The organism is Saprospiraceae bacterium (assembly GCA_016710235.1).
Classification (GTDB): Bacteria; Bacteroidota; Bacteroidia; order Chitinophagales; family Saprospiraceae; genus Vicinibacter.
The window spans coordinates 461372-519042 of sequence record JADJLG010000001.1 but is presented as its reverse complement, the minus strand read 5'-3'; the positions used below and the strand labels follow the sequence as shown (position 1 = coordinate 519042).

Annotated in this window: 47 protein-coding genes and 1 tRNA gene (2 of these 48 running past the window's edge); 32 read left to right on the top strand and 16 right to left on the bottom strand. The window is 38.7% G+C overall.

Translation table 11 applies throughout. The features are described 5' to 3' along the window. From IPI99_02245 to IPI99_02235, 3 genes are all read right to left on the bottom strand, one after another. On the bottom strand, positions 1-453 hold the 5' portion of the coding sequence (locus IPI99_02245; protein ID MBK7339332.1) for a methylmalonyl-CoA mutase family protein. The gene continues 2928 nt to the left of window position 1, outside the view; the window shows 453 of its 3381 coding nt (coding positions 1-453); its start codon is at positions 451-453; its stop codon lies beyond the left edge, outside the window. Positions 454-549: 96 nt separating this feature from the next. Further along, a complete protein-coding gene (locus IPI99_02240) occupies positions 550-1623 on the bottom strand; it encodes a 2Fe-2S iron-sulfur cluster binding domain-containing protein (GenBank protein MBK7339331.1) in 1074 nt (357 codons plus the stop codon). A gap of 149 nt (positions 1624-1772) precedes the next feature. Then, positions 1773-2126, bottom strand: coding sequence for a carboxypeptidase-like regulatory domain-containing protein (locus tag IPI99_02235; GenBank protein ID MBK7339330.1), 354 nt, complete (start codon positions 2124-2126; stop codon positions 1773-1775). Between the two features lie 483 nt (positions 2127-2609). Here IPI99_02235 and IPI99_02230 point away from each other — a divergent pair, with 483 nt between their 5' ends. From IPI99_02230 to IPI99_02210, 5 genes are all read left to right on the top strand, one after another. After that, entirely contained in the window at positions 2610-3212 is a 603-nt protein-coding gene (locus tag IPI99_02230) for a type 1 periplasmic binding fold superfamily protein (GenBank protein MBK7339329.1), read from the top strand. A gap of 1 nt (position 3213) precedes the next feature. Beyond that, positions 3214-5532 carry a TonB-dependent receptor gene (locus tag IPI99_02225; GenBank protein ID MBK7339328.1) on the top strand — a complete coding sequence of 773 codons (2319 nt, stop codon included), beginning with the start codon at positions 3214-3216 and terminating at the stop codon, positions 5530-5532. A gap of 9 nt (positions 5533-5541) precedes the next feature. Beyond that, the gene (locus tag IPI99_02220; GenBank protein MBK7339327.1) at positions 5542-5967 is read left to right on the top strand and encodes a transcriptional repressor; all 426 of its coding nucleotides are present in this window, start codon (positions 5542-5544) and stop codon (positions 5965-5967) included. 221 nt (positions 5968-6188) lie between these two features. Next, positions 6189-7028: an arsenite methyltransferase gene (locus tag IPI99_02215; protein ID MBK7339326.1), complete on the top strand. Its 840-nt coding sequence runs from the start codon at positions 6189-6191 to the stop codon at positions 7026-7028. Positions 7029-7516: 488 nt separating this feature from the next. Beyond that, positions 7517-8602: a 2Fe-2S iron-sulfur cluster binding domain-containing protein gene (locus IPI99_02210; GenBank protein ID MBK7339325.1), complete on the top strand. Its 1086-nt coding sequence runs from the start codon at positions 7517-7519 to the stop codon at positions 8600-8602. A gap of 186 nt (positions 8603-8788) precedes the next feature. On the opposite strand, the gene IPI99_02205 is transcribed toward IPI99_02210, so the two are convergent. Continuing rightward, positions 8789-9052 carry a hypothetical protein gene (locus IPI99_02205; protein MBK7339324.1) on the bottom strand — a complete coding sequence of 88 codons (264 nt, stop codon included), beginning with the start codon at positions 9050-9052 and terminating at the stop codon, positions 8789-8791. A 232-nt stretch (positions 9053-9284) separates the two neighbouring features. On the opposite strand from IPI99_02205, the gene IPI99_02200 reads away from it, so the two are divergent. After that, positions 9285-10940: an NAD(P)H-dependent oxidoreductase subunit E gene (locus IPI99_02200; GenBank protein ID MBK7339323.1), complete on the top strand. Its 1656-nt coding sequence runs from the start codon at positions 9285-9287 to the stop codon at positions 10938-10940. 63 nt (positions 10941-11003) lie between these two features. Continuing rightward, a complete protein-coding gene (locus IPI99_02195) occupies positions 11004-12572 on the top strand; it encodes a peptide chain release factor 3 (protein MBK7339322.1) in 1569 nt (522 codons plus the stop codon). A gap of 46 nt (positions 12573-12618) precedes the next feature. Here the strand turns inward: IPI99_02195 and IPI99_02190 are convergent, their stop codons facing one another. The 3 genes from IPI99_02190 to IPI99_02180 are packed head-to-tail and all read right to left on the bottom strand — an operon-like array spanning position 12619 to position 16640. Next, complete coding sequence (locus IPI99_02190; protein MBK7339321.1) at positions 12619-13071, bottom strand: GNAT family N-acetyltransferase; 453 nt, start codon at positions 13069-13071, stop codon at positions 12619-12621. A gap of 3 nt (positions 13072-13074) precedes the next feature. Further along, a complete protein-coding gene (locus IPI99_02185; GenBank protein MBK7339320.1) occupies positions 13075-14043 on the bottom strand; it encodes an endonuclease/exonuclease/phosphatase family protein in 969 nt (322 codons plus the stop codon). 2 nt (positions 14044-14045) lie between these two features. Further along, entirely contained in the window at positions 14046-16640 is a 2595-nt protein-coding gene (locus IPI99_02180; protein ID MBK7339319.1) for a lamin tail domain-containing protein, read from the bottom strand. Between the two features lie 141 nt (positions 16641-16781). On the opposite strand from IPI99_02180, the gene IPI99_02175 reads away from it, so the two are divergent. The 6 genes from IPI99_02175 to IPI99_02150 all read left to right on the top strand — a co-directional run bounded on the left by IPI99_02175 (position 16782) and on the right by IPI99_02150 (position 22329). Next, on the top strand, positions 16782-17777 hold the full coding sequence (locus IPI99_02175; protein MBK7339318.1) for an aspartate-semialdehyde dehydrogenase: 996 nt from the start codon (positions 16782-16784) through the stop codon (positions 17775-17777). Positions 17778-17961: 184 nt separating this feature from the next. After that, positions 17962-19341, top strand: a complete 1380-nt coding sequence (locus IPI99_02170) for a hypothetical protein (protein MBK7339317.1) — start codon at positions 17962-17964, stop codon at positions 19339-19341. 91 nt (positions 19342-19432) lie between these two features. Then, entirely contained in the window at positions 19433-20449 is a 1017-nt protein-coding gene (locus IPI99_02165) for a T9SS type A sorting domain-containing protein (protein MBK7339316.1), read from the top strand. Positions 20450-20523: 74 nt separating this feature from the next. After that, positions 20524-20597 (top strand) — tRNA-Asn (locus IPI99_02160). 103 nt (positions 20598-20700) lie between these two features. After that, positions 20701-21633 (top strand): sugar kinase, encoded by a 933-nt coding sequence (locus IPI99_02155; protein ID MBK7339315.1) that lies wholly within the window; start codon positions 20701-20703, stop codon positions 21631-21633. 357 nt (positions 21634-21990) lie between these two features. After that, positions 21991-22329, top strand: coding sequence for a single-stranded DNA-binding protein (locus IPI99_02150; protein MBK7339314.1), 339 nt, complete (start codon positions 21991-21993; stop codon positions 22327-22329). Between the two features lie 255 nt (positions 22330-22584). Here the strand turns inward: IPI99_02150 and IPI99_02145 are convergent, their stop codons facing one another. Beyond that, positions 22585-23757 (bottom strand): 3-hydroxybutyryl-CoA dehydrogenase, encoded by a 1173-nt coding sequence (locus IPI99_02145; protein MBK7339313.1) that lies wholly within the window; start codon positions 23755-23757, stop codon positions 22585-22587. A gap of 1122 nt (positions 23758-24879) precedes the next feature. On the opposite strand from IPI99_02145, the gene rny reads away from it, so the two are divergent. Next, the gene (gene rny / locus IPI99_02140; GenBank protein MBK7339312.1) at positions 24880-26520 is read left to right on the top strand and encodes a ribonuclease Y; all 1641 of its coding nucleotides are present in this window, start codon (positions 24880-24882) and stop codon (positions 26518-26520) included. Between the two features lie 513 nt (positions 26521-27033). Here rny and IPI99_02135 read toward each other — a convergent pair. From IPI99_02135 to IPI99_02115, 5 genes are all read right to left on the bottom strand, one after another. Further along, positions 27034-28173, bottom strand: a complete 1140-nt coding sequence (locus tag IPI99_02135; GenBank protein ID MBK7339311.1) for a zinc-ribbon domain containing protein — start codon at positions 28171-28173, stop codon at positions 27034-27036. A 749-nt stretch (positions 28174-28922) separates the two neighbouring features. Beyond that, the gene (locus IPI99_02130) at positions 28923-31826 is read right to left on the bottom strand and encodes a gliding motility-associated C-terminal domain-containing protein (GenBank protein ID MBK7339310.1); all 2904 of its coding nucleotides are present in this window, start codon (positions 31824-31826) and stop codon (positions 28923-28925) included. Positions 31827-31839: 13 nt separating this feature from the next. Continuing rightward, complete coding sequence (locus IPI99_02125; GenBank protein ID MBK7339309.1) at positions 31840-33621, bottom strand: T9SS type A sorting domain-containing protein; 1782 nt, start codon at positions 33619-33621, stop codon at positions 31840-31842. Positions 33622-34240: 619 nt separating this feature from the next. Next, positions 34241-35185, bottom strand: coding sequence for a hypothetical protein (locus IPI99_02120; protein MBK7339308.1), 945 nt, complete (start codon positions 35183-35185; stop codon positions 34241-34243). 3 nt (positions 35186-35188) lie between these two features. Further along, positions 35189-35674, bottom strand: a complete 486-nt coding sequence (locus IPI99_02115) for a hypothetical protein (GenBank protein MBK7339307.1) — start codon at positions 35672-35674, stop codon at positions 35189-35191. 159 nt (positions 35675-35833) lie between these two features. Between IPI99_02115 and IPI99_02110 the strand changes: the two genes are divergently transcribed. The 15 genes from IPI99_02110 (at position 35834) to IPI99_02040 (ending at position 50199) form a co-directional block, all read left to right on the top strand. Then, positions 35834-36400 (top strand): CvpA family protein, encoded by a 567-nt coding sequence (locus tag IPI99_02110; protein MBK7339306.1) that lies wholly within the window; start codon positions 35834-35836, stop codon positions 36398-36400. Between the two features lie 128 nt (positions 36401-36528). Continuing rightward, complete coding sequence (locus IPI99_02105; protein ID MBK7339305.1) at positions 36529-36915, top strand: NADH-quinone oxidoreductase subunit A; 387 nt, start codon at positions 36529-36531, stop codon at positions 36913-36915. 44 nt (positions 36916-36959) lie between these two features. Next, a complete protein-coding gene (locus IPI99_02100) occupies positions 36960-37505 on the top strand; it encodes an NADH-quinone oxidoreductase subunit B (GenBank protein ID MBK7339304.1) in 546 nt (181 codons plus the stop codon). After that, a complete protein-coding gene (locus IPI99_02095; protein MBK7339303.1) occupies positions 37505-38011 on the top strand; it encodes an NADH-quinone oxidoreductase subunit C in 507 nt (168 codons plus the stop codon). The genes IPI99_02100 and IPI99_02095 overlap by 1 nt, the downstream gene beginning before the upstream one ends. A 291-nt stretch (positions 38012-38302) precedes the next feature. Further along, positions 38303-39529: an NADH-quinone oxidoreductase subunit D gene (locus IPI99_02090; GenBank protein MBK7339302.1), complete on the top strand. Its 1227-nt coding sequence runs from the start codon at positions 38303-38305 to the stop codon at positions 39527-39529. Positions 39530-39881: 352 nt separating this feature from the next. Beyond that, entirely contained in the window at positions 39882-40385 is a 504-nt protein-coding gene (locus IPI99_02085; protein ID MBK7339301.1) for an NAD(P)H-dependent oxidoreductase subunit E, read from the top strand. A 44-nt stretch (positions 40386-40429) separates the two neighbouring features. After that, on the top strand, positions 40430-41764 hold the full coding sequence (nuoF, locus tag IPI99_02080; protein MBK7339300.1) for an NADH-quinone oxidoreductase subunit NuoF: 1335 nt from the start codon (positions 40430-40432) through the stop codon (positions 41762-41764). Positions 41765-42023: 259 nt separating this feature from the next. Continuing rightward, positions 42024-42992 (top strand): (2Fe-2S)-binding protein, encoded by a 969-nt coding sequence (locus IPI99_02075; GenBank protein MBK7339299.1) that lies wholly within the window; start codon positions 42024-42026, stop codon positions 42990-42992. Next, entirely contained in the window at positions 42989-44005 is a 1017-nt protein-coding gene (gene nuoH / locus IPI99_02070) for an NADH-quinone oxidoreductase subunit NuoH (GenBank protein MBK7339298.1), read from the top strand. The genes IPI99_02075 and nuoH overlap by 4 nt, the downstream gene beginning before the upstream one ends. Before the next feature lie 63 nt (positions 44006-44068). Further along, on the top strand, positions 44069-44569 hold the full coding sequence (locus IPI99_02065; protein ID MBK7339297.1) for an NADH-quinone oxidoreductase subunit I: 501 nt from the start codon (positions 44069-44071) through the stop codon (positions 44567-44569). Then, positions 44569-45090 (top strand): NADH-quinone oxidoreductase subunit J, encoded by a 522-nt coding sequence (locus tag IPI99_02060; protein ID MBK7339296.1) that lies wholly within the window; start codon positions 44569-44571, stop codon positions 45088-45090. The genes IPI99_02065 and IPI99_02060 overlap by 1 nt, the downstream gene beginning before the upstream one ends. An 18-nt stretch (positions 45091-45108) precedes the next feature. Continuing rightward, complete coding sequence (nuoK, locus tag IPI99_02055; GenBank protein MBK7339295.1) at positions 45109-45441, top strand: NADH-quinone oxidoreductase subunit NuoK; 333 nt, start codon at positions 45109-45111, stop codon at positions 45439-45441. A gap of 51 nt (positions 45442-45492) precedes the next feature. Next, positions 45493-47382 (top strand): NADH-quinone oxidoreductase subunit L, encoded by a 1890-nt coding sequence (nuoL, locus tag IPI99_02050; GenBank protein ID MBK7339294.1) that lies wholly within the window; start codon positions 45493-45495, stop codon positions 47380-47382. 1 nt (position 47383) lies between these two features. Then, complete coding sequence (locus tag IPI99_02045) at positions 47384-48832, top strand: NADH-quinone oxidoreductase subunit M (protein MBK7339293.1); 1449 nt, start codon at positions 47384-47386, stop codon at positions 48830-48832. A 14-nt stretch (positions 48833-48846) separates the two neighbouring features. Beyond that, positions 48847-50199 carry an NADH-quinone oxidoreductase subunit N gene (locus IPI99_02040; protein ID MBK7339292.1) on the top strand — a complete coding sequence of 451 codons (1353 nt, stop codon included), beginning with the start codon at positions 48847-48849 and terminating at the stop codon, positions 50197-50199. 49 nt (positions 50200-50248) lie between these two features. Here IPI99_02040 and IPI99_02035 read toward each other — a convergent pair whose 3' ends face one another. Beyond that, complete coding sequence (locus IPI99_02035; protein ID MBK7339291.1) at positions 50249-51706, bottom strand: aldehyde dehydrogenase; 1458 nt, start codon at positions 51704-51706, stop codon at positions 50249-50251. Between the two features lie 56 nt (positions 51707-51762). On the opposite strand from IPI99_02035, the gene IPI99_02030 reads away from it, so the two are divergent. The 3 genes from IPI99_02030 to IPI99_02020 all read left to right on the top strand — a co-directional run bounded on the left by IPI99_02030 (position 51763) and on the right by IPI99_02020 (position 54666). Then, positions 51763-52362 carry a TIGR04282 family arsenosugar biosynthesis glycosyltransferase gene (locus tag IPI99_02030; protein MBK7339290.1) on the top strand — a complete coding sequence of 200 codons (600 nt, stop codon included), beginning with the start codon at positions 51763-51765 and terminating at the stop codon, positions 52360-52362. A 148-nt stretch (positions 52363-52510) separates the two neighbouring features. Next, positions 52511-52867: a T9SS type A sorting domain-containing protein gene (locus tag IPI99_02025; protein MBK7339289.1), complete on the top strand. Its 357-nt coding sequence runs from the start codon at positions 52511-52513 to the stop codon at positions 52865-52867. Positions 52868-52923: 56 nt separating this feature from the next. After that, positions 52924-54666 carry a T9SS type A sorting domain-containing protein gene (locus IPI99_02020; protein MBK7339288.1) on the top strand — a complete coding sequence of 581 codons (1743 nt, stop codon included), beginning with the start codon at positions 52924-52926 and terminating at the stop codon, positions 54664-54666. A 65-nt stretch (positions 54667-54731) separates the two neighbouring features. Here the strand turns inward: IPI99_02020 and rfaD are convergent, their stop codons facing one another. Both rfaD and gcvP read right to left on the bottom strand, forming a co-directional pair. Beyond that, on the bottom strand, positions 54732-55694 hold the full coding sequence (gene rfaD, locus IPI99_02015) for an ADP-glyceromanno-heptose 6-epimerase (protein ID MBK7339287.1): 963 nt from the start codon (positions 55692-55694) through the stop codon (positions 54732-54734). Continuing rightward, positions 55691-57671 carry the 3' portion of an aminomethyl-transferring glycine dehydrogenase gene (gcvP, locus tag IPI99_02010; GenBank protein MBK7339286.1) on the bottom strand. It continues 899 nt past the right edge of the window, so 1981 of the gene's 2880 nt are visible here — the last part of the coding sequence; its start codon lies beyond the right edge, outside the window; its stop codon occupies positions 55691-55693. The genes rfaD and gcvP overlap by 4 nt, the downstream gene beginning before the upstream one ends.

Below are 57671 nucleotides of genomic sequence, written 5' to 3'. Positions count from 1 at the left end.
GAGGTGGTCAACGGTGGGAAAATCACAATGAGAGAGGACATCATTAATCATACCTTGAAGGCCCATTTTTCTCCCATCATCCGGACTGTAAATCCTGGTTATTCCGTATTCATGCAGCTCTTTGATTTCTTCTGGTAATATAGTGCCACCACCGCCTCCGAAAATTTTTATATGGCTACAGTTATTTTCTTTAAGCAGGTCAAAGATGTATTTGAAAAATTCGTTGTGACCTCCCTGATATGAGGTAATGGCAATACCTTGAACGTCTTCTTGGATGGCGGCATCAACAATTTCCTGAGCTGATCTATTATGCCCAAGATGGATGATTTCAGCACCGCTGGATTGCATGATTCGGCGCATAATATTAATTGCAGCATCATGTCCATCGAACAATGAGGCAGCAGTCAGTATGCGTATTTTATATTTGGACTGGTAGGTTTGTAAGCTTTCCATATATCAGGTATTGAATCACAAAAGTACAAAGGTAACTCAGCTGATGTCCTTCTCAGGGAATAAGATATTTATGAGGTTAGAGCAATACACTATTTCTTAGTCAAAATCCACCTCAATCTCGTCACTAACAGGATGAGATTGACAACTCAGGATATAGCCTGCATCGATTTCGTCAGGTTCTAATCCGTAATTGACTTTCATATTGACTTTACCTTTTGTCAGCTTAGCTTTGCAGGTACAACACACTCCGCCTTTGCATGCAAACGGGAGATTGGCTTTTTGAGCTAAGGCTGCGTCCAATACTGATGGTCCATCTTTGGCAAGATTGAACTGAATGATCCGGCCATCCACTTTTATAGATACTTGAGAAGTTCCTACCTGGCTTTGTTCCTCTGACTGGACTTTGAATCTTGCCGGAATGCCTTCTGAGCCAAATAATTCAAAATGTATTTGATGTTCTGCAAGCCCCTTTTTTTGAAAGTATTCCTTGAGTTCAAAAATCATTTTTTCCGGACCACAAATGAAGACTTGGTCCAACACTTCTTTGGTGAATAGCTTTCCATAAACCTCAGAAATTTTTTCGGGATTGATTCTTCCAGTGAAAAATGGTTCATCAGTTTCTTCCTGGCTCAAAATGAAGGATAGGCTCAGACGATTCATAAATTTGTCCTTCAAAGCGAACAACTGGCGCTTAAAGATGACGCTATCGCTGGAGCGGTTACCATACAATAAAATGATTTGGTCAAAAGGCCGAGCATTGAGGATCTGTTTGATCAGAGAAATAACCGGAGTAATACCACTACCTGCAGCTATAAACAGATGATTTTGTTTTTGGGATGCAGGCGCAGGAGGCAAACAGAATTTTCCGGCTGGTGGAAACAATTCCAGGATGTCCCCTTTTTTAAGGATTGTGTTTGCAAAGGTTGAGAATTTTCCCCCGGGTACTTTTTTTACAGCCACTCGCCATTCGCTTTCACCCGGCCATGAACAAAGTGAGTAAGAGCGACGTACTGATTCTCCCTGAATGTCTGTACACAAGGTCAGATATTGGCCGGAAAGAAAATCAAAGTCTTGTTTGAATTGGTCCGGTATATCAAAAGCAATCGAAACACAGTCCGAAGTTTCTTTTCGTATCTCTCTTACAGGAATCTTGTATGTATGTAGGCTCATTGAAAGTTGTTTTAAATCGGCTTTGCATATTGAATTCGATGCTCAAAGTTATTTCTGAAGCTAAAGAAAGTCAAGAAAAAGACAAATAAAAAAAGCTCCTACATCGTAAGAGCTCCTTTTACCACAATATGAAAAACTTCTACTAATTCTTATCTGATGGGATCCTCAGCAGTGAGTTTCTTTGGTTCCATACCAATATGGTATTCAACATCTTCAGATTTCTGGATATTGGTGATGATTTTGTCTTCGTATCCTGCCATTGAAATGCGCAATGTTGCAGTCTCTTGAGGTATGTTGAACAATGTAAAGTAACCACCTGCATCCGTCATTGAACTGACTGTATATCCGCCGAGATCCACGGTGATAACGGCAGCCTCTAATCTTACGTTTGTTGCTTTATCGAATAAAACCCCTCTGATGACTTCAGGTTTGTTAGAGCCAAACTGGGCTACTGTCAGGAAACTCCACATCATCAATCCCCCCATAAATAATAACTTTTTCATAATCCTGTAAAATTTAATTTTAAAAACTTATTTAGAGTATTGCTAAAACGAAATATAGTTTTGTTTTATTACACTATATAGACAGGAAAATGGTGTAAAAAGTTGCACCAAATCGACGAGCATCTGATATCTCCCGACCAAACCCGTAAATGTTTAACAAATGGTTTGAAAGCTTTCTTCTATCCAATACATTAAAAAATAATTTAATATGATTTGGTTTCAATTTAATGTTCAATATCTCACATTGACAAATACCCTCTAACTCAAAATAACAGAATAGAATTCTGTTTTTATTCAAAATCAAATATCGTTTCATATCAAATGTTAAATTTATTAATGAAATTCAAAATATTATTTTGAGACAGATTAAATTGATATATGTTAATTATAGGTTAACAAATAAGTCAATAGGAGTCTTTCAATGATTTATCAAAATTTGAACGTCAGATTATCCTGTACAAATGCAACAATGTTGCATTTGTAATGTTCGAATTCATATGTTCAAGTATTGTGTATTTTAACAATGCTTCTGTTTGGAATATGGAGAAAAATTTGCTTTTGGCGACATGTATATTAACTTTGGGTATATTGGGCTGTCAAAAGAAAGATCCGATCATTCCCAACGAAGAAGAAGTAATTTCAGCCATAGTTTATACTCTTACTCCAGAAAAGGGTGGAACGATGAAGATCATCAGTGTGAACTATCTAGGAGGCAATACTCCCGTCTATAGATCAGACACATTAGAAGCCCATACGACTTATTACGCTTCTGTTCAGTTTCTCAATGAATTCGTATCGCCAGTGACAGACATCACAGAAGAGGTACAAGACGAAGCAAATGACCACCAGATTTTTTACCAATCCAATTTAAATGACTTATTACTGTTATACGATGACGCTGATACAAACGGATTTCCAGTTGGTTTGAAAAGTAAATTAATAACTGGCAAAAGTTCGTCAGGTGAGTTAAGCATCATTCTCCGTCATCTACCGGAAAAAGCTGCCGAAGGCGTAAAATTAGGAAACATCACGAATGCAGGCGGTGAAACAGACGTAGAGATTAACTTTTTGATCTATGTTCAATAGAATGTTTTACATTTTGGTGCTTTACTTTTTAGTAACAATTCAATTTGTTACAGCGCAAGAGTGCTCCATTATATTGGAAGGTAGGATCAATGATCAGTCTTCAGGTAAATCTTTGGAATTCGTTCAGATTTTAATTCAAGAAACCAGTCAAAGTGCCTATTCAAACGAAAGAGGAGAGTGGTTCATCCAACATATTTGTCCAGGAGAATATCACTTGATAATATCACATATTGGTTGCGAAATCAAAGAAATGCATGTTCATTTATTCAAGGATACTTTGATCCAAATAACCTTAAGCCATACGGCTATTTCCCTTGATGGTGTGACCATAGACGGTGGATCCAGAAACCATAAAACCCAAGCTGCCTCGGTAGTGGGAAAAGAATTCATCGAAGAAAATGCACAGCAAAATCTATCCAATCTACTCTCTAACGAAGCCGGTGTTTCCACCCTCAGAAATGGTACTTCGATTTCTAAACCAATTGTCCAGGGATTATTTGGTAACCGGCTTACGATACTCAATAATGGAGTACCATTGAGTGGCCAGCAGTGGGGCAATGATCATAGTCCCGAAATCGACCCACTTTCTGCAACGAGGATCACGGTTTTAAAGGGTGCTGGATCTATAGAATATTTTGGAGGAAATATAGGAGGAGTGATCTTGGTAGAACCGGAGCGAATCCAAAGAGAGCCTCATCTGCACGGAAGATTATCTTATCTGTATGAGCACAATGGTCGGGGAAGTAACTTGAATGCTCAATTGCAAAAATATTCGCCTATCGTAGCCTGGAAATTGAATGGCACGTTGAAGTATTATGGCGATAGAAGTACGCCTGATTATTTTTTGAACAACTCCGGTTCAAGAGAATATCACGGATCATTACAATTAGAAAAAACCTGGAAAGATCGACTATTTTGCGACGTATACTTCAGTAGTTTCAATACGTCCATAGGAGTATTACGAGGCTCGCATGTCGGAAATCTTACCGACTTAAACGAAGCCTTGAAAAGGAGTTTGCCTTTTTTTACAGAAGATAAATTTAGTTATGATATTGATGCTCCCAAGCAAACGGTATCACATCAATTTGCAAAATTTCAATCTAAATATCACTTTGCTGAAAATCAATCGTTGGAATGGACCTTGGCATTGCAGCTCAATGAAAGAAAAGAATTTGACGTGCGACGTGGTGGAAGGGAGAGTATTCCAGCCTTGAGTTTGCGGCAATGGAACACTCATTCCGGTTTCAAGTATCAAGGAGAAATTAAAGATAATTGGAATGTCAAAACGGGCTTGCAATTGAGTTTTACCGATAATACGAATGATCCAGCAACAGGTATATTACCTTTGATTCCGGACTACCTTTCATGGAAATTTGGAGCTTTTGCATCCTCACAACTCAAATTTAAAAAAACAGATTATCAATGTGGAGTTCGATATGATTTTGAATATCAAAATGTAGCTGCAATTAGCAGAGATTTGCCAAGAAAAATTGTCCGGAGCAATAACAAGTATGGAGGATTTAGTGTGATGAATTCGTTACTATACGGATTGACACAAACCCAAAAGATAGGTTTCCAAATGGGATTTACATTGAGAAATCCAGCGATCAATGAGTTATATAGCAATGGTTTGCATCAAGCTGTTGCAGGTATCGAAGAGGGAAATGAAAATTTAAAATCCGAGTCTGCCTTGAAACTAAGCTTGGAACATAAGTGGATTCCCAATTCGAAAATCTCTTTGCAAACTCTTTTTTATGTACAACGATTTTGGGATTATATCTATTTGCAAGCTCAAGATGAATTTCGTCTAACGATTAGGGGAGCTTTCCCTGTATTTCAATACAAACAAACGAATGCGATCATCAGCGGGCTTGATCTGGCTGGTCAATGGTCACTAGGATCGTCTTGGGCAGGCCAGTTGCGATTGAGTCTAATCAAAGGAAATGATATTTCAAATCAAATTCCATTGATCAATATACCACCTGCAAGTGTTTATGGCAATGTCACCTATCGTTTGAATCGAAGTGTGAATTTTCGTCATGTAAAATATTCAGAAATTGAATTTGAATTAGGCCATCATATCGTGTTTAAAAAATCTGGTTTACTGGAGAATCAGGATTATAAACCGGCGCCGCCTGCATATCAACTAACCAATTTTAACGCATCCACAGACGTTATTTTTTCAAAATACAAATGCAAGTTATTTTTTAAAATTGATAATTTGTTTGATATTAAGTACAGAGATTATCTGAATTTCCAACGCTATTTTGCTGATGATCTCGGCCGGAGTATTATTGTAGGGATCAATTTTAAGTTTTAATTCAGGAAAATGGAAATTCATCAATTGTCTTGGAAGGAAGTGTTGAATAGCCGAAGTTTGAAAGCAACTCAGGTGCGCTTGAAACTTCTTCAAATATTGGAACAAAGAACCAGCGCAACTCCTTACTCCATATTGCTAAAATCGATGACACCTGTAGATCGTGTAACGCTGTACCGGACACTTGAATCTTTGTTGAATCAAGGGATCATACATGAGGCATATTCGGAGCATGAAGAAACTTATTTCGCATTGTGTGGAAGAGAATGCAATGAAGTAAATCATAACCACAAACACATACATTTCAAGTGCATCAGGTGTAATGAGGTTACATGTATGCATGCTTCGTTGCAGCATGAAATAGAAGTTCCAGGTGTTGAAATACATCATTGGTCTATAGTTGCCACCGGGATTTGCAACCATTGTTGTAAGGCTTAGTCCCAATATAAGTTGTGCTTTGATTTTACAAAGCAGTATTTTTTTGTGGAAAATTTCCTCCCGAAAAATGCAATTATTACCGGATTTGTACCAAAGAAAATCCCTGGTACCTGGAACGATTGAAATTTTTTCTGAATCGGAAGAACTGTATGAATATTCTACCCATTCAGTTGAACAGATTTTTGTTTTAAGTGTATTATAATCAAAAAAGAACTTTAAAAATGCAAAGTGAGGAACAAATCAAGGAAATGGTAAAACAGAAGTACAGCGAAATTGCTCTCCAGGACAAGGGAACTAATGCCTTATCCTGTTGTGGTGCAGGAGGCTGTAGCAATGAGGTGTATAATATTATGAGTGAAGATTATGTTGATCTGGCCGGATATACTCAATCAGCAGACCTTGGATTAGGTTGCGGATTGCCTACCCAATTTGCAAAAATTAAAAAGGGGGACACAGTAATAGATTTGGGTAGCGGTGCAGGCAATGATTGCTTTGTTGCCAGAGCGGAAACAGGTGAGACAGGAAAAGTGATTGGTATTGATTTTACTCCAGCCATGATTGAAAAAGCAAGATCTAATGCTGAAAATCTTTCGTACAACAACGTGGAATTTAGACTAGGTGATATTGAAAAAATGCCTGTGGGTGCAAATGTTGCGGATGTGATCGTGAGCAATTGTGTATTGAATCTTGTACCCAACAAAGCAGCAGTTTTTCAGGAGATGTATCGCGTTCTCAAACCTGCTGCACATTTTAGTATTTCTGATATTGTATTAACGGGTTCTTTGCCTGAAAAAATATTGTCTGCTGCAGAAATGTACGCCGGGTGTGTCGCAAGTGCTATTGACAAGGAACTGTATTTGTCATATATTAGAAGTGCGGGATTTACCAATATTGTGATTCAGAAAGATAAGCCTATTGTTGTTCCTGATGATATTTTGACTAACTATTTGAATGAAAATGAAATTGCCTTATACAAGGCAAATGATACAGTGATCAGAAGCATCACGGTTTATGCAGAAAAACCTGCAAGTGCCTGTTTACCAGGTAGTGGATGTTGTTAGGCTCATGCTGAGGGCTTAAGTTTTTATCACTTCGATCAAGCACTGAATATTGTTCCTAATGTAGGAAGTGTTACCAATACTGTACTGAAATTTATTTGCCATGGCCATTTTCAGGGTTTTTGTTGTGAGCTTCAATTTCAAGTGAATAGTTTAAAATTGTGGATCCATTGCCCTTTTCAAATTGAATTTTTTCAAATGAATGAGCTTGACTTATTGTCAAAAATTTATTCAGTATATCATTTTCTTCTGTTCAGATTTGAGGGATTTTATTTTGTATTTGATTTCACTGAACCAATTGGAGAGAATAATTTGAATTGTTTTAGAATTCCACTTTCGTTTTAGAAAAAATAAATAATATTCAGCAATTGCTGATCTGATTTTTTGGGTTTGTTATAAGAAACCAGCATTGCTGATCTCAATTTTGTAAAGAATCATTTCTCGATAATTCTTTATTTTTCAACGGATTTCAATACTAACTTTGCAAACTTATGGAAGCAGAAATTCACGCATCGGTTTTAGGAATTAACAGAATAAGTCCACAAGTCATATCAGTTAGATTAGGGAATTTCTCAAAGGAACTTGTAGGTTTTCAGCCCGGTCAACACGTTTTTGTATATATTAATATAGGCGGAGAGGAGTTCAATCGAGCTTATTCTATTCACCACTATAAGCCTGGTGAGTATCTCGAGTTTGCAGTCAGAGAAGTTAAAGATGGGAAAGTATCTCCAATTCTTAACCGCCAGCTAAATGTAGGAGATCAGGTGATGATCTCACAGCCGACAGGTCATTTTGTTGTAATCCCTAAAGCTAATTTGAAAAGGGTTCACGTATTTCTCAGCGCCGGCGTAGGGATCACTCCATTCATCTCCATGATTCCGGCTTTGTTGGAAGATGAACCTATGTCCAAGGTAATATTGGCTTATGGATGCAGAACCGAGCAAGATATATTGTTTCGTCACCTGCTCGAACATTGGGAAAAACATTATCAGGATCAGTTTTTTAGTCACGTGAGTCTGAGCCAGCATTCAAAGCCAAAGGGATTGTTTTCTATGTTTAAAAAAGGCAATCAAAGTACCTGGACTGGACTGGAAGGAAGGCTTGATTATGCCCATCTTGATCGTATTTTGGAAAATACGCGGCTTGACTCGGTTGATACATTTTATTATATCTGTGGACCTGGTGGATTTATTGAGAAAATGAAATCTTATGCTACCAATCATGGGGTGAAACCGGATCGGATTCTGACCGAATATTTTTATGTCAAATCTGAATCCATTCAAGCTTCGCCTTTGTACACTGGAAAATACCGTCTGGAAGTCAATCTGCATGGTCGTCATATTGACCTGGAGGCGGATCGATCAGTTTATATCCTTGATGCCATGCTGGCGGCTGGTCTGCATCCTCCATATTCTTGCCAAAGTGGTGTTTGTTCAAGTTGTATGGCAGTATTAAAACAAGGGAAAGTCCACATGGATCACGATCATGCGTTGAGTAAAACTGAGATTGAGGAAGGATGGGTGCTCTCATGCCAGTCCCGTCCGCTTTCAGATCACGTCCAGCTGGAGTTTAAATAACATGTCTGCCTTTGTCCCGAACTTCGATGTAGAATAAAGTATTGCCAATTTTATCCCTGGATTCAAGTTTCGATAAAAGAGAAAAGCCTTGCGAATTTATCGTCCACAAGGCTTAGATTTTATAAAATCATGAAAGCGACAAGGCGTCGCCCATTTGAATCGGTTTGGTTTTTTAGTGAATCTATTTTATTTTTTCAATAATCCACCTAACATTGAGCCTGCTCCACCGCCTATTAAAGCAGTCAAAGCGCTCATCCAGTCAAAACCTCCAGAGCCGCTATTGGCAAACATTCCTGCCAACGAACCAATAATTTGCAAGGCATTGCCGCCTATAGCACCAGCAAGAATATTACCAACACCACCCAAAGCATTAGGCTTTAGCATGTTGCTAAGCCAACCTCCTCCTGCACCAAAGACTGAGTTGATCAAATAAGGCAAAATAGTTTCCATAATTTCGTTTTTGTTTGATTGTGAAAAAATGATTGAACAGGTAAAACTAAATATTAATTTTTATTATATTCAAATTATTATAATAATATTTTTTAAAATTTGTTAATGGCGTGATTCCTGCCAAGTAAACCTAGCGGGTGTCATGATAGTGGTTCGGAATCAAAAAGTGGGGTTTTATACGGGATATTTCCCGGAATAGCTCTATTTTCACGGACTAAAACTGTATCATCATATGTCCAAAAATACCAGCTTTCTATCCGGTCGGAAAGGGTTGCAAGAGAATCTGTTTGAAAGACTGGGCAGAGAAGCATCAGGTGGTGAAGGTATCAGGAATGAGCAAATAGAGGCCATTGCTGAGGAATTTCTTTTGGGGAATGCTTATATTTTTGGGACTACGAGCTTCTATGATTTTACGAGAACCTCCAACGCGGGAAAACAAATCTATATCTGCAATGGCTCTGCCTGTCTCGTAGCAGGTACACAAAATGAATTGGAGAAGAAACTGAAATCTCGATTTGCATCAGATCAGATAGGAAACATTTGTTGTCTGGGAAGATGCTATGAGAATCATGCTTTTCAGTTCAAAAACAAAAATTATTCAGGTAGTGCTTCAGATGGATTTGAGGAAATCATTCAAGACCACATTCATATAAAAGATCAGTACCCGGTCCACCAAATGGAGCCCGTGGTATTGACCAGGGCCAGTTATCATGTAACTGAATTTGAAGAGACGCTAAAGAAAGCATTGGCAGCAAGTCCTACCCAATTATTGGAAGAGGTAAAAAGATCTGGGTTAAGAGGGAGGGGAGGAGCCGGATTCCCGATGTGGATCAAATTGGATGGATGTCTTAAAGAGGAATCCCCACAAAAGTTTTTAGTTTGCAATGCTGATGAAGGGGACCCGGGTTCATTTACTGACAAGTATATCCTAGAGCACCAGGCCTTTCTTCTGCTTGCCGGTATGCTGATAGCATCTTATATTATAGGAGCGAATCAAGCTGTTGTTTATATAAGAGCGGAGTATCCTGAGTCGGTCGAAGCCGTACTTTCTGCACTTAAAATTTTAGGTGATCATCATTTAGTTGGAGACAGAATAGCAGGCACTGAAGTTTCTATCCATTTTACAGTCATCAAGGCCCAAGGTGCTTATATCTGTGGAGAAGAGACTGCCTTATTATCTTCTATTGAGGGTCAAAGACCCGAAGTTCGGGTGAGGCCACCATTTCCAGTTCAGGAAGGTTTATTTAGAAAGCCAACCGTTGTCAACAATGTAGAAACTTTAGCATGTCTGCCTTATATCATTGATCAAGGAGGAGCAGCTTTTGGAGCAATAGGAACAGAAAAATCTACTGGGACAAAACTCATTTCTCTTGACAGCGGTTTCAGTCAACCTGGAGTTGCTGAAGTTCCTATGGGTACGCCATTATCGATAGTGGTCAACCAGCTAGCCGGGGGATTTTCAAGGCCGACCAAAGCTTTGCACATAGGAGGCCCACTTGGTGGATTGTTGCCGGTCTCCAAAATAAATGATCTTAATTTGGATTTTGAATCATTTTCATCACAAGGATTAATGTTAGGTCATGCATCTATAATTAGCATTCCTGAAGAGATGCCGATGATTCATTATTTAGAACATCTTTTTGATTTTACTGCACATGAAAGCTGTGGAAAATGTTTTCCCTGCAGGATAGGTTCAACTCGTGGTAAAGAACTTATTCAAAAATCTATACAGGATACCAGTAGCAAAATAGATAAAGTCTTGATGTTGGATTTACTCGACACCATGAAACGCGGATCATTGTGTGCTTTAGGTGGGGGAATTCCCCTGCCTGTACAAAATGCAATGCAGTATTTTGAAACGGAGCTGGCACCTTATTTTAAATCCTGATCCGGAATTTATTAATTGTTATCAAAGCAGTTGATTGTAAAAGAAAATTACAAGGAATAATCCATGAATTTTGAAGAATTAAATAAACGCAGAACATTTGGAATAGTATCACATCCAGATGCCGGAAAAACAACTCTGACAGAAAAATTATTGCTATTTGGAGGTGCTATTCAGATAGCAGGTGCAGTGAAGTCCAACAAAATAAAAAAACATGCCACTTCAGATTTTATGGAGATCGAAAAGCAAAGAGGAATCTCTGTTGCGACGAGTGTGATGGCATTCCCGTACCGGGGACTTCAGATCAATATCTTGGATACTCCGGGCCACAAAGATTTTGCAGAAGATACTTATCGCACATTGACCGCCGTGGATTCCGCCATAGTTGTGATAGATGTTGCCAAAGGTGTCGAAGAGCAAACAGAAAAACTGGTTGAAGTGTGCAGGATGCGGAATACTCCAATTATAGTCTTCATCAATAAATTGGATAGAGAAGGAAAAGACGCATTTGACTTGATGGATGAAGTCGAGTCCAAGTTAAAGCTTAAAGTAACTCCGCTCTCCTGGCCTATCGGTATGGGCCAATCTTTTCAAGGAGTATATAGTATTTATGAAAAAACATTTATACATTTTCGTCCCCATCAAAAACAAGAAGACTCACCTGCTATTCGGATGGACGATACCAGTGCTTTTGTAGAAATTATCGGCGAACGACCTCACAAGCAATTCCAAGAAGATATGGAAACCATTCAAGGAGTTTATCCTGTTTTCCGTAGAGAAGACTATCTATCCGGCAACATTAGTCCAGTATTTTATGGTAGCACAGTGAATAATTTTGGTGTTAGAGAACTCTTGGATTGTTTTGTAGAGATAGCGCCTACGCCATTGGCGCGAGAAACTGAAGAAAGAATAGTTTTGCCATCCGAAGATCAATTGAGTGGATTCGTGTTCAAAATTCATGCAAATATGGATCCCAAGCATAGAGATAGAATTGCTTTTTTCAGAATTTGTAGCGGAGTTTTCAAGCGCAATACAGCATACTACCATGTCCGTTTGGACAGAGATTTCAGATTTTCGAATCCTACGTCTTTCATGGCATCCAGGAAAGAAGTTATAGATGAAGCTTATCCGGGTGATGTAATTGGACTTTATGATTCCGGAAATTTTAAAATAGGCGATGCTTTGACAGAAGGAGAAACACTACATTTCAAAGGTATTCCAAGATTTTCACCTGAAATTTTCAGGTACGTCAACAATGCTGATCCTTCCAAATTCAAACAGTTTGCCAAAGGACTTGAACAACTCATGGATGAAGGAGTTGCTCAATTATTTACGAAAGAGGACTCTCAAAGAAAAATTATTGGTGTGGTTGGAGCATTGCAGTTCGATGTGATACAGTACAGATTGGAGCACGAGTATGGCGCGAGTTGTACGTATGAACCTATTAATTTACACAAAGCATGCTGGATAAAATATTCTGACGAGAAAAAATGGGAAGAATTTAAAACACGCCGAAGAAAAGACTTGGCAAAAGACAAAGAAGGAAAGTTTGTATTTCTTGCAGAATCTTCCTGGACGCTCAATCTGATTAAAGAGAACTTTCCAGACATAGAACTTCACACTTCCAGCGAATAAATGTTGCTTTGTACTTTGTATTCATATCAATGGTATGAGCATTGTATCAATTGATCAAGACCATGGCACAATGGGGAATATTGTCTTCTAGGTATTCCTCTCCTGTTTTTGAAAATCCAAATCTTGCATAAAAATCTAGCAGATAAGATTGGGCAGAAATTTTTATTAGTTCTCCGGGAAAATGTAATTTACACATTTCCAATACGTGGTGCATCAACAATTTTCCCACACCGGTTCTTCTCAAATCTAAATTCGTTGCCACTCTGCCAATAGAAATATAATCTGCATATGAAACTCCCTTTGGTAAAATGCGGGCAGTTGCAATGATCTGTCCTTCTTGATTTTGAATCCAGCTCTGCAATGAATCCAGATCTTTGTTGTCACAATCCAAATAAATACAATTTTGTTCCACCACAAAAACTTCAGACCTCAATTTTAATATTCCATAAATTACTGAAGACGATAAGTCACTGAATGGTTTGCAATGAAATTCGAACATAATTTATCTGATTTGATAACGGCCAAAAATTCCGAAGGGATTTTCATGTGAATCTTTCATAACCTGAAACATAGCACATTCCATTGTTTCAGAAAATAGAATTTCGTTTTTGGGTGCATTGAAGATGCCAAAGAATGAAGATTTATCCTGTCCAAGATTGTTGTCCCTTCTACTGGAAGCCATATTGGTCATGGCTTTGAAATGAAGCAATTCACCTGACCAGGGAATGATATTGAGGTTTGCACAGAGCAGATTATTTTTAAAAGTTGGAAAAACCGTTTGTGATAGAGTGTCGAGATATGAACTCAGCTTGCGATAAGAGGACAAGGTGATGGGTGGTAGTAAATTACAAGCGCCCATGTAAAACGTATCTTTACCTTTGGTCAATATTCCGGCATAAATAACTGGTGATAGAGCCAAATCAAATGTATCTTTTTTGAAAATTTCATTTTTTGAGTAAATGGCTTTACCTAAAGGATCAATCCTCATCAATTCCAAGAAATTGGGATGGGAATTTTTGATTTCTTCACTGAGTGATAACCAATCTGGAGTAAATTCTTCAAGTACAACTATGTCAGGATTGAACTTTCTGATGTTTTGAATGATCGCAATTTCATCATCTGTACATATGGACGGATTCATAAATGCAACACTTACGGAATGTACATTATCCGAAATAGCTAGCTTAAGACTTGTATTGTATGATCGCATGAGGAATAAACTCATGAATCCACATGCTGCAAATGAAATGTACAACAGATGGTCATTGTCAACTATGAGAAAAAAAATTCCCAGTATCAGTGTTGCGAAAATCCAATGAACTGCAAATTGGCTGAGTTGTTTGATCAATAAGTTTTCAGGGGGAAAAATGAATAATGCTGTAACTAAAATGATCATTCCAGCTACGACCCAGGTAACTATCGATTGATTAAAAAATTTTATCGAGCTAATATGCCAGGATCTGAGATGCATGCTTATTTGTAATCGACTACAATTCTCTCTTTAAAATGATGTTTGTTTCCATCAGGAGTGTAAAGGTATAGTGATAGAATATAATTTCCTGCCTGAACAGGATTCCCGTCGTCATCATCACCGTACCAAAGTAGATGTTCTTCAGATGCGAGGATTTGATTGTACAGGTGTCTCCTCAGATTTCCCGAGAGATCATAAATATCAGCTTGAAGTTTATAGCCGCTATTTTTCAGTTGAAAAAATACATCTAAAAAATCTCTGTGACCATTGCCATCCGGAGTGATGACGCGATCTTTTATAGAATAAAACTCATTGACAGGATTTTCAACAGGATTGAGGTGTTGGCTGTTTTGTAGTCCTGGTGTACCAAAACTGCATGAGGACGTTGCCGATTGCCAGTTTGATCGCAAAGAAGACAATCCCGACGATTGTATCCTTTCTAAGGATACGCCATCCTTGGACGATAAAAATGGGTGATGCCAACTTGCATCATATGTCATTGAATCGAGAATAATCATCTTTCCTTGCTTGTTGAGATAGCCAAGGGCAAGCCTCCCGGCATCATCCGGAAGTGATGGTAAATTGTTTTTCAAGATGAGCAGAGAATCTTTGCAAACAGAATATTGCTGATTGACCACCATTGGATTAGTTGTAAAAACTATGAATGATTCTCCTGAAATTATTTTTTCAGATTTGATCGGTACCCAGTTTGAGTCTTGAGAAAAATTGACAACAAATAAATTCTGAAGTGAAATTTGCTTATTACTGCGATTGAATATTTCGACATAATCAGCACCTCCTGTTGCCGGATTAAATAGTATTTCATTCCAAATCAAATCTCCCTGCATTGGAATTGATGGTAAAGAAATAGGTTGATGAGAGATATGAGAACTCACATTGCCGACACAATCAGCTAATCCATTAATGTCAATTTTGTATTCGATTCCGGGTTCTAGTTTTTCATGGAGCAAAAGCGTTATTTCATTTTGATCTACCAGTAGTAAATCCGCAGTTGCGATGGATCTGGATGGAGTAATATTATAAATTCCCGGATCTGTGCTGATGAATTCATCAAGAGCCTCATCAAATATTAATTTGATCTCCCACTCACTGATCACATAAGCACTTAACAATTGAGGTCCTTCAACATCCTGGATAGTGTTCCAACCTTGGTTCTGTCTTCCAGGTGTGCCTCCGGCAGGATGAGTGCTGGCGCTCCAGTTGGATATTCGATGGCAGAGTTGATAGGGATTCTTCATTTCGAGACTATATCCGCCTTCTTTTTTTTCTTCTGATTGATACCAATCATCAGTATAAGAAACATCATGGATAATCATACCTTGATCATCCAATAAGAAGATATGATCTCCGCTGTTATTTAAGGAAGGAAAATTGTTTAATCCTAATACACGTCCGAATTTTTGAAATTCTACGCTATCAGATTTTGAGCAACAGATGATGATCTCTCCGGGTTGGATGTAGAATTCAGGAATGACAGCCTTTCCTGTACCATCTGTTAAGGTGCAATTTTTTAATTGTAAGACTTGATTAGATACATTTGTGAGTTCTATATATTCCTTTTCAGGTAATGCAATAGATGGGCTGGGGTCAGCCATAAACTCTGTAATCAATACTTGATTTATGGTTGGTTTGTTTTCCTGAACATACAAGAAACTCTGCCTCAGGTTGGAAGAAGAATTTCCTGTTTTATCCTTGATTTGACTGCAATTGATTTCATAATTTGTTTGTGAAACGAAGGCAGATTGAAAGTGGATACTGAGTTCATGCTCATTTAATATGTCAAGGTCGTCCGGAGGGCCAAGTGCGCTGATGACATATAAGGCAGTATTATTTGCCCAAAATGTATCAATTGGTTCGTCAAAACTCAACTTTACTTCATGCGAATTTATGGCTTCAGCAAAGATCAGTTTGGGTCCCTCTCTATCCGGATTCACCATAGAAGTCATGATATCATCGAAGCTGAATTTATCTTTTCGAGTCTCTGTGTAAACGCACTCAATCCCGAACCAAACTCTATTTGGAGATAGGCTTCCTGTGTCCGGGACAATTTTTTCTGAGATGAAATTTTTTCCACCTGTGTAATCAGTCAAAACATTCAACAAATTGTTTCCTTCTTTTCTGATTTTCATTCTGATCACAGCCGGATCAACTGCCAATTTACCTGTCACCCCTTCCGTGACGAGATTGTTCTTACCATTCAGCCTCCTGAATAATTTCCATTTATCTTGACTTCCATTTTCTCCAATTTCTATAAAATATCCGGAAGCTATACTCAGGTCCTGCTGGTCGGCATTTAAGTAAATGCGCAATAGATTTGCAGCTGACGGTGCGAACTGGAGCGAAGCAAAAAAGCTCACTTCAAGAGTATCTTGGATGTCAAAAGATCTGGCAATAGAAGATTTTCCTGCTGCCTGTGCTTCGAGCATAAGTTCTTGATTTGTATTCACTTTAAAATCCGTTACATCACCTTTCCAAACACTAGTGTCAAATGTTTCAAAATGATCATTCCATTGGCCCCAGACAGGAAAACAAAATGAAAACAAGGCGATAATGTAAAATATTAAGTCAACTCTCATTTCAGCCCAAAAGATAAGCACTTTTTATAGAACGAATTGAAAGTGGAGAATTACATTTGCATTCATGCCTTTGTGCAAGCTTTAAAAGAGGCTTTCTTCATCGAAAAAAAAAGATAAAAAATGAGTCCAGATCAAAAAGGTATCAGAGTTGCAGTAGTGGGTGTTACGGGATTGGTAGGTCAGGTCATGCTTGAGGTCTTGAAAGAAAGCCATTTTCCTATCTCTGAATTTATTCCGGTAGCATCCAGCACATCCGTAGGTAAAGAAATCCATTTCAAGGGCAAGAATTACAAAATAGTTTCCATGCAAGATGCAATTCAGTCAGTGCCTGATATTGCACTTTTCTCAGCAGGAGGATCGACTTCAATAGAGTTTGCACCACAATTTGCTGCGCGCGGCACATACGTCATAGACAATTCTTCGGCATGGAGGATGGAACCAGAAGTCCCGTTAGTCGTGCCGGAAGTAAACAGTCATGAACTTCGCAAGGATCAGTACATCATTGCTAATCCCAACTGTTCGACTATTCAGTTGGTAGTGGTATTGCACCCAATACATGAAAAGTATGGTATCCAAAGAGTTGTAGTGTCTACTTATCAGTCATTTACCGGAACAGGTATGAAAGCTGTTCGCCAGTATCAGGCAGAGAAGCAAAGTCAGGAAGTTCCCGAACCAAGGGCTTATCATCACCCGATTTTTGAAAACTGCATTCCTCAATGTGATACCTTCCTTGAAAACGGCTACACCAAAGAAGAAATGAAAATCGTCCATGAGACAAAAAAAATAATGGGCGACTATGGATTGAGGATCACTACTACGGCTGTACGAGTGCCTGTTTTTGGAGGGCATTCTGAATCCGTGAATATAGAATTGCTCAACCACTTTGATATAAAAGATATCCGGCATTTGCTCGCCAAATCCAAAGCCATCAAAGTATTGGACCGCCCTTCAGAATTTGAATATCCAACCCCTCTGCAGGCTTACCAAAAGAATGAAGTGCTTGTAGGTAGAATTCGGGTAGATGAATCCCTTGAGAATGGCCTAAATTTGTGGATAACGGCGGACAACCTCAGGAAAGGGGCTGCCACTAACGCCGTTCAGATTGCAAAAGAACTGAGGGATAGAGCTTGGATTTGAATTAATCCTTGCATTTTGAATATTTTTTTTCATGAATCTTAGAAAATCAACCAAATTGGATTGATTTTTGTCATCCCGAAAAGGAAATTCGATTGAAAGCACACGAAATTTGTTGCAATTTTGGCATACAGATAGAAGAGACTAGTTGAAAGAAGTTAAAAATTTGAAATAGAAAAGAAGAATCATGAGATCCAGACTGGTAATTTGGGGAACAAATGCACGAGAAGAGAAAGTACTTTTAGCAATTTCTCTCAATCCTGATGACAACAATATTGATATTTGGGCCATTCCCGAGAAGGACATCACGGAAGAATACTACAATCAACTGATGAATTCCTGGAGGGAAGGAGCCGAAGTCGCCATTCCGGCCTCTGCGGAGCATCGTGTGACCGAGCTGACCGTATCTGAGAGTATACTTCCCGAGGACCTCAAAGTAGAAAGAGGAGATATGATTCAGCGAGCCCAGATGGAGTGGCATTTTGTAGTCCTTTCCTCTAAGCTATACAAGAACTATAAGAATGACCTCGAGGATATTACTGAAAAAGTAAAGCGACTAGAGGTTTTTGATGTCAATGTGTGGGATGAACTCAAAGGGATGTGGGACACCGTCCAGAAGCACATATTTGATCGCAATCTGTTCAAAGATCATGCAGACTCTTTACGCTCTAAGGCCAATGGGCTTTTTGATGAGCTTAAATCTTTGCGAAAAAATCTTGACAATGAGTTTAAAACCAGATCAAAAGAGGCCTCTCAGGAAATTCAGCAAAAAGTAAGTTCCATCCTGGAAAGAATAGCCAGCGGTTCGGTATTGAAACCATTGTTTGACGAACTCAAAGATATTCAGACGAATTCTAAAAACGTACGTTTCACAAAGGATGACAGAGACCTGATCTTGTCTAAGTTGAATGAAGCATTCGCCGCTATTCGAGAGAAAAGAGAAGGTGGAGGCAAGAATAAAGAAGGTGGAAATTCAGGATCCAAAGACCAGAGACTGAACAATAGACTGGATGGGCTTTCACAAGCAATTCAGCGTATGGAGCAGTCCATCGAGCGTGACTTAAAAGATATTAGTTTTGAGAATAAAAGAATACAGGATTCCAATGGACAGTTGGAAGCACAAATCCGAGTTGCAAAGATTCGTATGATTGAAGAAAGGATAAAATCTAAGCAACAAAAACTAGATGAGCTTCTCAAAACAAAAACCAAACTCGACAAAGAGAGCGAGAAAGCAAAACAATGGGAAATTAAAAAGGCTGAGAAGCAAGAACAACAAGTGAGGATCCTCGAAGAGCAGGAAAAGATCAAATCAAAAATCTCAGAAGATATCCATTCAGCAAAGGCAACAATGAGCGATGAAGATACCGGCAAATTGGAGAAAGCTGCAGAAGAAATCAAGGACTCCAAAATGAAAAAAATCATCGTCCCAGTTACAGATGGAACAGAGTCAGAATTGACATCAGAAGGCACTGCCACACAGGCTCCTAGTGTTGATGAAGGTCAGGGTGGAGGATCTAATGAAGGATCGGTTGAAGTTGGGCATACCAAGCCAACTGAAGAAGAATGATCAACTTATTAACCAAAACATAGTTCTACATCTGGATTAAAATCAGATTATAATAATGCTTCCTATTAGATGATATTTGTAAAATTATAAGATGAAATATTTTAACTTAATGATCTTTGCACTGATTATCTCACAAGCTGAAGCTCAAGTAGCTTATGAGTCATCAAATGCACCTAAAGCAAATTCAGTTTATGAATTCACCAGCTTAGATGAATCATTGCTCAATCGAAATTCATTGCTATTAGCCGGAGCCGGAGTAATCTGGGATCTTACCCCAGGTCAGACAGCAGGAGCAATCAAGCAGAATTCAGTCTTTTTAGCTATTCAGAATACCGGAGTTGAATCAAAGTTTCCAAAAGCAAATTTGATTTTGGATGAGCTGCCTGTAGCTGATACGACCTTTGACGTATTCCAGTCAGATAATACCGGAGTATTCAACTGGGGAAATGTAGATGGCTCTAATGTGACTGTATACAGTAATCCTGTTACTGAAATGTTGTTTCCGGCGGTATTCGGGACAGAAGCATCAGATACAGCTGTTGCAGAGTTAGTGACACCACTAGGTCAAGTGGATCTGAATATTCAGTTTTTTTTCAAAATTGATGCTTGGGGTGAAGTGAAAACTCCGACTGGTACATTTCCTTGTATACGAACTCGGAGCCGTGGATTTATAATAGGAGACTTTTTTGGAATCCCAATTCTCAACATTACCGTGGACAGGTTAGCCTGGTATTCTTCAGGATACTCAGCTCCTGTTGCCACCCACAGTTTTATTGAGTCTGAATTGAATGGTGAAATTAATACAGATTATAATGCGGATTATCTGTCCAAACAAAGTGTAGGTACAAATGATAATTCTACTGATAAAATTAATGTTAAACTCTTTCCGAATCCTGCTGAAGAGTACTTAGTCATACAACTTCCTGAAGCTGATAAAGTAAAATCTATCCTTATCCTCGACGAACAAGGTAAACAGCTCATAAAAGAAAATGTAATAGGCCAAGGTGAGATTAAAGTAAGCATGAAGCAGTTTCCGCCTGGTAAATATCTTGTAATGGCTATCGGAGAGGGTAGAAACTGGGGGATGCAGCATTTTGTCAAACAATAATGATAAAATCATCCAAAGAAATTTTTCATCAAAAAAAAATATAGTTTCTATATTTGCAGCTCCAATTTAGGAATGCCTCTTTAGCTCAGTTGGTTAGAGCGTCGGACTGTTAATCCGCAGGTCCTTGGTTCGAGCCCAAGAAGGGGCGCAAAAGCTTTGCAATTGCAAAGCTTTTTTTTTGTTTATTTGTGAGCCATTTTGGCAAAGCAAGGGCTTGTTGCTTGCTTTTTTGTTTTGAAATAAAAGGAAATATGAGTATTCTGACGGTAGGGACTATGGCATTCGATACAATCCATACTCCATATGGCAAAGCTGAAAAAGTAATTGGGGGTGCCTGTACATACATTTCGTGGGCAGCATCTTATCTCTATAAACCTATCAATCTGGTCTCCATCATAGGGTATGATTTCCCGCAGGATGAAGTGGATGCTTTGCGGATTAGGGGAGTCAATATGGATGGGTTGGAAAGAGTTAAGGACAAAGCGTCTTTTTTCTGGGCAGGAAGCTACCATCAAGACATGAATACCAGAGATACACTTACTACAGATCTTAATGTGCTTGCAGATTTTAATCCCAGGCTCCCGGAGAGCTATCGCAATAGTGAGTACATCATGTTAGGCAATCTGACACCAGACGTCCAAATTGCTGTATTGGATCAATTGAGCACCAAACCAAAATTGGTGATACTGGATACCATGAATTTTTGGATGGATGTTGCCCTGGACAGACTTCTCGAAGTGATCCAAAGGGTGGATGTTTTGACTATAAATGACGAAGAGGCTAGACAACTTTCGGGAGAGAGAAGTCTGGTGAAAGCTGCTGCAAAGATTCACAGTATGGGACCCAGATTTCTAGTGATCAAAAAAGGAGAGCATGGTGCTTTGTTGTTTCACAAAGACCAGATCTTTTTTGCTCCTGGGCTACCAGTTGCAGATGTTGTTGATCCTACCGGTGCTGGGGATAGTTTTGCAGGAGGGATGATAGGTTATCTGGCTCGTACCGGAGAAATCAGCTTTAATAATTTAAAAACGGCTATCATTTATGGATCTACAATGGCTTCCTTTTGTGTAGAAGATTTTAGTCTTCAGAGATTAAGACATCTTCATGCTGAACAAATCCATTCACGCCTCCGACAATTTGAGGCACTGACCTCATTTGACGTTAACGAACTGCATCTAGATTAGTATTTATCTGGTTTTTGTTTTTAATTTGTGGGTGAATTTTTCTTAGATTCTAACTACTTCTATTCATAGATGTATAGTATGAGCTATTTGGATATTCCAAATCATTTCTAAATTCTTGATTACCCTCATTTTTGGAGATAATTTGATAAGTAAAAGAAAATCAGCTACAAAATTTTGATTAAAATTTAGCTGAATCATATCATGATCTTATTCTTTAAGGATGGATACAAAGCCGTAATTATCCGTATACTTTCGGATATATCCGAAAGTATACGGAAGGTTTACGGATCGGGCTTGGAGGGACCTATACCTTTGAGCCATCAAATTTATTGTTTCACGAATTAAAAAATTTTACAAATGAACGCATTAAGCAATTCCGTACAACTGATTGGTTTCTTAGGAAAAGATCCTGAATTTACACAATTAGAAAAAGGTAAGAAACTCGTACGCCTTTCTTTAGCAACAAATGAAGACAGAAAGCACGCCGACGGCACGAAAAGTACAGACACCCAGTGGCACAGACTGATTGCATGGGACAAGAAAGCTGAATTTATCAGTAATTATTTTAAGAAAGGTCAGAAAATCGCGATACAAGGAAAGTTAACCTACAGGAGCTATGATGACAAGGAAGGTCAAACCAAATACATGACTGAGATCGTGGTATCAGAAGTCATGAGAGTAGGCAAAGAAGACTGATCAGCTTTCTTGTACCTGCAATAATAAAGCCAAGGCAGCATCTTTTCAGATGACTGCCTTTTTTACATTTTAGAGATATGGATGTGATCATTTGATTTGTTAATAAAACAGTTAAAAATTGTCTGGAGATTTTATTTTAGAGTCGATGATTTTCATGTAAAAAAACTGTTCAACATGTACAGTTGATATTTCCTCTATTTTAGTAAATTTTGGGTATGGACATCCGTATAATCTGAGATCTGATGATTGGAATAATTAGACATAAAATATTTCTCCTGATTTGTACATATTACTTAGCAGTGGACTGCATCTATATCGGTCTTCTTTATAAAAATCATAGAGTTTATCCATTGTTTCCACACAGAATGAAATACCTAATTCATTTGCCCAATTGAGCAAACCTTTTGGATAATTTACACCCTTGGTCATTGCAGTCTCAATGTCATTTGCCGAGGCGATGCCGTAGTACAATGTATCAGCAGCTTCGTTAATCAACATCACTACTATTCGATGAAAAATCTCAATGTGAATTGATTTGATTTCTGTGTTTAAAGTCGAATTTTCATTTTTATTTGCTGATGCATAAAAACCTTTGCCGTTTTTGTCTCCAAGGAATCCGGCTTCCACCAGTTTTTTCTGGGTAATAGAAGGCTTGTATCTGGGCTCAAAATAATTTTCTCTCCACACGATTTCTGTTACAGCATAGTTGACATCATGTCCGATAAAATCCATTAGACGAAATGGTCCCATTCGAAAGCCCCCCAGAGTTGTCATCGCAAAATCAATTTCTCCCATTTGCGCAATTCCTTCGTCATAAATTCTCAGCGCTTCACTATAATAAGGCCGTGCAATCTTATTGACAATAAAGCCAGGAGTGTCTTTTGCAATGACTGTGATTTTGCCCCATTTTCGGAGCAATTCTGACACTAAATTGATGATTGAAGGATCCGTTTGTAGGGCCGGAATAATTTCTACCAATTGCATCATAGGTGCAGGGTTGAAAAAATGAATACCTATAAATTTATCGGGTTGGGGAACCGATGCTGCCAGCCCCGTTATCGAAAGTGATGAAGTGTTGGTAGCGAGTATACATTTCTCTGATATGATATCTGAGAGTGTGGAAAAAAGATCTTTTTTAATTTGCAAGTCTTCGCGAATGGCTTCAATGATGAGATCGCAATGCTTCATCTCTGACAAGTCCTTGCACCAATGAATGTGTGTGAGTATTTCGTCTTTCGAGGATGGACTTATTTTGCCTTTTTCGACTAACATGTTGAGTTTTGTACTCAAGGATTGTTGTGCTTTGAACCGCACAGATTCGATTGACTCATAAACCAATACTCGTTCAAATTGTGCGGCGACCTGAGCAATGCCCAGTCCCATCGTCCCTGCCCCGACTACACCGATTTGTTTCAAACTTTCCACCATAAGCCAAAGATACAGTCTCCATCTGACTGCGGTGGAACAGAATGTATATAAAAGCTTACAAGCAGGATTTTGCTTACTGCCCTCGTTGATTCAGAGAAATCTCCTAGTTTTTATAAACATAGAATCGAAAAATATTAGCAATCAGATTGGGCTTAATTGGAGATTCTATGTGTGGTTGAATCCAGTATTTACCAGGTGGATAACTGAAGTTCATGTTGGTTTATTTCTCTGCAGCCATATTGCTTTTAAACTTATTCTTTCGGTTGAATATGTTTTTCAAGTCAAACGATCTCCAAACTCTAAACAATGGCATATGATTGAGTCCAAGTATAGATTTTTTTTAACAAATCAAGTGTGGTGCAGCTGGTTCATTCAATGTTTGATCCATGTAGAATTAATGAAAACACAAGTTAACACTCATGGGGCAAGCGCAATACCTCGCAAATTTTTGCCTTTTACATCACTGAGAGTGTTGTTTCTTACACTCGATTATCGCTCAGCGAAAACATGCCTTGGAATTACAATCTTTGATATTATTGGCAATTAACTCTTGCCGAGGTCCCATAGCAATATCTGGTATTATACCACAGTGAAATCCTGCTAGTACAATGTATTAGGCCAAAATCGACCAAACTACCTGCTAATTCTCGATATAACAGCATGAACTTCTTTGATATGTTCCCGACAGGGCAAAATTCGCTTCCTATAATTTTGGTCTTTTTTGCAATTCAATGAGTAATATTTCCATTTTTTTCTTTCGACGGATCTCAAACTGAAGTCTAGCTCAAATTCATTGTGACAGCTACGCAAAATTTCCAATTATTTTGTGTACTTTTGTCAAAATATCTTTTGAGCAGAATTAAAAGATATAAAATATAATTATTTTTAATATATAAAAACTTGATTTACAGTATAAGATCAAGTAGGAGAGCGGTATTTTGGGGCAAATGAAAATCAGGAATTCGACAATCAATATAATATACAAAGGGTCTAAGCCAATAGTGCAGCAGACCCAGGCTCATGGAGGGCCAATAATGACGATTCTTCGATCTGCATCAACCAGAATTTAGACGCTACCCCTTTGCTTATGCTGTGGACAAGTTGCCACAAACTTTCATTATTATGGATCCTATCATATTGGGTATAATTGGACTTGCGGGAGGAGGCGGACTCGGTTATGTTGTCAGCAACGCCCTCGTTAAGAAGTCCAACCGCCAAAAAATTGAAGAAATCAACAAAGTTTCAGATCTGGAACTAGAAAAAGCAAGGATTTCTGCGCAGCGCATTTTAGATGAAGCTCAAAACAAATCTGAGAAGATAGTTGCCAAAGCAGAGTCAAAAAACGAGAGCATCAAGCAGCAAAAAATTCAAGAGAGTAAAGACAATTTTAGCAAGCTGAAATCAGAATTCGAAAGCTTCAAGTCCAATCAGATGATTGAGCTCAAAGAAAGAGAATTGAAAACCCAGGTTTTGGAAAAGGAGGTCAACCAGAAACGTCAGGATGTTGATGGCAAAGAAGTGGAACTCAAGACCTTGAGAGAGAATTTGGAAATGCAATTAAAAATTGTCTCAAAAAAGAAAGATGAGTTGGAAGAAGCCAATGAATTGAGGATAAAAGAATTGGAACAAATAGCCAAAATGACTCAATCTGAAGCCAAGGAACACATGCTTCAGGCTGTCCGGGCTAAGGCAAATACAGATGCACTCTCTATCGAAAAAGAGATTATAGAAAATGCCAAAACCAATGCCAACAAGCAAGCAAAGAAAATTGTCATCCAAACCATCCAACGGATGTGCGCAGAGTACACGATAGAAAATTCTGTATCCGTGTTCAATCTGGATAGCGACGATATCAAAGGTCAAATTATCGGTAGAGAAGGCCGCAACATTCGCGCTCTGGAGTCAGCTACAGGAGCTGAGATTGTCGTGGATGATACGCCGGAAGCTATCGTGATTTCGAGCTTCGACCCGATTCGTCGGGAAGTAGCCCGATTGGCTCTAAAGAAACTCGTAGCGGACGGAAGAATTCACCCAGCTCGCATTGAAGAGGTAGTGACTAAAGTGAAGAAACAAATTGAAGAGCAAATCGTCGAGATCGGAGAACGAACCATCATTGATCTCGACATTCATGGTCTCGATCCATATCTGGTAAAAATGATCGGCCGGATGAGGTTCCGCTCATCGTATGGACAGAATCTCTTGGAGCACTCAGTAGAGACAGCCAATCTGTGTGCTGTCATGGCTGCTGAACTTGGACTCAACCCAAAACAGGTCAAAATGGCAAAACGGGCGGGATTGCTCCACGACATAGGTAAAGTTTCTGAGGAAGAATCAGAGCTTTCACATGCGCTTTATGGAATGAAGATCTGCGAAAAGCACAACGAACATGAAGTTATTATTAATGCGGTTGGAGCCCACCACGATGAGATTGAAATGAACAATATCATCTCTCCTATTGTGCAGGCATGTGACGCGATCAGTGGTGCAAGACCAGGTGCGCGAAGAGAAATCCTGGAGTCTTATTTGAAACGAATCAACGAACTGGAAGAACTTGCAATGACTTATGAAGGTGTTTCAAAAGCATATGCTTTGCAGGCAGGGAGAGAATTGCGTGTAATAGTAGAATCAGAAAAAGTTACCGATCAATATGCTGATGACCTCGCTTTCATGATTTCTCAAAAAATCCAGGACGAAATGCAATATCCCGGACAAGTGAAAGTGACCGTCATTCGTGAAAAAAGAGCCACAGCTTTTGCAAGGTAAGAGGATATAATTCCTTATTTATAATCCTGCGATCGGTACCCAAATTTGCCGGAGTAATGGTATGCAGCTTGAGAATTTCAATTTTGTGAGAACTCAGGTAAGATGATCCGAATATTGAGCTTCAGCTGAATTCCTCCGCCCTTGATATTCCAATTCTTTTTGCAATATCCGTAGGCTTACATTACTTGTATCTTTGATCAGGTTGGTATGCATTTGGAATAATTAGTAATCTATGAAATCTACAAAATCCATTACCCCAATTCTCTTTTTTTCATCCAGAAAGAACCAAACTTGCTCAGTGCACTTTTAATGAAAGCAATCAATTCAAACTGAGATCACCCTCTTTATCTTCTGAGCACTATTTCTATCTTGTCCATTACCTATTGATTCCCCAGATGTTCAGATGATTAGCTGGAGGACTTCGTTTTATTCAACTCAGGATGAAATCGAAGCGAAGCTTTGATTAATCCTTGTATATTTGGGCGTGGTTTATTCCTTATTATTGACATACAATCAATTGTTTATAAAGTAATCAATGATTTGTTTGGTGTTTATTGTAGAGTCAATGCTGTTGTATGAGTCTTCTCTTATTAGTCCAATGTTTTTTGTGTAATACCTTTTTGCAATCCATATGTAATTTGGCGGCCCATATGAGTAATATTCTTCAACAGCAATTGTTGGGTAGTATGGATTAGATGAAATTGTGATGGTCGTATCTTTCACAATAATTTTTCTGCTTACTTGTGTTCCTGACCAATTGTATATTATCCAATTACTCCCAATAGGTAGAGAATCCGACAATATCATTGTCAGAGGATATGAACCTGAATTCGATATCGGTCCTGTATGAGCTTCATAAGCCCAAATTGGTATCTTATTATATATTGGAACAAAAAAAGTGTCAGATATATATGCAGCTGACCCTATTGTGTAATAATCTTTTTGGTATGATGAGTCAGTCTTGATTAAGGTCGTGTCGTTATTGGAGTCCACATACTTCCAATATGAACCAGGAAATGCAGGAAAATAGTCTAGTGGATAAATAGTGTCATACGATGTTGTATTTGGATTAGGAGGATTGTTGTCTGGTATACTTTCATCTTTCTTACAAGCAAATATGCAAGAAATTACGAATAATATTAATAAGAAGATAAGTGTCTTCTGGTTTTTCATATGCTCTGTTTTAATTTTCCTTTTTTTTTGCATTGCTTTTCTAGCCAAAGTAGCATAATATTTTCCTTTTTCAAACTTGTTCATTTCGAAATAAAGTTGACTAATTTCAATCAATTCTCCAGGATTGTTTTTATTCAAATTCTTTAGTATCTTAGAAAGTTTGTTATTCAAATCTTTTTCCTGCTTTAATATTTCCCTGCATTTTTTACAATTTTTCGGAAATGATTGTACCCAGAATTTTAGTACTTCATACCAATATTGTTGCTCTTCTTTCTCGAATATAAAATTTTCTCCGCATTTTTCGCATTCCATTTCTTTGTCGAAATAAGCAAGATAGGGAGAATAATCACAATATGTTTGGTCTTCAAATTTGGCTTCAATTGCTCTATTAGACTCAATACAGTCATCACAAGCCCAGGAAAAATGTCCACTTTTAAATAATCCTTTAATTCCGCCATTCCAAGGACAGTTCGAAAACATATTAGTCTCACTTCTTCTAATTTTTTTAATTGACGGTTTATAATACCAATCCCTTTAATGTTTAATTCATTACAACAGGGACAAGTGGAATTATTTTTGAGATAGTTTATATACACTTTATTCCTTTTTTATTTGAGCCCAACATTATTTTCTATGCCATTATGGTGTTGATAATTTCTATTTATAAGGGCTTTCTTTTCATTTAAAACGAAGTTAAAACAAAATTATATAATTTGTTTAGGATTGCATGCTCATATCAGATTTATAATTCTCCCCGGCGACCTACAATATTATATTTCGATTGGATAAATTGGGTTTTTAGGCTTGGGATTTGCTTCCTCACTTTCATAGAAAAAATATTAAATTGGTGATAAATTGCATTGTACTATCAGATACGAGTGTAAGCGATCATTATCGGGTTCTGAATCGTAGGTGATTTACAAATATAGCAAGTTGTTTCTATTTTGTATCTTTCTTTTATATATATTTAATTATTTAATATGATGGATTTAGGGAAAAGAACGGAATTGAATTTCTGATTACTTCGTCATTGTTTTTAGCTTGGAGTTTTCTGACTTTTGGCTTACGTTTTTAATTGTTCTTTTGGCTTGATCCAAAAGAACCAAAAGATCAAGGCTGTTTTCATTTCTTAACGTCTTTGCATTCATTCAAAAACTTAAATGAAAAAAGCTATTCTGAATTTCTGAGAATTTCATTCTATACTGTACAATCTGATATTACTAGATGTTTTACCTTATCAAGCTTACATCTTGTATCAGTACTTTTGTTTCTCCTCGACTGGTTTTATAGTTTAATACAATAACATACACACCTGGCATAGCATTTTCTCCTTTTATTTTTCCATTCCATGAGGCTGTATTTCCTGCGGTAGAGTGGATGAGACTTCCCCAGCGATCATAGATTTTCAAGCTTTCTATGTTTATCGAGCTTCCTACCTGGGCTTGCCACTCGTCATTGAGATTGTCGCCATTGGGCGTGAAAATATTGGGAGCGTGGATGTCGTCATTTCGTTGGATGATCAATTTTATTTCTTGTACGTATTCACATCCGTTTTCATCTATCAATGTCAAGAAATAAATCATCTCCTGATCCGGACTGAACACTATATGCAGATCGTCTAATGGATTGATATGATCACTTGGGTTGACGATCACTTTTTTTATTCCGAGGGTATCAAAATTAATCAATAAGGAAGTGCCCGCATCGAGTGTATAAGTATTTTTTAGGGACGGATTCCATTTTTGAGCTGCAATGATTTCTACAGTATCGTGAGTCATACAGCCAAGTGCGTCTATACCGGTGATGATGTATTTTCCCTGGGTCAATTGATCTATCTGTGTCGAACTTGTGGACTGTCCATTGATTGTAAAGCGAATAGGATCAATACCACCACTTGTTTTAATTATTCTGATGCTGCCAAGATCTTCCGGACAGAGTGGATCTGTTTTTTCTACTGTGAAATCTACTGCTAGAGCTTCTTTTATAGTGATGCTACTACTCTGCATACAACCATTCTGATCCGTCACGGTGAGAGTGTAGGTTCCTGCGGGTTTGGTGATGCTGTTGATTTGTTCACCACTTGACCAGCGGTAGGAGGTATAAGAATTATTACTGCTAATGCTTGTCGCTTTTCCTGTGCAGATGAGGCTGTCTGCTGTTATTTTTAGTGCTTTGATGGTATGTGCTTTTATATCTATACTGAGGATGGTGTCACAAGCTAAAAGGGCTGAGACCGTGTCTATAATTCGATCTCCTATATTGTAATTTTTTCCTTTGTACACATAAGTTTTTTCAGGACAGACATTTATTGTTTTTACTTTGGAAATTAGTGGTTCAAATTTAAGATTCAATTGGAATATACTGTCGCAGTCAGTTGAAGAGCTTATGCTGTCTATATAACTACCTGAAGCGACCAACCACTTGTTTCTCCAATATATGCTATCTCCAAGACAACTGCTGATGCGAACCGAATCTACATAGGTCTTTCCGAAAAGAATTTCTATTGTATCGGTATAAACACAATTTGTAGAATCTATTATTTGTACAGAGTATGTTCCGCTTTGTGTTACTCTTAGTTCACTTGAACTACTGCCGGTATTCCATAGATGAGATCCATTAATATTGGTTTTTATCTCATAGTCTGATGTATTACACAATTTTACATCTTGTCCTAGAAAGTTGCTTTGGGTGTTTTTAATATGCACATTTAACTTGGCCGTATCCGGATTACAATTTCCTCTGTCTTCGATATAATAAAATAATGAATCTTGCATATTGATTAAAATAGAATCCGGACTCCATCTTCCTCCATTCCAGGAATTTTGTCTAAGCAATGGGTGTAAGCTAAATGGAACATTCTCCGAACAAATCAAAATGCTTGTATCGAGTCCCGCACAAGCATATTGTGGTATATGGATATAGCTGTTTGCTTTGTAAACAAATCCATCACAGGTTTTCAAAACAAAACTTATTGTTCTTGTTCCTTCTTGTGGACATTTCTGTTTGTTCTCATAAAATACGTTCTGAATACAACTGGCCAACTCCGCATCTGTCCCAAGAAATCCTGTAAGCAAAATTGAAGTGTCATGCAGGATTTGTAGCTTATAGTTGCTGCATGGATTGACTGATAATTTTTCTTTGTTTTGATCTAATCCTGCATGCAGCTCAATCCAAATACTATCCACACTTACTCTTGGAAAGTGAAACTGTGCATCGATATCTGATATAGACCTTTTTTGGTCTGGGCAATATATCTGTTGAAAATCTGCGCCCACAAGTCCGCAACTATTATTAATATCCAAATCGAATATAGTCTTACAGGGAGGCGGCTTAGGCCATGCTGTAATAGAATATACATAGGGAGTATCCGGTGTACAGACCGGAGTGATTGTTCCTGTAGAAAAATCCAGCTTTGAAATTCCTAAAGGAATGGTAGGATGACCTACTTGTTCTGAAAACAAGTAGGTCTCCCACACACCGCAATCTATCTCTACAGATTCCATGGAAACCAAAGAATCATTTTGATATGGCAGGCTATTGGCAAACTTAAACTGTAATGTACTCTGAGATGGGTCCGAGGTATTAATTTTATATACCCCGTTTTGGAACATTCCAAACAATGCACCATCTCGGTAACAAAGATTAATAAACTGATATGGAGCAGTAAATCCATGTATAGTGAGCTTGTATCCTCTGGGAATATCTACACTCAGCAATCTTTCTTTGGAACTTGACCAGAGTACGTTGCAGTCATCCGTAACCAGACTGGTCCAATTTTCTGTTTGATTGAAAAATTCTCCAATAATTGGTATCGAAGGTAAACCATAACAATGTGTTACTGTATCTATAGTTCGAAAATATCCTTTGATAAACTGTGTATTAAATAAAACGATCAGATAACCCTCCTTGGCAAAACTTGCTCCTCCATTATATACAAACGCCCCAGAAGAACCTTGACAACCTGAGCAATATCCTGTAAGTCTGGGATTGGGAAGCTGAGTATAAGTACAGCCGGACAAATCTATCCTGAAGGCACAGCCTTTGCCCACATTAGGTTTTAGACCATAAAAAATCTGACTATAACAGTTTTGAACAAACAAAAAAAGGATAATCAGCACGATACCATTACGCATGATACAAGTCGGTTTATTTTACAACAAATCGTGCAGAAACATTCTTATGATTCACTTGCAACTGGAGTATGTAGATGCCGGATGGAATGTCATTTTGCAGAACCATACTTGCTCTTTCACTTTTGAAAGTCAGATTTTCAGCATAAAGCAATGCCCCTCTGCTATCTACAATTTTTGCCGGATATGATCCATCTTTAATTTTCTCAACGCGCAGTTGAAGCTCTTGTCCGGAAACCGGATTGGGGTATATTTCTAATGGTGATGAATGCTCTCCTATGATAGAGAAAGCAATTTTCCGTTCTTTTTCTTCTTCATTCACCACATAATTGTATCTTAGATTATTATCTATTTGTATTAGATCCACAGTTAACCCGGCTTTATTGAGTACTATAGATCCAATTTTTTCCTGGAAAGGCTGAGACAGATCTCTGAGCCAAATCCATTTTAAAGATTGTCCATTTTTTTCAATGATATAAGATTTTTCCGTATATAAACTATTGGATTCTATACCTACTATTTTATAATCTTGATTCGACAGTCTGATCGAAAGATTGAGCGCACTTATTACTTCTGTAATCATGATATCGATACGACTTGGATCCTCTTTAGATACCTCAAGTTTTATTCTGACTGGAGCAGCATTTTCTATATTAGGATAAAATGCTTCTTCAGGTAGTATAATCAATTCTTCTTTATTAGACTCTCTGGATTCTATGTGTGGATCTTGAAAGCTCACAGTGCAGATATCGCAGTCCCCACTATAATAATCCAAAATTCCGAGAGTGGGATGTATTCTCGCCACGTCTCCAACCTTGACGCCATGAAAATTGATTGTATTGGTAGAATTCAAAAGTGGATTAACTGTAGCAAAATCAAAAAAGTTAAGTCCACTCCATGGTGTATAATTATTATAATCATTATCCGTAGCAAATCTAAAATTCTTTGGAAAGCTTCCACCAAGAATCACATTATTTATTTTTACTATATCAGCTGTAGTATAGGTTCCACTTAAATTGGCATCTGCAGCAATATAGTTCCATGTTTGGGGAAATCCACCGATAACTCCTAGGACAAGATTTCTTACGGCATCAATATCTGCTTGTGTCACTCCACAGCTATGCGGCTGAGTTGGAGAAACAGGGCGGATCTCATATTGACATAGAGGCTGCAATGTATTGAAGGCATAATTGCCGTTCATAGGCGTGGTCTGGCTTGCCAAAATAGTAGTCCCCATAGTAGCTTGTATGGCTAAATCAGGAAAATTATCTTGGTCAGAACAAGAGCCATTCGAAAATATATTGTTTCTATATTTTACGTTACCATGAATATTCACCGGAGCGTGAATAGGAGTAAATAAATTATAATTGGCCAAGGCCATTGGATAACAGGTAGTCTGTGTTGGTAATAAAATAGAAGAACAATCAATAAAACATGCTGGAGAAAAAAATTGGAATGGATAGCTGTGCGAGTATTGTGGTGGAGAGTTGTCCCCATTCCATACAATATCAAACAGGTTCATATCCGTATTAAAATTAATAGGAGTTCCGGTACCATTATTCCAATGTGCGTTAAAATTGATAGAATTGGAATTAAATGTAAAATACGTTATCCAACCTTGTTGACCAAAAATGGAATTCACAGAATTCATCGTTTTTAATTGATCCACAAGATTTGGACTAAAGGTAATCAGTACATTGATACGATAAATAAGATAGGGTACTTCGTCCTGCTTATCAAGAGATACATTGACATTTTGCTGGACATTGCATCCATTTGGATTAAAAGACATCATCATATGATAATTTGGACACTGAATCTGAGCCGCCGTCGATCCAGGCATTAAAAAGTTAAAGATAAAAATTAGAAGTGCATAGCAGAATTTAATTTGCCCCCCCCCGAAGGGTTACAGAATTAAATTTCAATTTGGAGAATTCGGTTTTGGGGTTTGGGGAAACGTTCGTCTTTTTCATAGAAAAAATATTAAATTGGTGATAAATTACATAGTACTATCAGATACGAGTGTAAGCGATCATTATCGGGTTCTGAATCGTAAGTGATGTACAAATATAGCAATCTGATCAGATTTTATATCTTTTTATTTTACATATTTATTATTTTAATATGATAAGCTGGATGAAGAGTGAAAATTGAACTTTGCCTTTTCAATCAATTAATGCGGCTTTTTCTAATTCGATTGGGAAGCTGTGTTTACTATTTTTATAAAGGGTACTTGTAGAAATTCAAACTTGATCAAAAACGAGCTTGATTGAATACAAGTTTTTCATTCTAATTCACAGAATTTCTTTGTTCGTGAGTCGGGTATAACGATGCATAGATTTCTTTGCCATACCTCATTACGTTTTGTGCAATGAATTTTTTCATCAATGCAAGGTTTTAAAATGTGTAATTATTATTTACAATATAAACTTATACAATTTTCCGCTTTGACATCCCAGCCAGAAATAGCCAGAACCAAAGCTTGAAGCATAGATGTGAGCATCTATGTCGGCATCAATTGTGGTCCAGTTTGCTCCTCCGTTTTCGGTCATCACCATGTGGCCATTTAAGCCGCAAAGTATACCTACCTGCTCAGAGGCCCAGGCAGAAGTGTTGATGACTTCCAACCCGAAGGAACTCGTTTGAGATTTTCTTAGCTTTTTAAATTGGCTCAAGTCTTTATTGGTCTTCCAAACACTCCCTGAAGCGCCAACTATGAATACAGAACCGGTAGATAATACTTGTATATCAACAAAATGGTCACCAGAATAAGCTAATGTATCCCAATGGTTTCCGTCATCTGTGCTTTGGATGATGAGACCATATCCGGCAGCAATCCAGTTAGTACCACCAAGCCATCTGATTGCATCAAGTTCATGATTGGTCAATACCCGGTTGAAGAGGGTATCTGCCGTAGTGAAGACATCAATATATCCGATATGAAATGCCTCTCCTCCACAACTCATGATCGTCCCTTGTGCTGAAGCGTCAGCGTCCCTGTAAAATCTATATTCCTTATAATTATTGTGCCATGCTGAACCATCTCCAGCAAACTCCCAGATATGATCTATTCCTGCGCCTATAGTTCGACCAAAAGTTTGATGAGATAAAGAGAATATTTTTTTATTGAAAATTTGATTGTTGTCCCAACTTATTCCGGCATCATGGCTTATGGATAACTCAGCTGTCTGCCAAGTACTTCCCGTTAGAGCCATCAAGCTATCCTGACCCACAAATTCTATTGCTGAAAAATCAAATGTGGAAGGGAAGTTTACTGAAATCAAATCCACTTTCTCCGTCTTATGGCATCCGGAGAAGCTTAGTAAGACGGCTACTTTGAAAATGGAACGAAAGAAAATCAATTTTTAATGCTTTTGAACTCCCGGGAAAGAGGCGCTACCGTAGTGAGAGCATTTAGAACTTAAAACTGGTTTAAGTTGATACGATTTGGTAAATGCAGCAAAAAAAGCTGTAAGTTTATCAAACTGCATATTCCTTGAATTTGGTTTGGGAAAATAAACGATGTGCTGAATAGTGCCGTCAGCATTAAAAAAGACATTCATCCATAACTTCAGACCATTTAGGTCGAATTGGTTCTGGATGGAGTAAGCTTCAATGTCGGCCATGACCTGATTCCATAAGTCAAAGGCTCGAGGCATATTATTGTCACATACAGTGAGCAGCAATTTGTCATATTGATTGATCAAATTTTCATAGGGCTGTTCGTACTCACCGATCATAAATGATCTGGGAAGCGCATTTCCCTCCTGAGGTTTGTTCTGAGGCATCGAATTCTGCGCAGGTATAGACGATCCGTAGATCAAATGCACCACGCAAAGCAGCGATGCCATGATTAGTTTTAATTTTATCATTGACTTAGCAAATCTAAGGGTTTTTATAAGCCTAAAAGTTATCTCACCCAGATTATTTCAAAACAAGTGTTAAGATTCAAGAGTTCTACGGAATCTATTTTATAGGTTTGGGGTTTAAAACTTTAATAAAAAATTAATATGTGGATTGATATTATCTGTGGGTTATTGGTGGGGTATTTCTTTTACCTGGGATACACAAAAGGAATCATCAAGACCGTTTTCGGCATATTATCGGTACTATTGGGTCTATTGATCACATTGAAGTTTTCTCATTTGGCTATGCAGCTTATGGAGAAAATCATCAATGTCGACCCCAGAATGAATGTGATATTGGGATTTGTTCTGACGTTTCTACTGGTCTTGATTGCCATCAGGATGCTAGGTCAGGGTCTGGAGAAAGTCTTGGAAACGGCACATATCAATATTATTAATCAGCTGGCAGGAGGAGCTGTTTCAGGACTGATAGCGCTTGTACTCTACGCTTCTATCATCGGGTTTTGTGATAAAATTAAAATTATTAAACCTGAGGTGGCTCAAAGATCAATCACTTATCCATATCTTTTGACAGTATCAGGTAAATCAAAAGCAGTGATCGACAAGCTGAAACCGATTTTCTCGGAATTTTGGGATAAAACTAATGAGGCAATTCATAAAGTAGATCAGTCCACGCCACAAAAAGAGCTTCAACCTGATGACATGAGATAATCATCGGATAAATGAATGGGTGAACAGGCAGTTCGATCAGGTATTGAGCACGGAATTGAAATCCGGATCTTATAACGGAAAAATATTTGATGTTCCTGATGTATCTTTGTGCCTCACGGATTAAAGATATGCAACCGGACCATATTCCATATAGTTTTTACCCGATTTTCTTACAGTTCTGTGTAGCACTGACTTTCGTGGTGCTTGTCATCCTTGGCACCCATTTACTTGGGCCGAAGCAGCACGGCAAGAGAAAAGACGACAGTTTTGAATGTGGTTTGGACAGTGTAGGCAATGCGCGAAACCCTTTTGCCGTGAAGTATTTTATGACAGCTATTTTGTTTGTACTGTTTGATGTGGAGATCATATTCTTGTATCCATGGGCAGTCAACTACAAAAAACTGGGCTGGTTTGGCTTTTGGGAGATGTTGGTATTCCTCACCTTGTTGATGGCAGGATTTTACTATGTCCTGCGTAAAGGTGTCTTAGCCTGGGAAGAAAAACATAGAGAATAATCGAACTAATACAGAATATTATTTGGAATATAAATTAAATCAGAATGAGTGGTAAAATAAAAATGGCAGAAGCGCCTCCGGGTCAATCAGGTCCTGGTTTTTTTGCTACATCATTAGATTCTGTAGTAGGCCTAGCCAGGAAGAATAGTATCTGGCCACTTCCGTTTGCGACTTCTTGCTGTGGTATCGAGTTTATGTCCACCATGTCTGCCCACTATGACTTAGGCAGGTTTGGTGCTGAAAGACTGAGTTTCACACCTCGCCAAGCTGACCTCCTTATGGTGATGGGCACTATCGCAAAGAAAATGGGTCCGGTACTTAGGCAAGTTTATGAGCAAATGGCAGAACCAAAGTGGATGATCGCTGTAGGAGCCTGTGCATCGAGCGGAGGAGTCTTTGATACCTATTCTGTCCTACAAGGTATTGATCACATCATTCCAGTAGACGTTTATGTGCCTGGTTGTCCCCCAAGACCTGAACAAATTATAGAAGGAATATTGAGAATCCAGGATGTCATACAGAGTGAAGGAGTGAGGCGTCGTGACTCCGAAGAATACAAACAATTGTTAGATCAGTATTTAGTCAAATGATGGAAGCTCTGTCGCAGGAACAATTGCAACTCCAACTTCGTGAGCTATGCGGTGATGTCTTTAGTTTCAGTCAGGACAATGCCGGAATGTGTGTCGCGGAGATACCCGTCAATCAACTCTATCAGGTTGTAAGTAAACTATACAAAAATGATTCACTTGGATTCCAATTTTTGACCGATATCTGTGGAATACACTATCCGGATCGCAAAGGTGAGGAATTGTGCGTGGCCTATATGCTGCACAGCCTTGTTCATAAGACACGGTTAAGGCTTAAAGTATATGTTCCATTGAGTAAACCTGAGCTCCCTACTTTGACAGGTATATATGCCAGTGCAAACTGGATGGAAAGAGAAAATTACGATTTCTTTGGTTTGAATTTTCTGGGACATCCTGATTTGCGAAGGATCCTCAATATGGATGAGATGGTTGATTTTCCTATGCGGAAGGAATTTCCTTTAGAAGACCCTCGTCGAGAAGACAAAGCAGACTACCAGTTTGGCCGATAAGTATTTGAGGACTATTTTTTTGCTATCCTTTCTTTTCTGTTCTGCACGTGGAGTGATGTGGATTGATTGCCTGAGTCCATATAAAATTCAGTATTCATAAAGAAATTCCAAAAGAAGTGTTTAAGATTGGTTCCATTTCTTATTTTATATTTCAAAATACTTAAATAAGCTATCAATTAGCATAAAGTCGAATGTGAAAAAATATTCAATATAGTAGCGATCTTTTGACCACTTAATTGAAAAAGAGCCCATATTCAGCTAATTTTGTGTCTAAAGCAAGGGCTGAATCTAATGAAGACAAATTCGGAGTATCTCGATTCAATTTCTAAGACGGAAAAACCTGAAATTCCTTATACCACGCTCAATCTGGGACCAACCCATCCGGCTACGCATGGAATTTTCCAGAATGTCTTACAAATGGATGGAGAACGCATTGTCAGTGGCGAACAAACCATAGGTTATATCCATCGCGCCTTCGAGAAGATAGCGGAAAGGAGGCCGTTTTACCAGATCACTCCACTTACGGATCGGATGAACTATTGTTCTGCGCCTATCAACAATACAGGTTGGCATCTGACAGTTGAAAAATTGCTCGGCATCAAGACTCCGAAAAGAGTAGATTATATGAGGGTAATGATCATGGAGATCTCTCGTATTACGGATCATTTGGTATGCAACTCTATATTGGGAGTGGACACAGGAGCTCTTACAGGATTTACTTATGTGTACCAGTTCAGGGAGAGAGCTTATGAGATTTATGAGGAAATTTGTGGAGCCAGATTAACGACCAATATGGGTAGAGTAGGAGGATTTGAAAGAGATTTCAGTCCCCGGGTTTTTGATTTGGTCAGGAAGTGGCTTCAAGATTTCAGGCCCATTTGGAGAGAGTTTGAGCAGTTGCTCACAAGAAATAGAATTTTCATGGATCGGACGATCGATACAGGGCCTCTGAGTGCTGAACGCGCTTTGAATTATGGATTTACAGGTCCCAATTTGAGGGCTTGTGGGGTAGATTATGACGTACGTGTAACTGAACCATACAGCTCATACGAAGATTTTAAGTTTGACATACCGGTTGGGACAACGGGCGACACTTACGATCGTTTTTTAGTTCGCAACGAAGAAATCTGGCAGAGTGTCAACATTATCGAACAAGCGTTGACAAAAATTGAAGCTGAACCTCCCGGAGTGTATCATGCTGATGCAGATCATTATTATCTGCCGCCAAAGCAAGAAGTGTATCGCAACATGGAAGCTTTGATTTATCATTTTAAAATCATCATGGGTGAGATAGAAGCTCCTGTGGCTGAAGTGTATCAAGCGGTAGAAGGAGCAAATGGTGAACTTGGATATTTTCTTATCTCCGACGGGGGACGTTGTCCATATAGGTTGCATTTCAGGAGACCTTGTTTCATATACTATCAGGCTTATCCTGAGATGGTAAAAGGTCAATTATTGTCTGATGCTATCGTGGTGTTGAGCAGTCTGAATGTGATTGCTGGTGAATTGGATTCTTAATCGACCTGATTAGGTAGATTAAAATGAATAGTTGAAAATTGGTTGGAACTGAAGAGTCGGCCAAAATTTTGTTCTTTGAAAAATTGATTTGCTTTGCAATTCCTGCAAAGTATTGTCCATTTAAATATATGAGTGGTTTTAAATGCAAGTAGTATTTAATCAGCAAAAGAATAAATCTCCTTATGGATTGGTCTTACAATGAATTCCAAAGTTTCAATTAAAGGATTCGCATTGAAGATTACAACAACACATTGAACTTAACTTTTATAAATTAATTGGAATCATTTTTCAAATATTAAGTAGAAGAATTTATAAATCGGATTTATTTCAAATAGATATAAAGTATTGATTCATGCAAACTGCATTTGAATTTTCGGCTAAAGCGAAAACAGAGATTCAGAATATTATCGGAAAGTATCCGGCAGGCAAGCAAAAATCTGCATTGTTGCCTTTGCTTCATATTGCACAAAAAGAAAATGGAGGCTGGCTGTCTGTCGATGCGATGGATAAAGTAGCAGAACAACTCGGGATTCTGTCCATAGAAGTGTATGAGGTTGCGAGTTTTTATTCTATGTTTCACCTGAAGAAAATGGGGAAGTATGTGATAGAAGTCTGCCGAACAGGACCATGCTGTAATGTAGGAGCGGAGGAGCTAATACAATATATGGAAGAAAAACTAGGTGTAGCTTCTGGAGAAACTACGGCAGATGGTTTGTTTACCATCAAACCTGTAGAGTGCCTTGCTGCTTGTGGTACAGGTCCTGTACTCCAGATAGGCCCTGAATATAAATATCACGAGAATATGACCAGAGAAAAGCTGGATCAACTTATAGAAGAATTGAGGAGTAAAAATTAAATGAATTTGAATTCACATTAATTTTCCGAATAAGTAAAAAATTCATGAGCAAAAAAATATTACTCGAGCATATCAACGAACCCGGAATACAATCATTTGATGTGTATAGGAAGATGGGTGGCTATCGCTCAGTTGAAAAAGCACTGCGTGAAATGACACCGGATGCAGTCGTGGAGGAAGTAAAAAAATCCGGTCTCAGAGGTAGAGGAGGAGCTGGTTTTCCAACGGGAATGAAGTGGAGTTTTCTCGACAAATCCACCGACAAACCGAGATACCTGGTGTGTAATGCGGATGAATCGGAACCGGGTACTTTCAAGGACAGATATCTGATGCAACATATACCTCATATCTTAATAGAAGGCATGATTACGTCTTCCTATGCATTAGGAGCGAGGACTTCATATATTTATGTCAGAGGCGAAATGATGTATATCATTCGTATTTTGGAACAAGCCATTCGAGAAGCATATCAGGCTGGATTTCTAGGAGAGAATATTTTAGGCACAAACTATTCATTGGATATTCATGTGCAACCCGGAGGTGGTGCATATATCTGTGGCGAAGAGACTGCTTTGTTGGAATCACTTGAGGGAAAGCGCGGCAATCCGAGAAATAAACCACCATTTCCTGCAGTGTCAGGACTGTATGGTTGCCCTACAGTGGTAAATAATGTGGAAACTATTTCTGATGTGCCTTGGATCGTCAATAATGGTGGAGATGCATTTGCGGCCATTGGTATTGGAAAAAGTACCGGTACCAAATTGATTTCTGCTTGTGGTAATATAAATAAACCTGGTGTTTATGAAATTGAGCTAGGTGTGAGTGTTGAAGAGTTTATTTATGGTGAGGCATATTGTGGTGGAATCACAGGAGGTAGAGATTTAAAAGCTGTTGTAGCCGGAGGATCTTCAGTTCCGATTTTGCCAAAAAATCTGATCCTTAAAACGGCTAACGGTGAGAATCGTCTGATGACGTATGAATCACTCAGTGATGGTGGTTTTGCTACAGGTACGATGTTGGGTTCCGGCGGATTTATTGTGTATGATGACAGACAATGTATCGTACGCAATCTATGGAATTTCACACGTTTTTATCACCACGAATCTTGTGGCCAATGTAGCCCATGCAGGGAGGGAACGGGCTGGATGGAAAAAGTTTTGCATCGGATCGAGTATGGTCATGGCAGAATGGAAGACATCGATTTGTTGGTGAGCATTTCTAAAAATATTGAAGGAAAAACGATCTGTCCTCTGGGAGAAGCGGCAGCATGGCCGGTAGCTAGCGCGATCAGACATTTTCGTGCAGAGTTTGAAGCGCATGTGAAAAATCCTGAGAGTTGTGGTAAGAAACATTTGCATCGGGAACTTGTAAGTCATTGACCGGAGTACTGAAAATAGAATTTGTTTTGATAAATAAATTATTTTATAAGATGAAACTCAAACTTCCAATTCTTCAAAAAAGCGAAGCAATTGTAAGTATCGATTTTATATTTGATTTGTTTAAAAAACTGAATATGATTTTTATAATCAAGATATATTCAAAATTAAAAGTAGGGTTGAAGTAATGAGAAATTTAAGTTATAGAATATCTAAAAAATATTCATTGGTAAATATTTGTCATTTGTCTATTCACTAAATTATGTCGGATCTAATCAAAGTAACTATAGATAATCAGAGTATAGAAGTGCCAAAAGGTACAACTATTCTCCAGGCTGCGCGGATGATAGGTGATCATTACCCTCCCACGATGTGTTATTATGGTCCTGTCAAAAATACAGGAGGCAAATGCAGAACCTGTCTTGTAAAAGTGACACAGGGATCTGAGGCTAACCCAAGACCTATGCCCAAGCTTGTTCCCTCATGCATAACCAGAGCGGAACACGGGATGGTAGTAGAAAATGAAATTTCAGCAGAAGTACAAGAAGCGAGAAAAGGTGTAGTTGAGTTTTTGCTCATCAACCATCCATTGGATTGTCCGATCTGTGATCAGGCTGGAGAATGCGATCTACAGAATTTATCCTACGAGCATGGTACGGAAGGCACAAGATATCAAGAAGGCAGACGTGAATTTAAAAAGATTGATATTGGCCCATACGTACAGCTGCACATGACGCGATGCATTCTCTGTTATCGCTGCGTATATACTGCTGACCAATTGACTAATGAACGCGTTCACGGAGTGATCAATAGAGGTGATGTCAGTGAGATCTCAACCTACATTCAACATTCTATCGACAATGAATTTTCAGGGAATATTATTGATGTTTGTCCTGTAGGTGCTCTTACTGATAAAACATATCGATTCAAGCAGAGAGTTTGGTTTTCAAAACCGTTTAATGCTCACAGAAACTGTCCGACATGTTCCGGCAAAACAGTGGTATGGCTCAAAGGTGATCAATTGATCAGAGTAACGGCCAGGAAAAATAAATTTGGTGAAGTGGAGGAGTTTATCTGCAATGAATGCAGATTTGATCATAAAGAAAAATCACAATGGACTATAGAAGGCCCGAGGAAAATGGATGTGGATTCCGTAATTACAGCAAATAAATATGAATTGCCGGTGGTATCTCCGGCTGTTAATGTTGACGCAAAATTTGTTTCAGAATGAGCGAGTGGATGATTAAAACGATTTTTATCGTGGTAATATTTTCAATATCATTGTTTGTTGCCATGTACTCGACCTATGCTGAGCGTAAAGTGGCTGCATTTCTGCAAGACAGATTGGGGCCAAATCGAGCCGGACCCTTTGGCATATTGCAGCCGCTGGCAGATGGGGTTAAACTGTTTTTTAAAGAAGAATTTATTCCTTTAAAGTCCGATCGCTGGTTGTTTTTAATGGGACCGGGATTTTTTATGTTGACAGCTTTGATGACCAGTGCAGTTATTCCATTTGGACCAGATTTTTCGCATGAAGGAAAAGGGATTTCTCTACAAGCTACAGATCTGAATGTCGGTCTGCTTTATATTTTTGGTGTTGTTTCACTGGGTGTCTACGGCGTCCTGATTGGCGGTTGGGCTTCCAACAATAAATTCAGTTTGTTGGGTGCAATCCGTGCAGCTTCCCAGAATATTTCTTATGAATTGGCAATGGGCTTATCCATTGTTGCACTCGTGATGATGACCGGAACTCTTTCTTTACGTGAAATCGTAAATCAACAAAGTGGCTGGCATTGGAATGTATTTTATCAGCCTCTGGCTTTTTTAATTTTTATTATTTGTGCCTTTGCTGAGACAAATCGTGCACCATTTGATTTACCTGAATGTGAAACGGAATTGGTAGGAGGATATCATACTGAATATTCCTCAATGAAACTAGGATTTTTTCTTTTTGCAGAATACATCAATATGTTTATAAGCAGTGCTGTGATTGCAACATTGTTTTTTGGAGGATATCAGTTTCCATTTGTTAGCGAAATGGATCCCGGTATGTTAAAAACAGTATTGAGTATTTGTGTGCTGTTTGGAAAAATTTTCTTTTTCATTTTTTTGTTCATGTGGGTCAGATGGACATTGCCTAGATTTCGTTATGATCAATTGATGAATCTGGGATGGAAGATTTTAATTCCACTTTCGGTCATCAATATTTTAGTCTCTGGAATCATCATATTGTGGAAAGGATAATGAATATGCCAATATGAAAGAAAATGTAATTTTTTGTTTAACTCATTCTATTCATCATTGAATATGCAACTGACGGAAAGGAGAAAAGTCATGGAGCGTAAGCCTATGAATCTGGCAGAGAAAATGTATCTGCCTGCTATACTCAAAGGTATGGGAATTACCATATCTCATTTTTTTAAGAAAAAAGCAACCATACAATATCCGGAGCAGAAGCGTCCGATGAGTAAAGTTTTCAGAGGGCAACACATCCTGAAGCGCGACGAGAATGGTGCAGAGCGATGCACTGCTTGTGGTTTATGTGCTTTGGCTTGTCCAGCAGAAGCGATTACTATGACTGCTGCAGAAAGGAAACCGGAGGAGAAGCAGTTATACAGAGAAGAAAAATATGCTTCAGTGTATGAAATCAATATGCTGCGCTGTATATTTTGTGGTTTTTGTGAAGAAGCTTGTCCTAAAGCAGCTATCTTTTTGCAAAATGACGTCATGGTTCCACCAAGTTTTGAAAGAGATGATTTTAGATATGGCAAAGACAGATTGGTTGAACCAATTAAATCCAAGAACTGATGAAAATTGAGTGGATATTTTATTTGTTGTCTTGTCTGTCTGTGATCGGCGCATTGATGGTAATATTGTCTCAGAACCCTATCCGGTCAGTGTTGTATCTTGTATTTACTTTTTTTACAATATCTGCGCAGTATGTTTTGCTCAATGCTCAGTTTCTGGCTTTGGTAAATGTAGTAGTTTACGCAGGTGCGATCATGGTTTTATTTTTATTTGTCATCATGTATCTCAATCTCAATACAGAGTTTAATATATATCGCAATTGGATAGCAGGACTTGCTGCATTGATTTCAGGTGGATGTTTATTTCTTATTGTGGTTTCAGCACTTGGACAGAATTTGTCTCCGACAAATAACAAGAATGAATACGACATCGGCTTAATCGAAAAATTGGGGATGACACTTTATCGTGATTATCTATTGCCAATGGAGTTAAGTTCAGTGCTGTTCCTGGTGGCGATGATAGGAGTTGTATTACTGGGAAGAAAGGAAATTTCAGAAACAAGTCAGGTTCGCATACCTTAATCTTTAATCTAGACTGTCATGCAACAATCAATACCGGAAATTATAAGAACGATCCCGCTTGGACATTATCTTATCCTTAGTGCAGCCTTATTTGTAATAGGGATGATGGGTGTTTTGTTTCGGAGGAATATCATCATCGTATTCATGTCTATCGAAATTATGCTCAATGCGGTCAACCTCATGTTTGCAGCCGTTTCTGCATATCATTCTGATCCCTCAGGACAGATCATGGTGTTTTTTACGATGGCTGTTGCTGCAGCTGAAGTAGCAGTTGGACTTGCTATCATTGTGATGATGTACAAGAACCTGAATACAACAAATGTGGATTTGTTTCACAATCTCAGAGGCTGATCCTAATCATATCAAAATGAATCACACTCCTGTAGACAAAAGTAAAATCAAATGGATCTAAAATTAATCTTGCAGTTTATATTGTGGCCACCATTGATCGGATTTATCATCAACGGCTTGTTCGGCAGCAGGATGCCATCGACTTTAGTAAAATGGATTGCATGTCTGATGCCCTTGATTAGTTTTGTAGCCACGTTTATTGCGATCCAGGCAGTTGGTCAGGTAGGTGATAAAGTAACGCTCTGGGATTGGTTTCGCTATGGCAAAAATGTTTATGTGAATTTTGAATTTTACATGGACCAATTGAGTCTCACAATGTTGATGGTTATAACCGGTGTTGGATTTCTGATACATGTATATTCAAGCTCATACATGGACCACGACAAAGGTTATTGGAGATTTTTCTCTTATCTGAATTTGTTTTTGTTTTCTATGATCATTCTGGTACTGGGTTCTAATCTCTTGGTTTTGTTTGTGGGTTGGGAAGGTGTTGGATTATGTTCGTTTCTTTTGATAGGATTTTGGTTTGACAACGATGAATATAATGCTGCCGCTCGCAAGGCATTCATCATGAATCGCATTGGGGATTTGGGATTTTTACTTGCTATTGCAATGCTTGTTGGTAACTATGAATCCATAGATATACTGCGCATCAACGATCATTTCAAAACGCTGGCACCTAACGACAAATTCGCAAGCGCCGTTGCCTTTTTACTTTTTGTTGGGGTGACCGGTAAATCAGCTCAAATACCACTTTTTACCTGGTTGCCCGATGCGATGGCTGGTCCCACACCTGTTTCTGCGTTGATTCATGCAGCGACGATGGTCACAGCAGGTATCTATTTAGTAGCGAGAATGAGCCCACTCTATGCTGCCACGCCTATGGTTTCGGAAATCGTAACTATCGTAGGTATTTTGACCGCAATCCTTGCAGCGAGCATCGCACTCAAACAAAACGATATCAAAAAAGTACTCGCCTATTCGACCGTGAGTCAGCTTGGGTATATGGTAGCAGCTCTGGGAGTAGGCGCCTATACCACGGCAATATTCCATGTGGTCACACATGCATTTTTCAAAGCATTACTATTCCTGTCTGCGGGTAGTGTGATACACGGCCTCAGTGGCGAACAAGATATTCGAAAAATGGGAGGTCTTAAATCAAAGATGAAGTGGACTCACCTCGTGTTTTTGATTGGAACCCTGGCCATCTCTGGCGTGCCTCCACTGGCGGGATTTTTTTCCAAGGATGAAATATTAGCCAAAGTGTACTTGCATTCCATTTGGTTTTTTATAATACTGGCTATTGCCTCAGTATTTACAGCTTGGTATATGTTCAGATTGTATTTTATGACATTCCACGGAAACTATAGAGGTGATCATCACAAATGGGACCATGCGCACGAATCTCCTGCTCTCATGATCATACCTTTATGCATTCTTGCCATTTTGTCGGCTGTAGGTGGTTTTATGGGTATGCCTGAAATCATGGGCCAGCCTCATATATTGGAAGAATATATTCGGTATGCTATGGTGTATAAAGAACATCACGTATCTCATTTTTTTGAAATCATGCTCTGGGTTGTAACTGTGGTGGTATTGGTCATCGTAATATTTTTTACCTGGAAAAAATACACTAAAAATTACCGGGAATTGGAAGAAAGTTCTGGCAATTTTTTATCGCGATTACTGGAGAATAAATATTATCTCGACGAAATTTATGACAGAATATTTGTAAAGCCGGGGTATCAATTTTCTAAATGGCTCGGAACGATATTTGAAAGTCGAGGAGTCCATGATGTGGTCATGATACCCGACAAAATTCTTGTAGAAGGAAAACCGAGTTTTGCAAAGTGGCAGTCAGGGCATTTGAGTTGGTATCTGGTCTCTATGGTGATTGGACTTGTTCTTTTGCTTTTTTTCATCATAATAAAAATCATCTGACATGTTGTCTTCGACTATATTGTTGCTGTTGCCGATTGTTTTTGCACTGCTGTGTTTTGTCTTGCCTCGGAGATATTCAATATGGATTTCAGGAGCCGGAGCCGTGATTCAGTTCAGTTATTTCATGTACCTGTTTCTCCAATTCAAGATCAACCACTATCAGTTGTACAATTTCAAGTTTGACTGGATTCCAGGATTGAAAGACAGTTTTCATATTGCAGTAGATACTATGTCATTATTGCCATTGTTGCTGGTGAGTTTGATTACTGTGATCGTGGTACTTGCAGCTTCTTTGATTTATGAAAAAAGAGATTCTGCTTATTTCGGATTAATATTTTTGACCATTGCGGGATTGAACGGTTTTTTCATGGCACAAAATCCGATTACGTTTTATCTGTTTTTTGAACTGACCCTAATACCTGTTTATTTTCTAGTATTAAAATGGGGAGGACCTAAAAGAAAGAAAGCAGTATTTACGTTTTTTATTTATACAGTATTTGGGAGCTTTCTCTTGCTGGCTGCAATATTTTACATTTATTCTTTTGTCGGAATAAATCTGATGACCAGCTGGAGCTTTTTGTACAATAACCATTTTCCTGTACAACACCAGTACTGGATGGCAATTGTATTTTTTATTGCATTTGGTATCAAAGCACCAGTTTTTCCATTTCACACATGGCAGGTTAATTTGTATGAGCAGGCAGACAAACCCAGTGTAATTCTCATCGCCGCACTTCTTTCTAAGATGGGTGTCTTTGGTTTTTTAAGATTTAATTTTATTACACAGGACGTTATTCCAAAGCTCAGTTTTTATTTGATCGTAATTTGTGTTGTAGGAGTAGTTTATGGTGCAGTGGTGGCTTGGAGGCAGACAAATTTGAGCAGACTATTGGCATATGCCTCTATGTCACACATGAGTTTGTTGGTGGCGGGCACATTGACTGTTTACGAAGAAGCATACAAAGGTGCCATTTTTCAAATTCTCGCACATGGTATCGCGATAGCTGGCTTATTCTTTGTAGCAGACGTTTTTCAAAGGAAAACTGGTAGCGATAATCTCGATGCAAACTCAGGTATGGCCAGGGTTCAGCCTAGATTCGCGACATATTATTTTATCCTGGTGCTCGCTGCGATTGGCTTACCTCTAACTAGTGGTTTTATCGGTGAATTTATCATGATAACCAATGTCACCAAATTCAATAAAATTGCTGGAGCATTTGCAGGATTAACGATCATTTACGGTGCCGTTTATATGTTGCAGTGCTATCAGAGATCGATGTTTGGAAAACGTCATGACGAAAGATATCAAAACTTCCAGTTATCATTACAAGAAGATTACATTTTTATAGTACTGACCGTGTTGGTGATTGCGTTGGGATTCTTTCCAAGCAAATGGATAGATTTGACTGCCTACGCGATTGGACAATTTGGCGAATATTTTAAATATTAATTCGGACAATTATTATGCTCACAATCATTATATTAACCGTTGCAGCTGTACTGATTTTGTTTTTGGGATTTGCCAGACAAAGGGGATTGATATTACCGGTGGCTATGTTGGCATTGGTTGCAAGTTTGGTGGCAATGCATTATCCGGAATGGACTGAGACATCTATATTAACAGGCATGCTGCATTTTGATTTGACTTCTTTTGTTCTCTGCATTTTGCAGTTTGTTTTTGCATTGTGTATAATTCCTTTTTTGCATCAATTCAGGCAACGCGGTAACGAAGAACTTGGGGATATTACAGGTTTGTTCCTGCTGGCGCTCATCGGTGGTATGATCATGGTATCATACCAGAATTTTATAATGATGTTTCTGGGTATAGAAATTTTATCTATTTCTATGTATGTATTGGCAGGTGCAGACAGGAGGCGTATCACATCAAATGAAGCTGCTATTAAGTATTTTATCATGGGCTCATTTGCAAGTGCTATATTGTTATTTGGAATCGGCGCTATTTACGCAAGCACGGGAAGTCTCAGTTTTGGCAATGTGTTGCCCGGAATGGATAAATTCTACCAGATAGGAGTATTGTTTGTTTTAAGTGGGCTGGCATTTAAAATAGCCTTGGTACCATTTCATTTTTGGGCACCTGACGTGTATGAAGGTACACCGACAATTTTTACAGCGATCATGTCATCCATTGTGAAAATTGCAGGATTCGGAGCACTGTTGCAATATCTCAAATTGTCTTCCGCTACTTTACCGGAATGGGTATTTTGGTTTTTATTATTAATTGCATTAGTGACTATTGTTGTTGGAAATATCATGGCTTACAATCAGACGAGTGTAAAGAGGATCTTAGCTTATTCCGGGATCGTACAAGCAGGTTTTATTCTGATTGCAGTATTAAAAATTACACCACAAACTGAAAAAATTCTGATTTATTACTTGATTGCATACGGTGCTGCATCATTGATTACTTTTTTAATTACACATTTTGTTGAACGACAGTCAGGATCCGATCATTTAGATTCTTTCGGTGGTTTACTCAAAGCAAATCCATTGCTGGGAATTTTAATGATTATAGCCCTGATTTCTCTTGGTGGTGGTCCTTTGACTGCGGGCTTTATGGCCAAATTTTTAGTTTTGCGTGAAGCTGTTGGTCTGGGATTTCTATCATTGGCATTTGTAGCCTTAGTTGCCGCGGTAATCTCAGTTTATTATTATTTCAAGATCATCAACGCGATTGCATCACCGAGTGGTGACCATAGCTGGTCAGTGTCCTGGAGATACAATAGTGTGTTGTTAGTTTTGACTTTAATTCTAATCCTCTTTGGAATTGCACCTTCTTTGGTGATGATGCACATATAAAAGCAGCAAAGTAATGTTTGTTTTTACTGATTAAATTTTACTTGGCAGCTCAAGAATTTCGTTCTGTTTTTATGCAGACGTTTTTGGCTTCAGTAAAAAATTTCATGGCCTCCCATCCTCCTTCTCTTCCCACCCCGGAGTCGTTCATTCCTCCAAATGGCGTCCTGAGATCTCTGAGCAACCAACAATTTATCCACACTATTCCTGTATTCAATTTTTCTGCCATTCTGTGTGCTTTTTGAAGATCACTTGTCCATACAGTAGAAGCTAATCCGTATCGACTCGCATTCGCCAATTGTAAAGCCTCTTCCTCATCTTTGAAGACTTGCAAACTGATGACCGGCCCAAATATCTCTTCCATGTTAGTACGACAATTCGGTCCCAAATTTTCCAGAATTGTTGGTCTGATGAAATTTCCATTGCTGCATCTGCCTTCAACTTGATATCTGCTGCCTCCGCACAATATCTTGCCACCTTCTTGCTGTGCCAGAGAGATATAGGACATTACTTTTTCTGCATGTGCCGACGAGATCACCGAACCGATTTGTGTTTCGGCAATCAAAGGATCTCCAATCCGAAGTGCTTGAATCCTGCTCACCAGGTCATCGCGAAATTTGTTGTAGATAGATTCCTGAATCAGGATACGACTTCCACAAAGGCAGATTTGGCCCTGATTGGAAAAACTAAGCCGCTGCACTTCTCTGAGAGTCAATTCGTAGTCGCAATCTTCAAAAATGATGCATGGATTTTTACCACCCAATTCCAAACTGAGTTTTTTGAATCTAGGGGCAGCTTGAGTAGCGATATGAGCGCCGGTTTTTGTGCCACCCGTGAATGAAATGGCTGAAATGTCCTCATGATCGATGATAGCTTGACCTGTTGTGGGCCCATCGCCCAGAATAATGTTGAGAACTCCGGAAGGCAAACCAGCTTCTGTACAAATCTTGCCTAACATCATTGCAGTTGTCGGACTGAGTTCGGAAGGTTTGCTGATAACACAATTTCCCGCAGCAAGAGCCGGTGCTATTTTCCACGAGAATAAATAGAGAGGAAGATTCCAAGGCGAGATACAAGCTACTATACCTATGGGTTGTCGCAGTGTATAATTGATTGCTTTTCCCGGCATCCAGTGGCTTTCGGACGAAAACTGCATGGCTGCAGTTGCAAAAAACCTGAAATTTGACGCTGCTCGAGGTATATCTACGCTGCGTGATACGTGCAGAGGTTTGCCTGTGTCATTTGTTTCGGCAAGAGCAAGCGCTTCTATATCCCGATCGATGAGGTCAGCGATGCGAGAGAGAATACGAAACCGCAGCTCTCCTGAACTAGACTTCCAACTCTGTGCAGCTTGTCGGGCAGAGCGTACAGCCATATCCACATCCAATGCGTCAGATATCGGAATTAATGAAATGATTTCTCCTGTTGCAGGATTGGTATTGTCCATATAATTCTCCTTAAGAGGAGGTTGATGAGAACCGTTGATGTAGTTTTGTAATTTCGCAAGCATGTAGCGGAATGTGAACAGCGAAATTAAGCAATTATTGTACGAGTGTCGTGTAGAAAATGGAAAAGTCTGAAATTGCATTGGTCGTTTTTTTAAAAAACGCGATAGCCGGCAAGGTCAAAACGAGAATTGCTGCCACGACGGATGATCGTACAGCATTAGAAGTATATTCAGAGCTGACAAAGAGAACTATTGAATTGATTTATCAATTGGAGGCGAGTACTTACCTGTACTTTAGTGATCACATTCCTCATGATTTTGAAGCGTTAAAAGAAGCAGTTAAAAGGCTTCAGTACGGTCATGATTTAGGCGCAAGGATGTCAGGAGCAATAAGTGAATGTCTCTCGGATCATCGTGCAGCAGTTATAATTGGCAGTGATTGCCCCTATCTGACTTCAGAAATTGTAGATAAGGCATTCCTGAAATTAAATGAAGTGGATTTTGTGATTGGGCCTGCATGCGATGGAGGTTATTATTTAATCGGAATGAGAGCCCATCATCCGGATATATTTGAAAATATAGAATGGAGCACTTCAAATGTCCTGAGGGAAACTATTAATAGAATAAAAAATTCAGGATACAGCTATCATTTATTGCCTGAACTTGAAGATATTGACAGCTGGGAACAGTGGATAAAATATAAGATTCACATTTCTTGAGTTAATATTAATCTTTGGAAAGAAATTAATAAAAATTGGAATTTTAAAGTTAAAACCTTGTAAAAATTATTCCGGATATTAGTTTTTTTTTAAATTTGAATCGGAATTTTTGCTTGAGCCCTTCAGTGCTCAAGTATTGAGACAAGTTATGATCGATGCCCGGAATCCATACTATAAGCTATTTGGCGAGTATTATACACAGGAGACCTGTATCAATGGAATAGTAGGAATGCAAGCTCGTGAGAAAAATTCATTTGAAGTGTTTCTGTCTCCAAATCCTGTCAGTAACAGATTATTGGTAACTTGTAAAGATCAATCTGATTTTGATTTACCACATGTGATTGAAGTATGGAATAGCCTGGGTAATAGAGTGAGCGTAGATATCATTAAAGGAGATCATTTACAATATGAAGTGGATGTAGATCATTTGACTAGTGGAGTATATTTTATATCAGTAGAGTATGAGGGCATTCAAAAAGTGCTCAGATTTGTTGTGAATCACTAAGATTATTTTCAAGGAGGTCATCTTGATGGCCTCCTCATTTTTAAAATATCGTAAAAATGAAAAATTTCATTGTCAGTATTTTTATTCTCAACACTTTTATTTGTCTTACTTTGAATTCCCAACCCTTTCAGTATGAGTGGGCGAGATCATTTGGTGGTGATCAGTCTGAATATCCAAGGCTCATGAAAGTTGACAAAAACGGAGATATCTACATATTGAGTGACACGGATTCAGAACATTTTTCTGTGGATGACAGGTTTCACTTCAGATGGCTGAACTCTTCCGCCAGATTTAGCGCATTTATACTCAAGTATTCCAGGAGTGGAAGCCTGCTCTGGGGGAAGGCCATTAGACCGGAATCTGCGGTTCAGGCTTTAGGCCTTACTGTATTAGAAGATAACAGCATTGTCATCTCGCTCTGTCATGGGGGGAATTTGTATCTGGACAGTATATTAATAAGCAAGAGTGCGGATTTTAGCTACAGAAATGTTATTATCAAGCTGAGCAGCAAGGGTGAGTTGATGAATAAAGAAGAATTTTATAGCAATATTGAAGTTGATAATAGTGGAGGAATCGAATCGGATCGCAATGGAAATTTGTATCTCATCTCAAAGAGCCGAGGTCATCTCTTGAATTCCAAGGGAGATACTTTATATAGATCTAATCTGGCTGTTGGGTATAATTTTTTTCTCATTAAAATGGACAGCAATTTCAATATATTATGGATGAAAACGATCTACAACAATAGTATCTATTTATTTGATATAAAGATAGATCTTGAGGATAATATTATAGTTTGTGGGTTGTTCGAGGGAAGAGATCTAAAGATTGATTCATTTGGTGTAAAAAATTCAGAAACTATATATCATCCTATAGTCGGTTTAGGGGACCTTGAAATATTTTTGTTAAAACTCTCAGCTGAGGGCAGGGTGCTGTGGCTGAAGACAATACAAGGAAAAGATAATGAATATACTTCGTATGGAAGCATTACTTTTGATGAAGAAAATAATATCTATTTTTCAGGAGCTTTTGAGAGCGATACCTTGAGATTTAATCCTATCACATCTTTGTATAAACAAAGTAATCCATTGGATCACTTTGACATATTTTATACAAAGTATGACAAGAGTGGAGAATGTGTATGGGCCAGGCAAATCATGAATGGATATGGTGGAATTGAAGATGTGAGTTCGCATTTGTTGGGCAATAATTATCTGGTCATTACCGGCAATTATTTCTCTTCACATCTGCTATTCGGAAGCACAGATTTGGAAAATAGAGGCGAGGATGACATATATGTTTTACTGGCGCGAAATAACGGAGAGATCCTCGGAGGAGTCACAATTGGTGAAGAAGGGCGTGAGAGTAGTTTTCAAATTGCATCTGATGCAAACCAGGTCTATATTCTAGGTTCATTTGGAAGTAAGGAGCTCAGGTTCGGAGATGGGTATATACGCAACGACACAACCACCGGAAAATTGGACGGATTATTTATAAAGTACCACCTCGACTCTCTTCTTTCTGTGGACGACAAAGAGGTGTCCATGGATGGATCGGTAACTATCTACCCGAATCCGGCATCAGAAAGTATCACTGTGCAGCTTGAAGCCCCATCTCATGAGGTATTGATGTATTATAATCTTTACACCATAAATGGCTTGTTTGTGAATTCAGGAATCTTACAAGGGAATCCGGCAGAGATTTCAGTCAGGTATTTACCTGCAGGAACTTACATCATAAAGGGAGCTACCCGTAAAGGAAAAAGATATGTAGGTAGATTTATAAAGAATGGTGAATAATTAAAATCTTTTTCAACAAACATAAAATCACTCAGTGAGCTGATATTCTGAATTCCTTAGTTGAATTAAAAATATTTACTCACATCCAGGTAATTATTGACGTAATCAGATATTGCCCTCTGAAATGTCCAGTCAGACCTATAATGGATCGCATGTCTGAGTTTATTCATATCAGCTTCAGTGAAATTCTGATATGACTTCATGAGGTGGTCAGGCATGTCCATGTACTCAATATTTGTCTCCATACCCAGTGCCTCAAAAATTCCTTTTGCCAATTGATTAAAACTATGTGCTGTGCCGGTCCCCAGATTATAAATACCGGATTGTATTCTGTTCTTGTAGAGCGTATAGATCGTCTCTACTATTTCTTTTACATAAATAAAATCCCTTTTTTGCTCACCATCTGAAATATTGGAATCATTAGATTTGAATAGTCGAATTTTTCCCGTGTTTTTTATTTGATTATAACCGTGGTAAATGACACTGGCCATTTTATTTTTATGGTATTCGTTTGGTCCGAATACATTAAAAAACTTTAAGCCGATCCAATATGGGGGAAATTGCACTTGTCTGAGGATCCACTCATCCACGATTTGCTTAGACCATGCATATGGATTCAATGGTTCCAATTTTGGAATTAAATCATGATGATCACTATATCCATGAGTACCATCTCCATAAGTAGCAGCGCTGGAAGCATAAATGATCGGAATGTTTTTATGAACACAAACTTCCCACAATTTTTTTGTAAAACTGATATTGAGCTTTTCAAAAATGTTTTCATCATACTCCATGGTGTCCGTTCTTGCACCTATATGCACAACGAAGGAAATATTGTCTTCGGTCTGTTGTAACCACTCCGAAAATCCATCTCTGTCGATGTATTGCAAATATTCTTTACCATCAAGTACGGCATGATATTTTTTATTTGCCTCATCCACTAGAATCAAATCTTTGTGTCCCATGGTATTGAAGTAACCCACGAGGCAAGAACCAATAAATCCTCCGGCACCGGTGATGACTATCATTGCATATAGGACTCAGTTGGTGGGCAAATGCAAACCAGGTTTCTATCTCCATGCGCATTGTTTACTCGTCCAACTTGAGGCCAGAATTTTTGTCCATGTGCTTGATAAGCTGCCGGAAACGCAGCTTTCTGCCTGCTATAAGGTTTGTCCCAGCTATCTGCAGTAATGAGTTGCACTGTATGCGGTGCATTTGAAAGAACATTGTTATCAGCAGGATACTCTCCTCTCGCGATTTCATCTATTTCTTCCCGGATCAACAATAATGCATCACAGAATCTGTCAAGTTCAGCTTTGTCCTCAGACTCCGTTGGTTCTATCATGATGGTTCCTGCGACCGGAAAAGACAAGGTAGGTGCATGGAATCCGTAATCCATCAGTCTTTTGGCAACATCTTCTGCACTCACACCAACATCTTTATAAGGGCGCAGATCGACGATAAGCTCATGAGCAACTCTGCCATTCGCTCCGGTATAGAGGATCTTATATTTGTCTTTCAACCTTGCAGCAATATAATTTGCATTTAATATGGCATGCTTGGTGGCTTTGGTCAGACCATCAGGACCTAACATTCTTATATAAGCATAAGAAATGAGCAAAATACTTGCACTACCATACGGTGCTGCAGAAACTGAAGGTACCCCGGGACCATTCACCATTTGTGGATAAAACTCATGTCGGGGCAGAAAAGGCTTCAGTGTGTCGTTACAACAGATGGGACCCACCCCCGGGCCGCCTCCCCCATGAGGGATGGCAAAAGTCTTGTGTAAGTTGAGGTGACATACATCAGCACCAATATTGGCTGGATTCGTGAGGCCAACTTGTGCATTCATGTTGGCTCCATCCATATACACCATACCTCCATACTGATGAATGATATCGCAAATCTCTTTGATGGAAGTTTCGAACACTCCATGCGTGGATGGATAAGTGACCATCAAACAAGCCAATCTATCTTTATAAAGTTCCGCTTTCTGGCGGATATCATCTACTATGATATTCCCATTTTCGTCGCATGCTGTCACAACCACCTGCATACCTGCTATAACTGCTGAGGCAGGGTTAGTACCATGAGCTGACGAAGGGATCAATGCTACATCGCGATCCATATCAGATCGGCTTTCGTGGTAAGCTTTGATCGCCAGTAGGCCAGCAAACTCGCCCTGAGCACCTGAATTGGGTTGAAGAGAACAGGCGGTAAACCCGGTCACCTCACAGAGATACTGCTCGAGTTCATGAATGATTTGCAGATAAGCCGGAACTTGATCTTGAGGTGCAAATGGATGTATATTGCTGAATTCCGGCCAACTTACGGGATAAAGTTCTGTTGCAGCATTGAGCTTCATCGTACAAGAACCCAATGAAATCATTGAATGTACCAACGAAAGATCTTTGTTTTCAAGGCGTTTGATATATCTCATCAAACTGGATTCAGTTTGGTTTGTATTGAACACATCGTGGGTCATGTACTCTGAACTACGGATGAGCGGCTGAGGGATATTCAAGCCCGCTGAAGGTATGACAAGACTACTTTCTTTTTTGCCCATGGCAGCACTGAAAATATCAGTTATTGTTTTGAGTTCATCTGCCGTGGCTGTTTCGTCCAAGCTGATTCTTATACTGTCTCCGCTATACCCAAAATTGTAACCTGCAGATTCCGCCAAAGACTTCACTTTCTCGCGGAGATCCGAATCTGCTTTTATACTGACTGTATCGAAGAAATTGTCTTCCTGAATGCTATATCCACTTGTACTCAAGACTGACGCCAATGCTACACTCATATCATGAACACGACGCGCTATAGCATAAAGTCCGTCCGGACCATGGTATACACCATACATCGATGCCATAATGGCCAGGAGTGCCTGAGCCGTACAAATATTAGAGGTGGCCTTTTCCCTCCGGATATGCTGTTCACGAGTCTGTAGAGCCATGCGAAGGGCACGATTACCTTGTTCGTCAATTGATACCCCAATGATT

Bases quoted from the DNA above. Each gene is read 5' to 3' on its own strand.
- IPI99_02240 (MBK7339331.1), bottom strand. From the start codon at position 1,623: ATGAGCCTACATACATACAAGATTCCTGTAAGAGAGATACGAAAAGAA.
- IPI99_02235 (MBK7339330.1), bottom strand. From the start codon at position 2,126: ATGAAAAAGTTATTATTTATGGGGGGATTGATGATGTGGAGTTTCCTG.
- IPI99_02230 (MBK7339329.1), top strand. From the start codon at position 2,610: ATGTTCGAATTCATATGTTCAAGTATTGTGTATTTTAACAATGCTTCT.
- IPI99_02225 (MBK7339328.1), top strand. From the start codon at position 3,214: ATGTTTTACATTTTGGTGCTTTACTTTTTAGTAACAATTCAATTTGTT.
- IPI99_02220 (MBK7339327.1), top strand. From the start codon at position 5,542: ATGGAAATTCATCAATTGTCTTGGAAGGAAGTGTTGAATAGCCGAAGT.
- IPI99_02215 (MBK7339326.1), top strand. From the start codon at position 6,189: ATGCAAAGTGAGGAACAAATCAAGGAAATGGTAAAACAGAAGTACAGC.
- IPI99_02210 (MBK7339325.1), top strand. From the start codon at position 7,517: ATGGAAGCAGAAATTCACGCATCGGTTTTAGGAATTAACAGAATAAGT.
- IPI99_02205 (MBK7339324.1), bottom strand. From the start codon at position 9,052: ATGGAAACTATTTTGCCTTATTTGATCAACTCAGTCTTTGGTGCAGGA.
- IPI99_02200 (MBK7339323.1), top strand. From the start codon at position 9,285: ATGTCCAAAAATACCAGCTTTCTATCCGGTCGGAAAGGGTTGCAAGAG.
- IPI99_02195 (MBK7339322.1), top strand. From the start codon at position 11,004: ATGAATTTTGAAGAATTAAATAAACGCAGAACATTTGGAATAGTATCA.
- IPI99_02190 (MBK7339321.1), bottom strand. From the start codon at position 13,071: ATGTTCGAATTTCATTGCAAACCATTCAGTGACTTATCGTCTTCAGTA.
- IPI99_02185 (MBK7339320.1), bottom strand. From the start codon at position 14,043: ATGCATCTCAGATCCTGGCATATTAGCTCGATAAAATTTTTTAATCAA.
- IPI99_02180 (MBK7339319.1), bottom strand. From the start codon at position 16,640: ATGAGAGTTGACTTAATATTTTACATTATCGCCTTGTTTTCATTTTGT.
- IPI99_02170 (MBK7339317.1), top strand. From the start codon at position 17,962: ATGAGATCCAGACTGGTAATTTGGGGAACAAATGCACGAGAAGAGAAA.
- IPI99_02165 (MBK7339316.1), top strand. From the start codon at position 19,433: ATGAAATATTTTAACTTAATGATCTTTGCACTGATTATCTCACAAGCT.
- IPI99_02155 (MBK7339315.1), top strand. From the start codon at position 20,701: ATGAGTATTCTGACGGTAGGGACTATGGCATTCGATACAATCCATACT.
- IPI99_02150 (MBK7339314.1), top strand. From the start codon at position 21,991: ATGAACGCATTAAGCAATTCCGTACAACTGATTGGTTTCTTAGGAAAA.
- IPI99_02145 (MBK7339313.1), bottom strand. From the start codon at position 23,757: ATGGTGGAAAGTTTGAAACAAATCGGTGTAGTCGGGGCAGGGACGATG.
- rny (MBK7339312.1), top strand. From the start codon at position 24,880: ATGGATCCTATCATATTGGGTATAATTGGACTTGCGGGAGGAGGCGGA.
- IPI99_02135 (MBK7339311.1), bottom strand. From the start codon at position 28,173: ATGTTTTCGAACTGTCCTTGGAATGGCGGAATTAAAGGATTATTTAAA.
- IPI99_02130 (MBK7339310.1), bottom strand. From the start codon at position 31,826: ATGCGTAATGGTATCGTGCTGATTATCCTTTTTTTGTTTGTTCAAAAC.
- IPI99_02125 (MBK7339309.1), bottom strand. From the start codon at position 33,621: ATGATGATGTCTTTTAATCCAAATGGATGCAATGTCCAGCAAAATGTC.
- IPI99_02115 (MBK7339307.1), bottom strand. From the start codon at position 35,674: ATGGCATCGCTGCTTTGCGTGGTGCATTTGATCTACGGATCGTCTATA.
- IPI99_02110 (MBK7339306.1), top strand. From the start codon at position 35,834: ATGTGGATTGATATTATCTGTGGGTTATTGGTGGGGTATTTCTTTTAC.
- IPI99_02105 (MBK7339305.1), top strand. From the start codon at position 36,529: ATGCAACCGGACCATATTCCATATAGTTTTTACCCGATTTTCTTACAG.
- IPI99_02100 (MBK7339304.1), top strand. From the start codon at position 36,960: ATGAGTGGTAAAATAAAAATGGCAGAAGCGCCTCCGGGTCAATCAGGT.
- IPI99_02095 (MBK7339303.1), top strand. From the start codon at position 37,505: ATGGAAGCTCTGTCGCAGGAACAATTGCAACTCCAACTTCGTGAGCTA.
- IPI99_02090 (MBK7339302.1), top strand. From the start codon at position 38,303: ATGAAGACAAATTCGGAGTATCTCGATTCAATTTCTAAGACGGAAAAA.
- IPI99_02085 (MBK7339301.1), top strand. From the start codon at position 39,882: ATGCAAACTGCATTTGAATTTTCGGCTAAAGCGAAAACAGAGATTCAG.
- nuoF (MBK7339300.1), top strand. From the start codon at position 40,430: ATGAGCAAAAAAATATTACTCGAGCATATCAACGAACCCGGAATACAA.
- IPI99_02075 (MBK7339299.1), top strand. From the start codon at position 42,024: ATGTCGGATCTAATCAAAGTAACTATAGATAATCAGAGTATAGAAGTG.
- nuoH (MBK7339298.1), top strand. From the start codon at position 42,989: ATGAGCGAGTGGATGATTAAAACGATTTTTATCGTGGTAATATTTTCA.
- IPI99_02065 (MBK7339297.1), top strand. From the start codon at position 44,069: ATGCAACTGACGGAAAGGAGAAAAGTCATGGAGCGTAAGCCTATGAAT.
- IPI99_02060 (MBK7339296.1), top strand. From the start codon at position 44,569: ATGAAAATTGAGTGGATATTTTATTTGTTGTCTTGTCTGTCTGTGATC.
- nuoK (MBK7339295.1), top strand. From the start codon at position 45,109: ATGCAACAATCAATACCGGAAATTATAAGAACGATCCCGCTTGGACAT.
- nuoL (MBK7339294.1), top strand. From the start codon at position 45,493: ATGGATCTAAAATTAATCTTGCAGTTTATATTGTGGCCACCATTGATC.
- IPI99_02045 (MBK7339293.1), top strand. From the start codon at position 47,384: ATGTTGTCTTCGACTATATTGTTGCTGTTGCCGATTGTTTTTGCACTG.
- IPI99_02040 (MBK7339292.1), top strand. From the start codon at position 48,847: ATGCTCACAATCATTATATTAACCGTTGCAGCTGTACTGATTTTGTTT.
- IPI99_02035 (MBK7339291.1), bottom strand. From the start codon at position 51,706: ATGCTTGCGAAATTACAAAACTACATCAACGGTTCTCATCAACCTCCT.
- IPI99_02030 (MBK7339290.1), top strand. From the start codon at position 51,763: ATGGAAAAGTCTGAAATTGCATTGGTCGTTTTTTTAAAAAACGCGATA.
- IPI99_02025 (MBK7339289.1), top strand. From the start codon at position 52,511: ATGATCGATGCCCGGAATCCATACTATAAGCTATTTGGCGAGTATTAT.
- IPI99_02020 (MBK7339288.1), top strand. From the start codon at position 52,924: ATGAAAAATTTCATTGTCAGTATTTTTATTCTCAACACTTTTATTTGT.
- rfaD (MBK7339287.1), bottom strand. From the start codon at position 55,694: ATGATAGTCATCACCGGTGCCGGAGGATTTATTGGTTCTTGCCTCGTG.